The organism is Acinetobacter sp. YH12046 (assembly GCF_013419905.1).
Lineage (GTDB): Bacteria > Pseudomonadota > Gammaproteobacteria > Pseudomonadales > Moraxellaceae > Acinetobacter.
In genome coordinates, this window is record NZ_VOZF01000021.1 from 1 (window position 1) to 50,090 (window position 50,090).

The window sequence follows — 50,090 nt, forward strand, 5'->3', positions numbered from 1 at the left end:
AGCTCATTATAGGGCAATTTCCTACACAAGCAAGTGCTTTTAACGCACACCAATCATGACTGTTTCATTTTTATGCACCAAATTGGTTCATTTTTCTACCAATTTTTACATAAGTTCATAATATTCCAAAGAAAATACAAACAAAATATTTATATTTTATTTTTCACTTACTTTTTCACGCTTGGTGTTTTAAGGGTCACACTGTTGATTTTTACGGCTGTTTTAGGAACGTCCTGATGCATGCCATAGTTTTGAGTAGGCACTTGAGCGATCTTATCGACTACTTCCATACCTTTTGTGACCCGGCCAAATACTGCATATCCAGCATTTCTTGGTGAACGATCCAGAAAACTGTTATCTACCAAGTTAATAAAGAACTGCGCTTTCGCCGAATTAGGGTCGTTGGTACGTGCCATGGCCAAAGTGCCACGTTTGTTTTGCAAACCATTATCTGATTCATTCTTGATTGAAGCTTTATTATTGGCTTTTTCCTGCATGTTGAGATCAAAGCCTCCGCCCTGAATCATGAAACCAGGAATGACCCGATGGAAAATGGTTCCTGTATAGAAGTTGCTTTTGACATATTCTTCAAAGTTTTTCACCGTAATCGGTGCTTTGTCATTAAAGAGTTCAATTTCGATATTACCGGATGAGGTCTTCATCTCGATCAGGGTATTGGCAGCAAAACTTGGCAAGCTAAATGCGATCAACGCGATAGCAGATAATGATTTTTTTAACATTTTTTAACTCATCTACTGATAAAGAAAGGTTGAGATTCACAACATATTAATCTTTCATGACTAATAATGCAGTGACCTGCCGACTAAAGACAAGAGAATAATAATGAGCCATGCATTACTACAGGAGAAAAGCGTCCATCAATTTCCGCCCTGGCATTTGCAGGGGGAGGGTTTTATTCTAAATTACTGGATTACCCCTCATTTCATTCGTGAATTTCAAAGTTTTCGGATTGCGCCATCTCCACTCGGCCGTGTCGTTCAGGTTCTATTAGTGCGCTATCATCATTCTCCTGTGGGTCCTTATGATGAATTGCTCATTATGGATCATCCTTTAATTAGCAGACGGCGTCTTTCGACTATTCCGAAAATTTATGTCTCTACTCATGAATCTATTGTGCATGGTCAGCACTTGTGGGGTATTCCTAAAGAATATGCAGAGTTTGACTGGCAAGAACAGGGACAGGAAACGATTTGCCGCATTACTTATCGTGAGCAAAGCATGACGCTTCGTCTTAAAAAACCTAAATCTCCTCGTTCTTTCTATTTAAATAGTCATCATCTTCCAAGCTCCATGCTAAAAATCCGGCAAACCTGGAAATCCCAGCATTATCAGTTTAGCCCTCAATTCCGGGGTTATTTATCCAAGCTCATTCAAGCAGAGTGGCAAGATACTCAGGATATATTCCCAGATTTTTCTAAAGCTAAATATTTACAAAGCTTTTATGTACCTAAATTTAATTTAGTCTTTCCAGAAGCCAAGATCCATAAAAAATAAAAAAGGTGTTTCACGTGAAACACCTTTTTTACATCTATTTTTGAATCAGATCTTTTTATCCAGGAATTTACGGAAATTCTTGCTGAGTTCAATAACCTGCTTTTTCGAACGTTTATGAATTGGGGTCAGATTGATAAAACCGTGTGCCTGATCCGTATATTCCTGATAGTACACTCGCACCCCATTCTCACGTAACTTCAGTGCATAGATTGAACCCTCATCATGCAACACATCATGACGGGCAGTAATCACATAGGCAGGCGGCAGATTTTTCAGTTCACCATAGGTCGGTGAAATCAGCGGATCGTCCAGTTCGACCTGATGTGTTTCAGCATATAGCTTGGTCACCAGATCAATATCCTGAGCTGAAAGTACCAGGCCCTGGTTATAGGCATAAAAAGAAGGATGGCGGCTTTTAAAATCGACAGCCGGGTAAAGCAATAACTGTGCGCGAGGTGCATAGATTTTATCGGCACTCCGCTGCGCAACCACTGCCGCCAGATTTCCACCTGCACTATCCCCTGCCACTACAATCTGGTTTTTATAGATTTTCAGCTGCTTAATGTTTTGATGTACCCAAGCCAGAGCATCTTCACAGACCTGTACCATCTGCAAAGGACTGTATTCGGGCGTTAGCGGATAAGCCACGCTGAGTACCTGCACCTTGGCATGCACCGCCAATAAACGGCAGAACTCATCATGCGTATCCAGACCACCCACTATAAATGCACCACCATGATAGAAAATGACCATCGGCAATTTTTTTTGTGGTGCCGGATGATAATGTCGGGCAAAGATAGTGCCATTTTGCAATGGCAGACGCAGATCCTCGACTGCCTTGACCGGCGTCGGTTTCGCCTGAATAGCTTTCATGCGTTCATCAAACAGTTGACGTGATCGCACCGCATCTTCACTAATAAAACCGTGCTGTCCCTGTTTGATCTGAATCGCCATCAAGCATTTTATATAAGGATCCAAATCAGGATAGTCATAAGGATAATCCAATGCTTTTACCAGACGTTCTTGTGCAAAGCTCGGCAGGCAATCCAGCAAGCGTGCTGCAGTGCCCTGCCCCTTATCCATTACAAATTTTGTGACCGGATTATTCACACCCATGAGTTTTCATCCTTTTCCCATAATTCTTCATTTTTTCTACATGATTAGGGTTTTAGTGACCATATTCTTATATAAGTCTTAATATCAATGTACATAGATCATCTGCCAAATACGCTAACCTGAATTTAATCAGATGTCATTGACAGTTTAAGTGAGATTTTTACAGCACTTTTGCGACTTTGATGTAGAAGTCTGTATAAAAGGAGATAGCTTATGGCGATAAGAATAATAACGGTATCCTTAGCCACTGCATTTTTAGCCGTAGGCTGTGTGGCTTTTCCTGATGATGGTTATTATGACGGACGTTATGACCGTCGCGATCGAGGTTATGACTATCGTTATGATCAAGACCGCCGCTATGACCGGCAACGCTGGGAATATGAACAGCAACGTAAGAGGCTGGAACTGGAACGTCGCAAAAATATTCAGCAGCGTAACTGGGAACAGGAACGGCGTCGGCAAATAGAACTGGACCGTCGTAAAACTCAACTGGAACGACAACGTCTGGAACAGCAACGCAAAAATCTGAGTAACCAGCGTCAGAAACAGGCGCAGGCTGAACGTAAACGTCGCCAGCAACTGGAACAACATAAAAAAGTGGCAGAACAGCAGCGTAAACGGGTTCAAAAAAACCGCTCCAATAATCCACACTGGAATGATCAGCGACGTAAACAGGAACAGCAGCGACCACGTAATCGTCGTGATTAAGTAAAATATAAATGAAAAGAGAAGCTCTGATTTAATCAGAGCTTTTTTATGGGCGCAGTTTTATGGTTTTGATCTCATTCCAGTTATTTTCTTTGAATAGAAGAAATGTTTTCACTCAGTATAGTCTTGATGAAGATGATCTCATTTTATAGGTCGAAAACCGTAGCAAATTTCAGGCAAAAAAAAGGCTTATCTAGAGAAAAGATAAGCCACGAAAACACATTTCTAAAAAGAGAAGAAACTACAGCGATAGAATCTGAAATGAATAATATAGCGTTGTTCATTTTTTGTGTAATACTTTATTGCTTAGTTATTAATCGCTTTTATGTCTAAAAAATAATCTGGACAAAAAAAAGCCGGACCATGTGTGAGGGATCCGACTGGAAAAAACAGTTTAAAAAAATAAGGCAACAGTAACCTGGTTCAGCTCTCTCCTCAGAACAAGGCCGCTGTTAATGACGCTATGATGCACCGGTTCTAAAAATATTTAAAACAGATAAAAATTATTATTTCTATCTAAAAATACGATGCTACATTTATGAAAGTCATTAAATCCAAATAAATCCTAAAATTAATCTGTACTTGTGCTTGAATTTTTTGCCCCTGCCCCGATTTCTTTAAATAATTAAAAATTTCAATCATGGCAGTTCAGTATTAACGCAGTTAACTCTGACGCCCAAGGACTGTACATGTTTAAAAACCCATTTAAACGGAGTAAATCAATGGCAACTGAGCAGAACGAACAAGCTCAAGATCTTGAGCAAGAGCAAGCGACACAAGAGGTAGAGCAAACTCAAGCTGAACCTGAGCAAGTAGAAGTTACCGTTGAATCTTTACAAGAGCAGATTGCACAACTTGAAGGTGACTTAAAGTTAGAAAAAGCACGCACTGCCAATGCAGTTTACGAAGCACAAAAAAGTGTAGAACGTATTCAGCGTGAATCAGAAAAGCATAAAGACACTGTGCTGGAAAAGTTCTCTAAAGAGCTGCTAGATACAGTGGATAACTTGGAGCGCGCGATTGTTGCTGCAGGGGAAGAACAGGGCCCGTTACGTGAAGGCGTAGAACTGACCCTGAAAGCGTTGCTCAATACACTAGAGAAATTTGGTGTAGTCGCAGTTGATACCGCAAATGGTTTTAATGCTGAATTGCATCAGGCAGTCGGTATTGATCCAAATGCCAAATCTAATGAAATCGGTACAGTCTTGCAAAAAGGCTATGCCCTCAATGGTCGTTTATTACGTCCTGCAATGGTCATGGTTGGCGCTTAAGCTAAATAAATCGGGAGTTTGTGAAATTTTTTCTAAAAATTTACTTGAAAAAAATTGAACGGCTCTCATATCGGATAACAAGTGTAAATCACAAAAAAATTTTTGAGGAAACATCCAAATGGCTAAAATCATTGGTATTGACTTAGGTACTACAAACTCATGTGTTGCAGTACTTGAAGGCGACAAAGTTAAAGTTATCGAAAACGCTGAAGGCGCACGTACAACTCCATCTATTATTGCGTACAAAGATGGTGAGATCCTTGTTGGTCAATCAGCTAAACGCCAAGCGGTAACTAACCCTAAAAACACATTATTCGCGATCAAACGTCTGATCGGTCGTCGTTATGAAGACCAAGCGGTACAAAAAGATATCGGTCTGGTTCCTTACAAAATCCTGAAAGCTGACAATGGCGATGCTTGGGTTGAAGTAAACGACAAGAAACTTGCTCCACAACAGATCTCTGCAGAAGTTCTGAAAAAAATGAAGAAAACTGCAGAAGACTACCTGGGTGAAACAGTCACTGAAGCGGTGATTACTGTTCCTGCTTACTTCAACGATGCGCAACGTCAAGCAACTAAGGATGCAGGTAAAATTGCAGGCCTAGAAGTTAAACGTATCATCAACGAACCAACTGCTGCGGCGCTTGCGTTCGGTATGGACAAGAAAGAAGGCGACCGTAAAGTTGCAGTTTACGACTTGGGTGGTGGTACTTTCGACGTTTCAATCATTGAGATTGCGGATCTTGATGGCGACCAGCAAATCGAAGTGTTATCAACTAACGGTGACACCTTCCTGGGTGGTGAAGACTTCGATAACGCATTGATCGACTACCTGGTTGAAGAGTTCAAGAAAGAACAAAACGTGAACTTGAAGAACGATCCACTTGCGTTACAACGTCTGAAAGAAGCAGCTGAAAAAGCAAAAATCGAGCTTTCTTCTTCTAACGCAACTGAAATCAACCTTCCATACATCACTGCAGATGCGACTGGTCCTAAACACTTAGTGATTAACGTAACTCGTGCAAAACTTGAAGGTTTGGTTGCTGATCTTGTAGCTCGTACCATTGAGCCTTGTAAGATTGCGCTGAAAGATGCTGGTCTTTCAACTTCTGATATCTCTGACGTAATCCTGGTAGGCGGTCAGTCTCGTATGCCGCTTGTACAACAAAAAGTACAAGAATTCTTCGGTCGTGAGCCACGTAAAGACGTGAACCCGGACGAAGCAGTCGCAATGGGTGCTGCGATCCAAGGTGCGGTATTGTCTGGTGATAAAACTGACGTACTTCTTCTTGACGTAACTCCGTTGACACTTGGTATTGAAACCATGGGTGGCGTGTTGACTCCAATCATTGAGAAAAACACGACGATTCCTGCGAAGAAATCTCAGGTGTTCTCAACTGCTGCGGACAACCAGCCTGCTGTAGACATTTCAGTTTACCAAGGTGAACGTAAAATGGCTCAACAGAACAAATTGTTGGGTAACTTCCAGTTAGGTGACATCCCACCTGCTCCACGTGGTGTGCCACAAATTGAAGTATCGTTCGACATCAACGCAGATGGTATCTTGAAAGTATCTGCGAAAGATAAGAGCACTGGTAAAGAGCAATCTATCCAGATCAAAGCAAACTCAGGTTTGTCTGATGCTGAAATCGAAGCAATGATCAAAGATGCTGAAGCGAATGCTGAAGAAGACCGTAAGTTCGAAGAGCTTGCAAAAGCACGTAACGAAGCGGATGCGCTAGTTTCTTCTGCTCAAAAAGCAGTAAAAGATCTTGGCGAACAAGTGACTGCTGACGAAAAAACTGCAATCGAAACTGCGGTTTCTGAGTTAGAAGCGTCTACGAAAGAAAATGATGTTGAAGCAATCAAAGCGAAAACTGAAGCATTGCAAAACATTATTATGCCGATCACTCAACGTGCTTATGAAGCAGCTCAAGGCCAAGGCGGTGCACAAGGTTTCGATCCTAATGCATTCCAAGGCGGCGAAGGCCAAGCCCAAAAAGCAGATGACGGCGTAGTTGATGCTGAATTCACTGAAGTAAAAGATGATAAAAAATAATTTGTCACTTTGAGAAAAAGACCGCATTTTATGCGGTCTTTTTTTTGTTCAATACATAGGCAATAGAATCTTTTTTAATTAAACTATAATGAAATAAATAACTTAAAAATAAAAACGTATGCAGAATTTTGTTAAGCTTTTTCTTCTGGCTTCCGGGCTTGCGATCATGCTGCTCTACCCGATGGGCAATCTGCTTCTGATCTTACCGCCGAATGTGGTACTCGCGCCTTTTAATTACCTGCAAACTTTCGGAATTGAAGCTTCTTTTTCCTTGGGTTTCCTGATTGCTATCATTGTATTACTGATCCTGGCTGTACCTCAGCGTTACCCTTCCGGAAAAGGTTTTATCATTCTAGCTATTGGATTGCTGAGCTATATTATTTTCCAGATCTTTAAATCTGAAATCACGCTGTATGCCTTTAATCACCAAACCAGACATTCCTATAACCTGAAATATTTAATTGAATTTATGATCTTCTTATTGAATGGTATAGGCCTTGGTTTTATCTATCATTCCAATATGCCAAGACAGATTGAACAGTGGAAAGGTAAAAAATCATAATCTGACCTGAACAGAACCGTGCATAAGCACGGTTTTTTATTGCCACTTTTTATCGCTCTGACGCTAGGATTTTTCTGGTTTTTTAGCTACATTGAGCCAAACAATATTTAAAAAAACACTATGCGTCTTTTAAGCTTTCTGGGGATTGTCGTTTTCATTGTGTCACTGTTTTTGTATCTACAAACCAAGACCCATCCACAATTAAAATTTAATTCCCTGGCTGACCGTTTGACCCATCCTTTTGATACGCGCCTACGTTTCCGGATTGACCAAGTCGATCCCGGTTTTGGCTTGACCCGTGATGAGGTCATTCAATTAAGTCAGGAAGCTATTCAGATCTGGCATGAAGGAACCAATCGCGATGATCTGATGGTCTATGATGAGAATGCTCAGCTGGCCATTCAACTGATTTATGATCAACGCCAACAGGACTATGAAGCCTTTAAAAAGGTTGAAAAAAAGTTACTTGCCGATGAAGCCAGATATCAGCGTGAAGTCAGCAATCTGCAAGTTTCACAGAAAAATCTGGAAGATCAGCAGCAACGACTGATCCAGCAAAAAAGTCAGCTTGAGTTTGAATTTCAAACTTTATTGCAACGCCGTCAACAAGCCAGCTCATCTGCCGAGCGTGAACAGCTTCAGTATGAGATGGAAATGCTCAAGCCTAAACTGGAAAGTTTTAAGCGCGAATATGCCTATCTTCAGGAACAGCTATCTTCATTTAATCAGCAAGTTTCTGTTCATCAAAACAGTGTGCAAAGCCATCAGCGAAATATCCAGCAGGCCCAGCAGCGTTTTCCCCCACGCCAGTTTCATAAGGGTATTTTTATGGGAGATAAGATCCAGATTTACCAGTTTGATGCCAAAGATGATTTACGTTTAACTTTGGCACATGAGCTGGGCCATGCCTTGGGTCTCTATCATCATAATGATCCGGAAGCCTTAATGTATCCTGTATTGGGTGAACAGAATCTGCAAGATTTCAAACTACGCCCGGCAGACAAGACCCTATTGTATACCCGATAACATTCAGGTTTTAATTCCCTATATTATTTATGTGTTTAGGCTAGTAAAAATACAACTTGGTTTCATTTCATGTTATTGTGAAGAACAGTAGGACGTCTTAGGCCAACTTTCTTGGAGATTCATGTGAGTTACTACCATATTTTAATTGAAGTAAATGACCACATTAGTACGATTGATGAAACCCGTGATATCGAGATCTTTGATATCGAGGATATTCAACCTTATCTTCATTCAATTTTGCTGCCTTATTTCAATGAACAGCTGATCGAGCTGGATGATGAAAATCTTGAATTTAAGGATATTTTGCATCTGCAAGTGAAACAGACTTTGTTACCGATCAATGACTTGATTGAGGAAGAACAGCGTCTGTTGCCGAGTGATACGGACATTACCATTACAGCCTACGAGATATTTAATAACCGCGAACTGAGTCAGGATGTCACTACAGTGATTTTTGACCTGCTTGAAGCGGTCAAACTGGAAAGTTAAGCTTTCTTCAGATATAAAAAAGTCCTCATATGAGGACTTTTTTATTCAACTTGATAGGTATTAGATCGAGAATGAAGATCCACAACCACAGGTCGTGGTCGCATTCGGGTTTTGTACCACAAAACGTGAACCTTCCAGACCTTCAACATAGTCAACCACTGAACCGACCAGATATTGATAGCTTAGAGAATCGACCAGCATTTTGACATCGCCATTGACGAATTCTGCATCATCTTCATTTTGGCTTTCCGCAAAGTTAAAGCCATAAGAGAAACCTGAACAGCCGCCACCGGTGACATACACACGGAGCATTAAGTCTTGGTTACCTTCACTGTCACGCAACTGGCGTACTTTATTTGCGGCATTGTCGGTGAGCACAAGCGCTTGAGCATTCATGGCGGATTCCTCTGTTGAATGGAATGTCTTTAAAAAGAAAAGACCATATTTCAAGTATAACACACTCAATATATGGTCAGTCTGTACAGATTAAAAGTCAAATCAGAGTAATTTTATCAGGATTGTTTATAGTTCTCATCCTGTAATGCACATTCGAAGTTTTTCGGATTCTGCTTGCAGCGGAATTGCCAGAGTAACTTCATCATACGTTTGTCATAAATACCGCGTTTGGTCAGATCAATCCGCGAATCACGCATCAGCTTTTGGTAACCCGGCTTATCTGCTTCAGGAATATCCATCCAGTATTTAGATGGAATATCTGCCTTCATTTTACCTAAAATACCAAAAGCACGTGGTAACTGGCTCTTCACCCATTCACGTGATTTTTGTCCATATCCGGCCGGGAATTTATCTGGACGAATAATGATATTACCAGTGACCTGCAATACCGGATAATTCACAATGGCACCCTTGCTGCCCAAACCTTTATGCAGCTCTAGCGGTTTAAATACGGCAGCAGGCGCACCAATAATATCGACCTGGCCATTGTTAAATTTAGAGCCAAAGTTGGTCACATCGGCGCTGACTGCCTGTGCACCCACTTGTTGAACCATGATTTTTTGTGCTTCGTCATAGTCAAGTACAGCAATTTTTTTACCTGCTGCTTTCGCAACTGTATTAATGCTTCGGTCATTGACCATCAGGAAGGCATCGCCTACCGGAATCACTCCTGCGACTTCATACTTGCCTTGAACCATGAGCTTGGCAAAGGTCGGACTCGCCAGGCCTTGCATAACTTTTACCGCCAGGTTCAGATCAGGAATTGCACCAATCGCATCGAGTGAACCAGTAAAACGGTTGAACTGACGGCCACGCATACCAGTGACACTGATCCCGTCACATTTACCAGCTTTAAAATCTTCTGCGACGACGGCTTCATTGGTATTTACCCTGAGCTCGATATCAGCGCCCCAGTTTTTTGCGGCCAGCTGATAGTCTTTCATTACGGCATAGACGTCACCATTTTTGCCGACCAGATCGAATACACATACCACCTGTTTTGCCTGAGCCAGACCTGAAACTGCCGCGAGTACTGCACCTACAGCCAGGGCTTTCCATCCTCTCTGCATCATTTTGCTTTCCTTGATTGCCTTGTTTTTGTTATCTGCTTTAAGTGCTACATGTTATTGTTTTTTATACTAAACATGAAAGCATTATTTTTAATCAGCTTAACCGCTTTGCCGTGATCTGCAATGGCAGATCTGACTTTGTTTAATATAAAAAAAGCTTAGATAAATCTAAGCTTTTTTCCTTAAAAATCAAATTATTCGCCAGAAAGTGAACATTCAAAGTTGGCCTTATCGACAGAGCAACGCGCACGTTTCAGTACCGACATCATGCTGGCATCATAGATTCCACGCTTGGTCATATCCATACGCCCTTCACGTAATAGCTTCTGGTACTTGGTTTTATCTTCTGCACTCAGATTCAGCTTATATTTCGCCGGAATACCGGCTTCCAGACGATTGATCATTGCCATGCTCTTAGGCAGATTTTTAATGAACCAGTCACGAGACTTCTGGCCAAAACCAGCCGGGAATTTCTCTGGACGGATCACAAAATCAGAGGTGACATGCAGTACCGGGAAGTTAAACATGGCACCGCTATTGCCCAAACCTTTATAGATTTCGAGTGGCTTGTACGCATACGCCGGTGCGCCTACCATATCGACCTGACCATTATTAAACTTAGCCACGAAGTTAGATACATCAGATACTACGGCCTGTGCACCTACACGTTGAACCATGATTTTTTGCGCATCATCATAGCCCAGTACGGCGAACTTCTTACCTGCCGCTTTTTCAATAGAGTTGATATTTTTGTCACGTACAAAGATAAAAGCTGAACCCAGTGGCGCAATCCCGGCCACCTCATATTTTTTACCGCCCATGGTCGTAACCATTTTAGCCGCATTACGCTTATCTAAAGCGAAGCTAATCGCACGCTGTGCAATGGCATTACTTGGAGCACCGCCTAAGGCATCGATTGAACCGGCAAACTTGTTGTATTGGCGGGCACGCATGGCAGTCATGAATACGCCATCACATTTGCCAGCCTTAAAGTCATTGTCAGCGACGGCTTCATCCTGACGGGCGATCAGATTAATATCTGCGCCCCAGCCTTTTGCTGCCAGTGCCCATTCCTGAGCCATCTGGAAAGACTCGCCAGATTTACCAAGTAGGTCAAACACACAGATATCGACCTTTTCTGCATGTGCTACACCTGCAAAACCAAATGCAGAAAATGCAGCCAATGATAAGAGTGTTTTTTTCATTTTAGTTATCCTTTGAAATCTTGTTGTTAGCTGAGTGTCCGTACACGCGTCAAATATTAAGCAAATTTATTTCAAAAAAATAGAGCATTTACTCCAGATAAAAGCGGCTTTTTGGCCTATAAAGATAAATCAGTTTTTCTTGATTTCTTTTATCTTATTTTTTTATAAATATATCAGCATCTTAATATTTTAGCTTAGCTACTTTGAATTACATTTCATTCGCTGTAGTTACAAAGATATACATGATTTTAAAACTATTCACCACTAATTGAGCATTCGAAATTGGTTCTTTCCACAGTACAGCGTGCCCGTTTTAATACCGTCATCATGCCAGCATCATAGATGCCCTGTTTGGTTAAATCCATACGCCCTTCACGCAGAATTTTCTGATAACTGACCTGTTCCTCACGACTCAGGTTCAGAACATATTTACGCGGGATTTCTGCTTCCATCCGTTTTACCATCGCGAAGCTGCGTGGTAACTGCTTAACAAACCATTGTCGGGAATTGGCTGCAAACTGTTCCGGAAATTTATCCGGTCGAATAATCAGATCTGCCGTGACATTGACCACCGGAAAGTTAATCATGGCTCCTTTTTGGCCCAGTCCTTTAGTCACTTCGAGAGGTTTAAAGGCATAAGCGGGCGCTGCCACAATATCCACTTCACCCTGATTAAATTTACGGATGAAATTGGAAATTTCCGAATTTACCGGTACAGCTTCTACCCGGTTCACCATAATGGTTTGGGCATAGTCATAATGCAGCACAGCAAACTTCTTGCCCTTAATATGTTCCAGCTTGTTCATATTACGATCACGGACAAAGATATAAGCAGGACCAATCTGGCCAATACCGGCTACTTCAAATTTTTCCTTGCCAATCTGAGTGGTCATGCGCTTGGTATTACGCTTATCCAGCACATAACTCACCGCTTTCATGGCAATGTCATTATTAGGAACGCCGCCAATGGCATCAATGGAGCCTGCAAATTTGTTATAAGCTCGCGCGCGCATGGAGGTCATATAGAAGCCATCGCATTTTCCGGCTTTGGCATCCTGATCGACTTTGGCTTCATCCTGATAAGCAATCAATTGAACCGTAGCCCCCCACTGCTTGCTGGCTAATGTCCATTCTTCCAGCAGTTTGAAGGATTCACCCGATTTTCCCAGTAAATCAAATACACAGACATTGACTGGGGCAGCATGTGCACTCGAAGCCCATAGGCCCAGTGCAGATAAAATTAAAAATCCTTTTTTCATTTTTATTCTACTCAATATTATTATGAGCCTTGATGGCTCTATCTTTCGGTTTTTAAACAAAATAGAGTATTTACTCAAAACATAGTTCATCATATATGAATCTATAAATTTTTAAAGCCTGAACAGGATAAACTGCAACGAAGATTTTTTGTTTTCTCTCGGCTTTCCATTAGAATAGCGGCATTCTCTTTTGCCCTTGTTAGTAAGTTCAATGATTCAGTTAGACCAAGTTTCGTTACGCCGTGGTGGGCGAGTGTTATTTCAAAAAGCCTCCATGCAGCTTCATCCCGGCTGGAAAATTGGTTTAACCGGCGTGAATGGTGCAGGAAAATCCACCCTGTTTGCGGCTCTTTTAGGTGAGCTCAGTGCAGATGAGGGCTCGCTAACCCGTCCATCCGTTTGGACCGTAGCGCATATGGCTCAGGAAATTAAAGCCCTAGATATGCCAGCCATTGATTTTGTTCTGTCAGGCGATGAAGAGTATTGGGATATACAGGCTAAACTAGCGCATACGGAACAGCTTTCTGATGCAGAACTGGCACAGCTACATGGCCGTTTTGACGAGATTCATGGCTATTCCGCTCCCTCTAAAGCAGCACAGTTAATGGCTGGTTTAGGCTTTATGGATCATCAGATTCGCCTGGATGTTTCCAGCTTTTCAGGCGGTTGGCGGATGCGTTTGAATTTGGCCCGTACCCTGATGAGCCGTTCAGACTTGCTATTACTCGATGAACCGACCAACCACTTGGATCTAGATGCGATCTTGTGGCTGGAAGACTGGTTAAAGGCGTATGAAGGCACTTTAGTGCTAATTTCGCATGACCGTGATTTTCTGGATGCCGTGACGGATCATATTCTGCATATCGAAAATCAGGAACTCACCCTCTATACCGGTAATTATTCAACTTTTGAAGTGACCCGTAGCGAGCGTCTGGCGCAACAGCAACAGGCCTTTGAGAAACAGCAAGAAGCCCGAGCACATTTACAAAAATTTATTGACCGTTTCAAAGCCAAAGCAACTAAAGCACGTCAGGCCCAAAGCCGGATCAAAATGCTGGAGCGTATGCAGGATCTCGCCCCTGCTCATGTAGATACGCCTTTTACCTTCAGTTTCCGTGAACCGACCAAAATGAGTTCACCACTTCTGGCCTTGGAACAGGCGGAAATTGGTTATGGCGATAAATCGATTGCCAGCAAAATTAACCTGCAAATCACCCCAAATTCTCGCATTGGTTTACTGGGAATGAATGGTGCGGGTAAATCAACCCTAATCAAAACCTTAGTCGGAGATTTGCCCTTATTAAATGGTCAACGTAAAGCCTCAGAATTACTCAATATTGGTTATTTTGCTCAACACCAGATGGATGCTTTGGATGCTAATGCCAGCCCAATGCTACAACTGGCGCGCATCGCCGATCCAAAAATCAGTGAAGCTTCTTTACGCTCTTTCCTCGGCAGTTTCGGTTTTAGCGGTGAGCGCATGGATACCCCATGTGAGAGTTTCTCTGGGGGTGAACGTGCACGTTTGGCCTTGGCTTTAATTGTTTGGCAGCGTCCAAATGTACTGATTCTGGATGAACCGACAAACCATCTGGATCTGGATATGCGCCATGCCCTGACTATGGCTTTGCAGGATTTTGAAGGTGCGGTGGTACTCGTTTCGCATGAACGTCAATTGATTGCGACAGTATGTGATGAATTGCTGTTAGTACATGCCGGACGTTGTACCGAATTTGAGGGTGATTTGCAGGACTATGCCAAATGGTTACGTGAAGCGCGTCAACAGCAGATCAATGCACAGAATGCCTTAGCCAAAGCACAGGTAGTAGAAACAGAAGCTAAACCTGTGGTGGTAGCCAAAGTAGATAAGGAAGCACAGCGCAAACTGGCCGCTCAGCGTCGTGAGCAGACTCGTCCGATTCGCAAGAATATCGAAAAATGCGAAGCGCAAATTGACAAGTTACAACCGCGTCTGGCAGAAATTGAAGAATTGCTGGCAGATAGCGCTTTATATGAAGCTGCACGTAAAGATGACTTGCTGAAACTTATGAACGAGCAAACTGAACTGAAACAGAAACTGGAAACTGCCGAAGAGCAAATGCTAGAACTGATGATGGAGCTAGAAAGTTTGGAGCAATCTTTTCAGGAAGGTTAAGTTTTAAACCTTGATTCAAATCTTAGAGATTAGCTGCAACTGGAGCTAATCTCTTTTTTATACTTTTTATATATTGCTCTCTCCATCTTTTCCCTGATTTTTTTATCGAAACCGTTTTTTGACATATTTTGTAGTGAATTACGCAAATCCTATATAAGTTTATTTTTTAAACACCCGGATGTCTTATTTCATACATTAATTTACAGCGATTTCTTGACCCATAAGGCTCTAATAAAAGTGTTTTTTATTTTTGGCAGCCTTGATACGAGTCTGTTTAATGTTGAACTAGAGAGAGGAAATCCGCATGCGTGCTCTTACCTATCATGGTGCTCGGGATGTACGAGTTGAATCCGTTCCAGATCCAGTGATTCAGGAACCAGATGACGTCATTTTAAGGGTGACAGCGACTGCCATCTGTGGCTCAGATCTGCATCTATACCGGGGTAAAATCCCGGCCACTGAAGATGGCGATATTTTCGGCCATGAATTTATGGGAATTGTAGAAGAAGTCGGCCCTGAAGTCACAGAAGTCAAAAAAGGCGACCGGGTAATTATTCCTTTCGTGATTGCATGTGGTCACTGTTTTTTCTGTGAACATGAACTGATGGCTGCCTGTGAAAATACCAATACTGGCCGTGGTGCAATTATCAATAAGAAACAAATTCCACCAGGTGCGGCTCTGTTTGGTTATAGCCATTTATATGGCGGTGTACCAGGCGGACAGGCTGAATATGTTCGTGTGCCTAAAGGTAATGTGGGCCCATTTAAAGTGCCAGGATCATTACCGGATGAAAAAGTCCTGTTTCTGACTGATATCTTGCCTACTGCATGGCAGGCTGTAACCAATGCCCAGGTCACTCGCGGCTCCAGTGTTGCGATTTATGGTGCTGGTCCAGTTGGTTTACTGTCGGCTGCCTGCGCACGTATGCTGGGTGCCGAACAGATCTTTATGGTCGATCACCACCCTTACCGTCTGCGTTTCGCCCATCAAACTTATGGTGCAATTCCAGTGAATTTTGATGAAGTCGATGCAGCTGAATATATTATTCAAAATACTGCCGGTCATCGTGGTGTTGATGCCGTCATTGATGCGATTGGTTTCGAGGCCAAAGGCAGTTTGCTTGAAACTGTGATGACGAATCTAAAAATTGAAGGTTCGAGCGGCTTTGCCCTACGTCAATGTATCGCCGCAGTACGCCGTGGTGGTGTGGTGAGTGTGCCAGGTGTATATGCTGGTCCAATTCATGGCTTCCTGTTTGGTGATGCCTTTGATAAAGGATTGACCTTTAAAATGGGTCAAACGCATGTGCATAAATTCCTGCCACAATTACTTGAATATGTAGAAAATGGCCAGCTGTCTCCAGAAGTGATTATCACCCATCGCATGAAACTGGAAGAAGCTGCTGAAGGCTATCGTATTTTCGATAAACGTGAAGAAGACTGCCGCAAGATTATTCTGACCCCATAAATACAATCATTAAAAAATAGAAAGCGCCGTTAGGCGCTTTTTTTATTTTTGATCACCATTTTATAAACCGTATTTTTTTCTATTTTCAGTTTCTAAAAGCTCAGATCTATTGCCTGTTTATCAAATGAACTGGCACTAGGTCACGTGATGATCCAGCTTAAAGAAACTAAGCTATAGAAGTAAAAGTTAGAAAAATCTATAAGCCTATGATTCAGTAATAAAAAATTGAAAGTTCACTTGATTATTAAATTAATTGTGTAGTTTCACTACAGTGAAGATTTTTATAATTAAAATATGTTCCACGCTTATTGTTAATTAAATCTACAATATCAATATAAACCATTAATTTTTAAGTTATTTATATAATTTACCATTAAAAACAGATAAAAACTCACCTGAACTGGTTGCCGTTAAAGAACATAGAAGATATGGCTCCAAGTAGTCTTTTAAATTCAAAAACCCATTTTAAATTTAAAAACACTTATCCACAAGATAGAGAAATTAAATTTAAATTTAAATTTAAAAAATTAAGAGATAAGAAAGACAATATAACTTGTGGATAAATACTATCTTATTCACATAAAAAAATATGGATAACTTTGCAGTTATCCACACGATTGATCAAGGTTCAAACAAAATTTAAAACAACACTATTCAAATATTTTTAGAAAATTTCGAAGTAACTTAATAAATCATTGGAACTTTAGGATTTCAAAAATCTAAGTTCTAGAATTTTCCATTCATCCTCTAGCTTCCAGATCTCCTGAAGACGCTGTTTATTATTTTCCAGTCCAATCAAGATCCGGCATTCGGTCTGATCTTCATTGTACTCGTATTCTTCATATTCTATATCTGGCTTCAACGGTTTCCATACGCCATTTTGTACCGCATGAGCAATCCGGTCATAACGCAGATAACTACTTTCTACACGACCTTCCTGTTCAAAAACCACCTGAAAGTCCTGATGTTCATAGTGGCGCAGCATATCATAGTCGCCACTGTAGAATGCATTGGCCCAGATCTCACGTATTTCTTCAAGCTGGCTATCCATGGATAAACCTCTTTATAAATAAGACTTGATTCTACTGAACCAGGCTTTTTTGAAACCTAATATCAGCGGATCATTGGTCTAAAAACTGCTTAGATTAAAATTATTCTAAACAGTTCATCCGGCATTAATAGAAAATTTACGTAAAAAAAGCGCCTTAAAAGGCGCTTTTTCGTTTCGATTTATTCCAATGGATCAGGTATCAATATCAGCATTCAAGGCATTTTCTTCAATGAAGGCACGACGTGGTTCCACATCATCCCCCATCAGACAAGAGAACATGCGGTCTGCTTCAATTGCATCCTGCACCGTCACTTGTAGCATGTTACGGTTTTCCGGATCCATCGTAGTTTCCCACAGCTGGTCCGCGTTCATCTCACCCAGACCTTTATAACGCTGGATCATCATGCCGCGGCGAGAGTCTTGCAGAATGTGCTGCCAAACCTGATGGAAACTGCTGACCTGAATCTTGCGCTCACCTTTCTGTAAATAAGCACCCTCTTCAAGCAGCGTGAACCAGCTTTTCGAATTTTTCAGTAAACGTGCATATTCACTTGAGCTGAGCAGGCTAGCATCTAGCAGGTAATGATGCGGCAGGTTATGCACATAAATTGTAATCCGTGGTAACCAGCTTTCTACGATCTGGCCATCAACATCTTTTTCAAAACGTTCCAGACTCAATTCAGGACGTAAACTTGGCTGGATTTTTTCAATCGCTGCACGCAGGTCTTCACCCCAAGTTTCTACATAAGCCTTATCTTCCAACTGATCCAGCTTGAATGCTTCCAGTGAAATCAACGCATCCAGCAAGCTTGCAGGATAACGTACAGTTAAACGTGCCAAACTCTTTTGTGAAGTTTGATAATCAGTAATCACATTGGCCAGAGCTTCCCCACGAATCGCAGGGGCATCAGCACTGATATGCAGTTCCAGCTCATCAATCGCATTCGAAATCAGGTAAGTTTCCAGTGCATCATTGTCCTTGATGTACTGTTCCTGTTTGCCTTTTTTCAGCTTGTACAATGGTGGCTGCGCAATATAGATATGACCACGCTCGACCAGTTCCGGCATTTGACGGAAGAAGAAGGTCAACAGCAACGTACGAATGTGTGAACCATCCACGTCAGCATCGGTCATGATGATGATTTTGTGATAACGCAGCTTGTCCGGGTTATATTCTTCACGACCAATCCCACAGCCGAGTGCCGTAATCAGCGTGCCCACTTCTGCAGAAGAAATCATACGGTCAAAGCGGGCACGTTCCACGTTCAGGATCTTACCTTTTAGCGGCAGAATTGCCTGCATCTTACGGTTACGGCCCTGTTTTGCAGAACCGCCCGCAGAGTCACCTTCGACCAAGTACAGTTCAGATAAAGCTGGATCTTTCTCTTGGCAATCCGCCAGTTTACCTGGAAGACCGGCGATATCCAGCGCGCTCTTACGACGGGTCATTTCACGGGCTTTACGCGCCGCATCACGGGCACGCGCTGCATCAATGATCTTGCCTGCAATTGATTTAGCCGCCTGTGGATTCTCTAACAGATATTCAGAGAATGCCTTGTTCATGGCCTGCTCAACGGCAGATTTCACTTCACTCGACACCAGTTTTTCTTTGGTTTGTGAAGAGAATTTCGGATCAGGCACTTTTACTGACACAATCGCAGTCAAACCTTCACGCGCATCATCACCTGAAACCACAACTTTTTCTTTTTTCAGGATATTTTCACTGTCCATGTAGTTATTTAAACCACGGGTCAGTGCTGCACGGAAACCGGCTAAGTGAGTACCGCCATCCTTTTGCGGGATGTTATTGGTAAAGCAGCGTACATTTTCCTGATAAGAATCATTCCATTGCAGTGCAACTTCCACACCAATGCCATTTTCTGCCTGAGTAGTGAAATGGAAAATGTCATTCAGGTGAGTTTTACCCTGATTGATGTACTTAACAAACTCAGCCAAACCGCCTTCATAGTCAAAAATGTATTCGGCATTGATACGTTCGTCACGTAATACGATTCGTACACCTGCATTCAGGAAAGACAGTTCACGTAAACGACGTGCCAGAATGTCGACATTAAAAATGGTTTGGCTAAAGGTTTCAGCACTTGGCCAGAAACGCACGCGAGTACCGGTCTTATCGGTCTCACCCACCACTTTTAACGGGAATTGTGGATCACCATGACGGTATTCCTGTTCATGGATTTTACCGGCACGATGAATAGTTAATTCCAGTTTTTCTGACAACGCATTTACTACGGATACACCTACACCGTGCAGACCGCCAGAAACTTTATAGCTGTTATCATCAAACTTACCGCCAGCATGCAGAATGGTTAGAATCACTTCTGCAGCAGACACGCCTTCTTCAGGGTGAATGTCGGTCGGAATACCACGGCCATTGTCTGATACTGAAACTGATTCATCTTCATGAATAGTCACTAAAATTTCATCACAGTGACCTGCCAGCGCCTCATCAATCGAGTTATCTACGACCTCGAAGACCATGTGGTGTAAGCCGGTACCATCGTCTGTATCACCAATGTACATGCCTGGACGCTTACGTACTGCGTCTAAACCACGTAATACCTTGATGCTAGAGGAATCATAAGCTTTTTCAGTGGTTTGTTCTGTTTGAGAAGCAGCTTGATCTTCTGAACTCATGGTTTCTCCCTAGTGAAATATAGGTTTATCCAAAGATAGGTAAAAATTTAAAAACTATTGCACAACAACTTGAACTGTACCGTTTTCAACATTGAATAACTGATATGAGATAGACAGATCATGTAGGTGCTTTTGTACTGATTCATGGTCTAAAGTGGTAATAAAAACTTGACTACCAAGCTGGCTCAATCGCTCAATTAAACGTTGTTGTGCGGTTAAATCTAATTCTGCTGTCACATCATCTAATAATACCACAGTTTCCTTATTACAAGAATGCAGCATTGCGATTTGCGACAGTTTAAGTGCCATCATTAAAAGCTTTTTTTGTCCACGGGACAGGATCACATCAGCATCCCCCAAAGGGGTCTTGATACGCAAATCTGCGCGATGTGGACCATATTCGGTATAGCGTCGTTCCACATCTTTATCATGATGATTGGTCAGGTCATTCAGCAGGCCGTTTTCGCTGTGAAAGCCAGGGCTGTATTCCAGAGAAATCTCCAGATCAGGCAGTAGATGCTTGAGATCATCCTCAAAAAATGGCTTCCACTGTTCCACGATGCCGACACGCTGGGAGTGCAAAATCTCGCCATACTCACTCAGCATCTGGTTCCACGGTTCCAGATCAGACAAACTTAGAAAACGTTTGGATTTAAGCAGGCTGTTCCGCTGTTTTAAGGCTCGTGAATAATATTGCCAGGCATGATAAAACTCTGGTTCCACGTGGAACATTAACCAGTCCAATAACTGACGACGTGGTTTGGCGCCATGATCGATAATATCGGTACTTTGTGGATCAAGCAGTTGTAAGGGCAACATTTTAGCAAGCTGGCCTTGAGTCGCAATCGCATCGCCATTAACCTTAATCAGCTGTTCCCCGCTGGCCATTTTTTGCATGCCGACTTTTTCAGTTTCCGATTGGGCGAACACAATCGCATCCGAGGCGCCATGCTGAATGTAATTTTTCGGGATATGGGTACGAAAGGAGCGTCCTGTGGCCAGTAAATGAATGGCTTCCAGTACTGAAGTCTTGCCTGAACCATTCTGGCCATAAAAAACATTAAACGGTTGCAATCCCTGGAGTGCAACCGTTTTTAAGTTTCGTACACGTTCAATATGAAGACGCGTAATATGCATAGCGTTGGCTTAACTCAGCTGTCGCTTAGACACGCATTGGCATCACGACATAAGTCTGATCGGTATGAGATGGATCCTGAACCAGCACAGACTGATTCGCTTCAGTCATGGTCATCGATACATCTTCACCGTCCAGTACCCCTAGCACTTCAATCAGGTATTGCGCATTGAATGACATTTCCAGTGGTGCATCTGCATACTGGATGGCCAGATCTTCAATCGCCTCATCCTGTTCCGGGTTATTGGCACGAAGTTGTAATGAACCGGCATTAAAGTTCAGGAATACGCCACGTAGTTTTTCATTACTCAAAATAGCCACGCGTTGTAAAGATTGCTTAAACACGTCATGCGCAATAATCACATTCTTGTCGCCACCACGTGGAATCACACGGCGGTAGTCCGGGAATTTACCGTCAATCAGTTTCGTGGTGAAACGAACTGTAATATCAGCCTGATCCTTATCACGGCTGGCCATACGAATGGTCACATTCAATAATTCACGGCCAATCAGCAGAGAAAGCTGCTCATCTTCAACGCTTAATAAACGTTGCAATTCAGCGACCGCCTTACGTGGAACAATGGCTTGAATCGCTTGAGTTGCTGTCGATTGTGCTGCTGTTTCACACAGTGCCAAGCGGTGGCCATCTGTCGTTACCGCACGAAGCTGATTGGCATCAATTTCAAGTAAAGTACCGGTCAGGTAGAAACGCACATCCTGCACTGCCATTGCGAAAGCCGTTTTTTCAAACAGACGCTTTAATTCGCGCTGAGTCACAGTCACTTGCGTGCCTTGGGTATTTTCAGTATTCAGTAATGGATAGTCATCCGCAGGTAAAGTACCGAGCACAAAACGACTATTTCCAGATTTCAGGATACAACGCTGGTCATCGGTAATTTGCAGATCAATCAGGGCTGCTGATGGCAGAGATTTACAGATATCAATCAGCTTACGTGCTGGAACAGTGGTTTCACCCGCTTGCAAGCATGCACCTTCAGACAACTGTGTGCTGGCAACCAGTTCCACTTCCAGATCCGAACCAGTAACGGTTAAAGCTTCAGCAGTCACCTGGATTTTCAGGTTTGAAAGAATATTTAAGGTATGGCGACGTTCAACCGCTCCTACGACATGTGAGAGAACATTCAGTAAGCTTTCTTTCGCGATTTTTAAACGCACGGTACATTCCTCTAAAGCTGAAGATTAATAAGATAAAAGTTGAATTTTTAGCAGTTAACTATGCGGCAAAACAGGCCGCATAGCAAGAACAGAATTTGAGCGTTTTAGGTCAACTCTGCAACAGGCGTTGCAGGTTTTTATAGTCCTCATTGAAGATCGGATCTTCTTCACGCAAGCTTTGCACTTTTTCGCAGGCATGCATGACTGTACTGTGATCTCGACCACCAAAAGCCATACCAATTTCCGGGAAACTGTCTCCAGTCAGTTCACGTGCCAGACCCATTGCAAGCTGACGTGGACGGGCATAAATACGGGTACGTTTTGGACCTACCAGCTCTTTAAGCGGAATGCGAAAATACTCACTCACTACACGCTGGATATTTTCAGTACTGATGGTACGGGCACGAATTGCGAGGACATCTTTCAAAGACTCACGTACCACATCCAGATCAATCGGCGTTCCTTTAAAACGCGAGATCGCTACCACTTTATTTAGCGCACCTTCCAGTTCACGTACGTTCGCCACTACTTGTTGGGCGATAAATAGCGCACAGTTACGTGGTAAATCTACACCGGTGTTCTCGGCTTTTTTTAGCAAGATTTCAATTCGAGTTTCAATATCGGGTGGTTCCACACCCACAGAAAGTCCCCAGGAAAAACGTGAAACCAGACGTGGATCCAGTTCTGTCAATTCTTTAGGGTAACGATCCGAGGTGAGAATAATTTGCTTCGATTCATCCAGCAACGCGTTAAAGGTATAGAAAAACTCAACCAGACTGGCTTCTTTACCTGCGAGCAAATGAATATCATCGACTAGCAAAAGATCCAGTGAACGGCAGTTTTTCTTAAACTCTTCAACCTTGCCCTGTTGTAGGGAACTGACAAAATCCTGCACAAAGCTTTCTGCAGTCATATACATCACGCGGGCATTGGGTTTTGCCTGTAATAATGCATTTCCGACGGCCTGCATCAAGTGGGTTTTACCCAGACCAGTCGGACCATATAAAAATAGCGGGTTATGCTGTGAAGCCCCAAGTTGGGTTAACACCTTACGGCAGGTTTCAGCCGCCATCTGGTTAGAACGGCCTTCAACAAATAACGAGAAGGTAAATAAAGGGTTCAGCTGACGTTTACGGCTATTTTTGCCTGAATCTTCTTTTTCTTTCTTAGGACGCGGCGCTGGCGCAACCACAGGCGCAGATTCCAAAGCCGCTGTTGTCGTCGCTGGCTGTTCACTGGCAGATAAAATTGCACCTGGACGCGAATCCACCAGAATTTCAACTTTACGTACGCGACCTTCAGACAGCTGTTCGGCCAAAATTGAAATCAGTTCCAGATGATGCTCTTGAATGTAGCGCGTCCAATACGGATTAGGTGCATAAAGACGCAGGGTATCGTCCAGCTCTTCCGCAACCAACGGGCGAATCCACATTGTAAAGACATTTCCAGAGAGCTCTTGTCGCAAGCGATTTAAGCAGTCTGTCCAAAGCATGTGAATCCCCTATTCATTCCATTGTTAATCAAAAAGGCTGACCGCGACCAAAGCGGGTCGCCATTCTAACCAAGTTATCCACATCTGTCATGGCAATTTCCACAGATTTTGCGCAAAAAGCAGTCATGGTGGATAAATTTAAATTTAAAAAGCTGGTGTGGATAAGTTTATCCGCAAGCTGTGGATAAAATATAACACAAAGTTATCCACAAAGTATAAAATTAATAAAAACAGTTTTATCCACAAACTAAGTTTTTGTTTATTTAATACAAAATTAGCTTTTCCACAGAAAAAGTCCACCCTAATAGTAATAAATTTAAATTTATAAATTTGAATTTATTTATAAGATTCGATTCTTTTGTGGATAACTGAGAAAAGTTTAAATTTAAATTCAAAACTCAGGAGTTAAATTTAGATTTCACATAAGTTGTGGATAACTATGTTGATATAAGTGTTAATAACTTATATTTAATTTTAAAACAGATAGTTATATTGTGGTTAACTTATATATAGGTATTTGAATACAATTTTTTTAATCCCTATTTACAATTTTGATTTCAGTCTTATTTGAAAAGAAAGTGGCTTTTGCATTGACAGCTCAAGCAATGAGCACTAAAATCGCGGACCTTTATAGAAAGATCATTTTTGGAGTTTCAATATGAAACGTACATTCCAACCATCTGAATTAAAGCGTAAACGCGTTCATGGTTTCCGTGCTCGTATGGCTACTAAAGCTGGTCGTCAAGTTCTAGCTCGCCGTCGTGCAAAAGGTCGTCACAGCTTAACTGTTTAATCAGTTAGGCTTTGCCGATTTTGGGTGTTATGACTACACTTTATAGTTTTGGTACAGAGCTTCGTTTACGCTGTGCTGCAGATTATAAAGGAGTCTTTGATGGTGCGCTTTTTAAAGTGCATCAACCCCATTTCCTTTTTCTTGCAAAACATTCCGAACTGCCAAACAGCCGTTTGGGTTTAGTTGTTGCCAAGAAAAAAGTGCGCCGTGCGCACGAACGAAATCGAGTAAAACGACTTGCTCGCGAAAGTTTTCGCCTGCATCAACAGCAACTAGATGATTTGGATATTGTGGTTATGCCTAAAGTAGGTATAGAAGCAGTGCCGAACGCAGAGTTGCATCAGCAATTACAATTTGCCTGGCAGAAACTCAACCATCTTGCCAAAAAGCATTCCAAAATAGCATCATCCTCCCCACAAAAGTAGAGATGGCCAATGGTACGTTTACTGCATTGGTTAATACGTTTCTATCAGATTGCGATTAGTCCTTTATTGGGACCACGCTGTCGTTATATTCCAACATGTTCTCAATATTCCTTGGAAGCAGTCCATACACATGGAGCTGTACGTGGTGTGTGGCTGGCTACTAAGCGTATTTGCCGTTGTCATCCGTGGGGTGGCTCTGGATATGATCCGGTTCCCCCGAAAGCGATTCGTTTTATTTCATTTCAGCAAATAGATTCTCAAACGCTTCACGTTGCTGTACCCTTTCGTGATCGTTTATTGAACCAAAATCACTCTAACCACTTGGGGTAATACATATGCAACAATGGGCCAGGATTGCAATTCTCGGAGCCATGTTTGTTGTCGCATATTTGCTCATTTTGGCGTGGCAAAAAGATTATGGCAATGCTGAAACCAAACCACAGCAAGAAGCTGCGGTTGTTTCACATGAAGTATCTGCAGATTTGCCAAATGCTCAGACGGCGACGACCGCCTCTGATCTGCCACAAGCAAATATGCCAGCGCAGCAAGCAACGGATGCCACCGCACCTGTAAGTCAGCAGCTTATTTCAGTACAAACTGACCTTTATCATCTTTGGATCAATCCTAAAGGTGGTGATATTGTTCGTGTTGAATTACTCAATCATGACAAGAATAAAGACAGCGATGAACCGTTCGTCATGCTGGAAAGCGATGCGAAACGGACTTATGTCGCTCAGTCGGGCCTGATCGGTCTGAATGGACCGGACAGCAGCCGTAGTGGCCGTCCAACCTATGAGCTGGAAAAAACGGCTTATACACTGGCAGATGCCAAAGCCGCTAAAAATAAAGATGGCGAAACTGTCAAAGTACTTTCTGTACCTATGGTCTTTAAAACGGCTGATGGTGTAGAAGTCATTAAAACCTTCAACTTTACTGAAGGTGAATATCCGGTAGTTGTGAATCACAAAGTGGTCAACCGCAGCGGCCAGACCTGGCAAGGTCAGATGTTCGGTCAGATCAAACGTGACAATTCCGAAGATCCAGGTAAATCTGATCAGGGTATCTTCACACTGGGAACGTTCCTGGGCGGCGCTTGGGGTACACCGGATGAAAACTACAACAAGTTAAAATTTGACAACTTTGTTGAAGAAAAACTGAATACCGAAGCCAAAGGCGGCTGGGTTGCGATGGTGCAGCACTACTTCGTGAGTGCCTGGGTGCCAGGTAACCTGAAATTGACTCAAGCCAATGGTGAAGCCTACAGTGCGAAGCTGGAATCACGTAAATCAACTGATAACATGAATATCATTGGTTTTACTTCTCCAACTTTCAATGTGCCTGCAGGCACCGTAGCTGAAATCGATGCGACCTTCTACTCTGGTCCAAAAGTTCAATCGGAGCTGAAAGACCTAGCGACTGGTCTGAACCAGACTGTAGATTATGGCTGGTTATGGCCAATTGCCAAACTGCTGTTTGTTGGTCTTGAGTTCTTCCATGGTCTAGTGGGTAACTGGGGTTGGGCAATCATCCTGTTAACCGTACTGGTGAAACTGATCCTGTGGCCATTGTCGTCGAAGAGCTACCGCTCTATGGCGAAAATGCGTGTGATTGCACCTGAAATGCAACGCATGAAAGAAGAGTTCGGTGAAGACCGTATGCGCTTCTCTCAGGAAATGATGGCACTGTACAAACGTGAGCAGGTGAATCCACTTGCTGGCTGTTTACCATTGTTACTGCAAATGCCAATTTTCCTGGCACTGTACTGGGTACTGATGGAATCTGTAGAACTGCGCCATGCACCATGGATGTTCTGGATCCAAGATTTATCTTCAATGGATCCTTGGTTCATCCTGCCATTGATCATGGGTGCGACCATGTATATTCAGCAGATGTTGAATCCGCAGCCAACTGATCCAATGCAGGCGAAAGTGTTCAAGATTATGCCAGTGATCTTTACAGTATTCTTGCTGTTCTTCCCGGCAGGTTTGGTGTTGTACTGGATTGTGAACAACTTGATCACAATCTTGCAGCAAACACTGATCAACAAATCTGTTGCCAAAGACCGTGCTAAACGCGATGAGGCAACACCAGTCAACTAAGTTGTACTGATGGGCTGAATAAATCCGCTTAAGATGGTAATCTTGAGCGGATTTTTTTTGCTGTATTTTTAAGTTTTTCTAGGTGAATGTTATGCTCGACCGAACTACGATTGCTGCGATTGCAACTCCCCCAGGACGTGGCGGTGTAGGTGTCATTCGCCTATCGGGTCCCAAGTCTTATGAAATTGCCCAGGCCTTGAGCCAAAAAGATTTGCCCAAAGCCCGTTTTGCCGGGTTCCGTCAGTTCTATGATGCAGCCGGTGAAGTAATGGACGAAGGTCTGGTGATCTGCTTCCCGAATCCGAATTCCTTTACCGGTGAAGATGTAGTGGAACTGCAAGGGCATGGTGGCCCGGTGATTCAAAATGCCCTGTTGGGCCGTTTGCTGGAACTGGGTGCCACTGCAGCCAAAGCCGGTGAATTCTCGATGCGTGCCTTTGAGAATGGCAAGCTGGATCTGGTACAGGCTGAAGCCATTGCCGATCTGATTGATGCGACCTCCCAAGCGGCTGCCCGGTCTGCAGTGCGTTCTCTACAAGGGGCATTCTCGACTAAGGTCAATACGGTATTAGAACAGCTGATTCATTTGCGTTTGCATGTCGAAGCGGCGATTGATTTTCCTGAAGAAGAAATCGACTTCCTGGCGGATGGCAAGATTTTAAATCTGCTGGATGGCGTGGCGAATGCCGTCACTCAGGTTCAGCAATCTGCACGTCAGGGTCAGTTACTGCGCGAAGGTCTACAAGTGGTGATTGCCGGTAAACCGAATGCAGGTAAATCTTCCTTGCTCAATGCCCTAGCAGGTAATGAACGTGCGATTGTGACCGATATTGCAGGGACAACCCGTGATGTATTGCATGAAAAGATCACATTGAATGGCCTGCCGATTACCCTGACCGATACTGCTGGTCTGCGGGAAACCGGCGATATCGTGGAAAAAGAAGGCATTCGCCGCGCGATTAAAGAAATTGAACAGGCCGATCTGCTGTTGCTGGTTTATGACCTGAGCCAAGGTGATGACCCATTACAACTCGCTCAAGAATATTTTGCCGAGCATCTCGAGCCAAAACGTCTGATCCTGATTGGGAATAAAGCCGATTTGACCGGTGCCGATGCTGTCATGGGGGATTTTAACGGCTTCCGTCATATTACTGTCTCAGCCAAGCAGGAAACTGGCGTTCAATCGCTCATAGATACGATTACAGCGCATGCAGGCTTCCAGCCTGAAGAAGATACCTTTATTGCCCGTACCCGCCATTTAGACGCAATGAAGCGCACTCAGATGTATCTAGCTGAAGCCCGTGAGCAACTTGTAGTGTATAACGCAGGTGAACTGGTCGCAGAGTCTTTACGTCTGGCACAGAATGCGCTGGGCGAAATTACGGGTGACTTTAGTGCGGATGACCTGCTGGGCAAGATCTTTGGATCGTTCTGTATTGGAAAATAATCCTTAAGTTATATAAAAAAGCCCTCAAATGTGGGCTTTTTTATTAGGCTTTTAGTTGCAATTTTTGATGCCATAACCAAAGGATTAGACAGAGTGCACTGATCGCCACACAGAAACTGATCACGGCAAATCCTAAGCCGAAGTGATCAGCCAGATACCCCACCGCGATAATCGGCACAATCGTGCCCAAATAGCCAATAAACAGGTAAGTCGACATCACGGCTGCCCGATTTTGCAAGGTTGTGATCGCATGAATCACACCGAATGCGCCCATTAAGGCAAAACCATGTCCAATCCCGAATAAGATATCACTGGCGAAGAACAAGATACTTGCTTTAAGGATCATACAAAGAGCAAGGCTAACCAAGCTCACCAGCATAATCATCAAGCCAATATTCAGACATTTCTTTGCAGGAACAGCTTTAGCAAAGAACTGCACCACAGCAGAAATCAGCAAAATGCAGGTAATGGCGGTACCACTGACCAAAGGACCATGCCAAGGTAAGATATCCTGCACAAAAGACGGTGACAGTGAAGCAAATAAACTGAAAGCAGCAAAGGCATTAAATGCAGTCAATCCCACAATCATGAATACAGCATGATACTGAGGTTCAGGACGCAGTAATTTCGGTGCAATACTAAAAGGCTGGCGTTCAAAAGCAGGTGTTTTTAGCCAGAATAATCCGACAAAACACAGCACTGCCCCAAGAATAATTGGGAGGTATGGAGTAATTAATGGGGTTTGAGAGAACTGCGCAATCACTCCACCCACAAACGGCCCCAAACCAAAGCCTATGGCCGTCAGAATCGATACCAGCTGCGGTGCAAGCTGCTTATGAGTCTCTGGAATGGTTTGCATCATGCCCAGCATTGCTGAAGTGGTCATCAGACCTGAAGCAATACCAATAATAAAACGGCCTACCGACAAAATCAGCGCATTCTCGGCAAAGACTGAAATGACCAAGCCAATGCTAATAAATACCAGACCAATTTGCAGGGTTCTTAAGAAACCAATCGTGTTGCTGGTACGTCCCAGGAATAACAAGGTACCCAGACAGCCAAACATATAGGCGACAAAAATATAGGTAATCTGGCTTGGCGATAAATGCCAGATCTGTTGATAAATGGGATAAAGCGGACTTGCCAGTGCTGTACCGATGGTACCCATAATCAATGCAAGACTGACCATGGCGAAAGGTCGCCATGAGATATTTTCTGTCATGTAGCTGCCGTAAAAGTTTCACCACACTTTAAAAAGAATGATGTGGAAGAAAGAAGAGAATGGGTGGCAGTGTATCGGTTAGATGAAAAAGCGGTCAATTATCTTGCTGTAAACAAAACAAAAATATTGAGCTAAACAATCAGCCATAACGTTTTAATAATTTTAAAAACTCAGCCAGTTTTTCTTCATTGACTGCAGCTTCTCCAATGACATGCTCTCTTAAATGGGTTTCGATCAATTCATTCATCAAACCGTTTATGGCACCTTTAACGGCTGCAACCTGTTGCAGGACCTGAATACAGCCTGTCTCAGGATTCTGGAGAGACTGCTCTACGGCGTTCATCTGACCTTGCAAGCGCCGTACCCGGTTTAATATTTTTTTATCATCATGTACATGACTCACCACAAATCTCCAAAAATAAATATACTAGGGGGGAGTATTAATAACAGTTCCCTTTTATGCAAAAACATACCGCCAATTCGCACAGCCATCAATTTGATGAAGGTAATCCACTCGCACAGAAAAAGATTCTGTTTGCCACGATTCTGACTGCCGTCATGATGGTGCTGGAAGTATTAGGGGGATGGATCTTCCAGTCAATGGCTTTACTTGCTGATGGCTGGCATATGGGCTCGCATGTATTGGCCTTGGGGCTGGCTTACTTTGCCTATAAAGCGGCCCGCCATTATGCGAATGATCCCCGCTTTAATATGGGTACTTGGCGGATTGAAATTCTGGCCAGTTATAGCAGTGCAATTTTATTGCTTGTAGTAGCCGGTTTTATGGCGATTCATTCAGTAGAACGTCTATTTTCGCCAGTTCAGATTCATTATAGCGAAGCCATTCCAATCGCGATTTTAGGACTATTGATTAATCTGGCCTGTGCTTGGTTGCTGCATGATGATGGGCACCATCACCATGATCATCATCACGGACATTCCCATCACGAGCATGATAATAATCATGGTCATCATGACTTGAACCATAAAGCGGCCTTTCTGCATGTGGTTGCTGATGCCGTGACTTCTGTTCTGGCCATTATTGCCTTGTTTGCTGGAAAATATATGGGCTGGGATTTTCTCGATGCAGTACTGGGACTGGTCGGCTCAGTCCTGATTGCACGCTGGGCGGTTGGCCTGCTAAAGCAAAGTGCCAAGACTTTACTGGATGCCGATATGGATGCCCCAGTGGTCGAAGAAATACGTGAAGTCATTGCTGAATATGGGAACGACCTACACTTAACTGACCTGCATGTATCGAGAGTCGGTAAAGGTAAATTTTCCTGTTTTGTTGCCGTTCAAACAGGAATCCCTATTAGTGCTGATCAAATCCGTGAGGCGATCTCTATTCATGACGAAATCGTGCATATCTCGGTGGAAGTGAATCAGTATTAAAGGGGCAATGTTCCACGTGAAACATGATTGATTGATCAGTTCGATTTGAACATCAGGCTACATAAAATAGTCAGAATTTTCTTTTTAAAAAGACTAAAATCGAAACACATTTAACTTGGACCTGAGCAGGACATTCATGCAAATAAGAAATATGCTGCTGGCTTTGACCCTCTTCCCTGGCCTTAGCTTTGCCAATGTGAATACAGTTAAAGCCAATCTGGCAAAAAACAGTCCCAACCTGAAAATTGAAAATATTCAGCCCACCGAAATGAAAGGAATCTATAGCGGTTCCATGCAGGGGCAGATTGTCTATCTGAATGAAGATGCCCAGCATCTCCTAGCTGGTTCAATGTTCCGTATTCAGGACCAGCATAATCTGACTCAGGATTTATTACTCAAACAAAACAGTGTCGACTGGAAAAAGTTACCGCTACAGGATGCGATTAAATCAGTCAGAGGGACAGGAAAACGTCAGCTTGCCATCTTTTCTGACCCAAATTGCCCGTATTGTAAACAACTTGAAGTAGAGCTGAAAAAACTCAAAGATGTCACGATTTATACCTTCATTCTGCCTTTAAAACAGCAGTCAATTGCGCCGTCCAAACAGGTTTATTGTGAAAAAAATCCAGCACAGGCTTGGGAAGACCTGATTGGTCAAGGTATACAACCTAAATCAAAAAAGAGCTGTGCCAACCCGATTGAACGTAATAAACAGCTGGCACAATCACTCGGTGTAAATGGCACACCAGCGATTATTTTCTCGAATGGTTTTAAAGTCATGGGCGCTCAGCCAGCAGAACAGATTGAACAAGGTTTCAAAGAATTCGGCCTGTAAAATTCTGACTATGCTCAATAAAAAAAGAGCACCTATCTAGGTGCTCTTTTTATGAAAGAAACTTATTCCAAGCAGAGCTTAGATTCGTTTACGTTTGGTCACCATATTATAGATAAATAGGATGACTACGGCACCAATCACTGAGGCAATAAAGCCTGCGGCAGAATCTTGGGAATACAAGCCCAGCATACGTCCAGCAAAGGTCGCAACCAGTGAACCGGCAATCCCCAGCAGGGTCGTAACAATGAATCCAGCCTTGTCATCACCAGGATGAATCGCGCGTGCAACCAGACCCGCAATAAAACCCACCACAATCGCAACGATAATTGACCACATCAGCATACTCCTTGTTATCATGTCTTTGTTTTTACGTCATGTTTATCTTGCGGCAAGAAAAGCACTGAAAAAAGTCATGTCCTGCAACGGGCTGTTGCGTTTTTGTTTGCTGTGTTACTGAAATGATTCAAGAAATAAAAAAAGTGGCACGAAGCCACTTCTTTTAAACCGGTTCTTAAAGGCCGATTTCACCAATAAATGGAATATGACGGTATTTTTGATCATAGTCCAGACCGTAACCAACAATGAACTTGTCTTCGACTTCAAAGCCCAAGAATTTTACTTCCAGCTCGATTTCACGACGTGAAGGTTTGCTCACCAGAGTGCACAGTTCAATTGAGTTTGGCTGACGGGTTTGCAGGATTTCCAGGACTTTGCTTAAGGTATTACCTGAGTCAATAATATCTTCAACCACTAGCACATCTTTACCACGGATTTCACCGTCCAGATCTTTCAGGATTTTGACATCACGGCTCGAAATCGTACCGCCGCCGTAGCTGGATACAGTCATGAAGTCGAGTTCATGTGGCTTGGTAATGGCACGACACAAGTCTGCCATGAAAATCACTGAACCGCGTAACAAACCGATAAGTACAAGCTCTTTGTCACTATTGGCATAGTGTGCATCGATTTTAGCACCAAGCTCTTTGACTTTAGCTTGAATTTCTTCAGCGGAAATCATTACGCTCATTTGAACGGTCATGGGTAGATACCTAAAAAATAAAAATAGCAAAATAAAAAAGGTGTTGACCTGCAACACCTGAATTGCAGCAATTTTAATACATCCTTGCTTGAGATGCACCTGTTTTACTTGCTGTAAATGTAATCAATTTTTGAGCTGCTGTGAATCTCTCTTCAGCGCAAAGACACAGACGGCGAAGATTGCAGCCAAAATGATCCTACGCTGACGCGATTTATTGGGCCTTGACATAGACAGCCTGTCCATAGACATAAGTTGCTGCAATATTACGGTCATCTCCCAGCATGGTCAGTGCAAAAAAGGTATCTTCAATATTTTTGGCTCTGCTCTGCCGTAGTTGTTGTAAAGCGGTGGCATTGAGATCCAGCACCACAAAGTCTGCTTCTTTGCCCATATTGAAATTCCCCAAACGGTCATCCAGACTTAAGGCTTTCGCACCACCTAGGGTCGCATGATATAGCGACTCAAAAGCCGAAAGTTTTTCTCCTTGCAGCTGTTGTACTTTATAAGCCTCATTCAGGGTTTGTAGCTGGTTAAAGGAGGTTCCTGCCCCGATATCGGTACCTAAGCCGACTTTCACGCCTTTATCCCAGGCTTTCTTCAGCGGAAATAAACCGCTACCCAGGAACAGGTTTGAGGTTGGACAGAAGGCAATCGCAGAGTCGGTTTGATGCATACAATCCCACTCCCCTTCTTTCAGATGCACACAATGCGCAAATACGGATTTAGCGCCGGTCAGCCCATAATGATGATAGACATCCAGATAGCCTTCACGTTCCGGAAAGAGTTCTTTTACCCAGGCAATCTCGTTTTTATTTTCACTAAGATGAGTATGGACATAAATATCTGGATATTCGACTTTTAACTGCCCTGCTTTTTCCAGCTGTTCAGGCGTTGAGGTCGGAGCAAAACGTGGCGTAATCGCATAAAGATTACGTCCTTTACCATGCCATTTCTCAATCAGGGCTTTGGAGTCGCTATAGGCAGATTCTGCGGTATCGGTCAGGGCTTCAGGTGCATGGCGGTCCATCAGCACTTTACCGGCTATCAGTCGCATATTCTGTGCTGTAGCCGCTTCGAACAGTGCTTCTACCGAAGCCGGATGAACGGTACAGAACACCAAAGCTGTGGTTGTACCATTTTTCAGCAATTCCTGAATAAAGAACTGTGCAATTTTCTGGCTATACGCCGGATCCTGAAACTGGATCTCAGTCGGGAAGGTATAAGTATTTAACCATTCTAGTAGCTGTTCCCCATAAGCACCGACCATTTCAGTTTGCGGGAAATGGATATGGGTATCGATCATACCCGGAATGATGAGCTGTTCAGGATAATAAGTAATATCCAGACCTTCAGGGAGCTGCTGCTGACCTTCCTGCCATGAGCCAAACCACTGGATTATTCCATTTTTTATGATGAGTAAACCATCTTCTATATAACGCACTTGGTCGTGAATTTCACGTGCTTGGGCAACTGTATTCTGGATATCGAGGAAACGACCGCGGATGGCTGTCGTTGCAATGTGAGAAGACATTGAAAACCTGCACTTTGTAATTTTTTCGATTGATTGTAGCTGAAAAGTTCTACCTTGTAGGGGAAATACGCAACTAAAAATCCCCAAATTTTAACAATGCAAAATAGCAGCCAAGATCAGAGTAATTATCACGAGATATTTAAATAAGACTTAAATAAATAAAATGATGTTCATTAAAGTAGCCAAAACGATCACTGGCCTGAAATAAAAAAAGCCCGCATTTTGCGGACTTATCAGGAATGACGAAGCAATTATTTATAGCGCTGTTTCATTGTATTTTTTGCTATGACGGATTGATAACCATGCGGTAATCGTCAGCACAATGACAATAAAGCTCAGGGAAATCCAGATCGGCATATGGAATACTTCCAGCATCAGCATCTTGAAGCCGATAAAGACCAGAATGATCCCGAGGCCATAAGGCAGATAGTACATTTTTGATGCAGCACCAGCGAGCAGGAAGAACATGGCACGCAGACCCAGAATCGCCATCAGGTTCGCTGTTAAAACAATAAAGGGATCGGTGGTGACAGCGAAAATGGCTGGGATCGAGTCTACCGCAAAGATCACATCAGAAGCTTCCACCAGAATCAGCACCAGAAATAATGGCGTTGCCCACAGGACACCGTTCTGATGCACAAAAAATTTATTGCCACGCATTTGCGGCGTAATCCGGATATGTTTGCGTAGCCATTTCAGAACTGCCATATCTTCAATATTGGTATGCTCTTCTCCCTGACCGCGCAGGAATTTAAAACCGGTATACACCAAGAAGGCACCGAAGATATACAGAATCCACGAGAACTCCTGTACGAACCATGCGCCAATAAAAATAAAGATGGTCCGCAGAATAATGGCACCCAAAACGCCATAGAGCAGCAGCTGGCGTTGCAGTGCAGGAGGAATAGCAAAGGCAGCAAAGATCATCAGCCAGACAAAGACATTATCAATTGCCAGAGATTTTTCCAGCAAATAACCGGCAAAGTATTCCATCACCTTCTGGTTTGCCAGAGCAGCCCCTGAAGTCTGTTCCAGATACAGCCATAATGCACCGCCAAACATAGTCGCTATACTGACCCAGGCAACACTCCAGTAGGCAGCGGTACGGACTTTTACTTCCTGACCATGCTGATGTTTAAAGCCGACAAAATCGATCACCAGCATGACGGCGACAATTGCGAAAAAGACAAGATACAGCCAGAGCGTACCAATTGTTTCCATGTGAATTCTCCACATCGGACGACTGGCCATAAAAAAACCTTGACCAGCTGCCAGATGAAAAACATCTATAACAACATGATCAAGGTCTTGCCTACATCTTTGTGCTCTACTGGAGGAGATCCAGTGGCATTTCAAGATGCTCAGATACCGACTTTTTGCAAAGTGTAATGACGATATTCTGACACGTTTAAAAACTGAAATTTCATTTTTAAACGTTTGGAGGAGGCTACTCCCCTTGTTCAAACTCAATTCTGTTTGAGCAATTGCTCAATATCAGATGAGCATGACAGATTTTATGCATAATCACAAATTATTTTACAAAAAGCAGCGTTTAATCAGCGGCTTTGGGCAAAAAGTCTAGGCGCTGAACCAAATAAAGACTAAGCAGAAATCCAAGGATCGCCAGCCCTGCTCCGGCCCAGCCAATGCTCGATAGTCCAATCTGAAGCGTGACTATACTGCCAAGCAAAGCTCCTCCGCCAATACCGACATTATACAGGCCTGAATAAATGGCCATGGCAACATCTGTAGCATCTGCAGCCAGATTCAGGGTTTTAGATTGTAGGGCCAGGCTGAAACCAATGATGCTCAAACCCCACAGCAGAGATAAGCCAGAGAGGCCTGTGACTGTGCTCGACAGTGGTAATAACAGCAGCATGGAAATAACCAATCCAAAAGTAAAAGCAGGAATAGTCATTTTTGGGAACTGCGCAGTAAAACGACCAAACAGATAGGAGCCTAGGAATCCTGCCCCGCCATAAACCAGAAGTAAAGTTGTGGTCTGGGCTGAATCAAAGTGGGCGATATTCAGGGAGAATGGTTCAATATAGCTATAAGCGGTAAACTGCGCCGTAATCACCAGAATGGTGAGGGCAAAGCCCAGCATCAGGCTTGGACGTTTGATCAGGCTTTTTAAGCTGCTGAGGGAGCCTGAATTGACACTTGGAAGCAATGGCAAGGTTTTGGCCAGAATCAGGCAAATGATCAATGCGAGACACGCAATCAGGGCAAAACTGTTACGCCAGCCATACGCCTCACCAATCATCCGGCCAAATGGAATACCGAGCACCATCGCCATCGCCGTTCCTGTGGCTAATAAACCAAGTGCCTGAAACTCTTTACCTTTCGGTGCGACCCGAACCGCGAGTGAAGCGGTAATCGACCAGAACAAGGCATGTGCGATGGCAATCCCTATCCGGCTGATCACCAGCGTGCTAAAACTCCAGGCAAAATAGGACAGCACATGACTTAAAATAAAGACCGCAAAGACCAGCATCAGTAGAAAACGCCGTTCTATGGCTTTAGTGAGCAGCATGATCGGAAGAGATAGTAGGGCCACGATCCAGGCATAAATGGTCAGCATGATACCGGCCTGAGTGGCGGACATGGCAAAACTTTCCCCGATTCCACTCAGTAATGCCACAGGAATAAATTCGGTGGTGTTAAAAATAAAAGCCGCGCAGGCTAAAGCGATGACACCAATCCATTGCTTGGTGACAGAAGAAGCGGAAGATGAGTCAGACATACGAAGTTGCATGCAAAAAGATGCTGCATTCTAATCCTGTCATTCTGAATTAGGGAGTAGTTAAAATTAAATTTTTGGGGTGACATGCGATGACTCAAACTGCATCACCCTCAATCAGGCAAAATAGAGAAATAAAAAGTTATCAATATTTGAAAAAAAATCACAGGAAATGATGAAAGAAAATAAAAAATTTCATCCAATATTAAAAACTTAACAATAATTCATATTATTTCTTCAGGAAGATGTTTTAAATTAAATAAACCAATAATTTTATTAAGGGATCAGCCTTCAGTATGGACATTCAACATCAAGATTCAAAACGCGGCGGTGTATTTTTTATGGAGGAAGATGGTCGACGTCTTGCTGAAATTACATATCAGTGGCAAGAAGCATCGACCATCGTGGCTGATCATACCTGGGTAGATAATTCCCTACGCGGTCAAGGTGTAGCACGCAAAATGCTGGATGTGCTGGTCGACTTTGCCCGCAAGAATAGCTTAAAAATTATTCCCCAGTGTTCCTATGTAGATGTCATGTTTAAACGTGATCGCAGCCTACAGGATGTGGCAGCTGCTATTTAGCAATTGAATTAAACTTATCCAAGATAGAGATATGTTGTAATTTGCCTTTAAGTGCAGGTACAGAAATACGCTGCAGCAGGTTATATACGCCATAACCTGCCATCAGGCCTATGCTGTTCCATAACACTTCTTCATATTTGCCTAACAGCGTAAGTATTCCTATCATCAGGCTTACACTGATATAAAAAAACATACGACGGCGAACAAACTGTAAAAGTGTCCAGCCTACAAAAACTGAACTGAGCAAAATGTTGGTCTCGGTCGTCAAGGCCATCTCATTCAGCATAATCAAAAGCATAAAACATATACACAACAACGCTACAGTGAAAATCAGATCTTTTAACATCAGGTTTCACTCCTTCATCATTATCGCTATATATCTGAAATCATTGATTTCCTCTCAGGAGGTAATTGTTAGAAGTTTTCTTTGGAAAAGCAAACCTAAAACAATGTAAGCAAAAACGGATATTTGCTTAAAAAATGATCGACTTAAATTAAAATAATTGATTAAATTATGCTTTTAATTCTTTCTTCAGTGAGATGACCTTATGCTACAGCTTTGCTACGCCAGTGAGCGGATAGAATCTGAACAAGAGTTATTACAGGATCTTAGCGATATATTATCTGTAGCGAGAAAATTTAATAAAGCTCATCAGATTAACGGGGTTTTATATTATTCCCACGGCAAGTTTTTTCAATGTCTGGAAGGTGAAGCAGAGGCGGTAGAAAATCTGTTTCAGAGCATTTGCCGTGATCCACGCCATCATCAGGTGCTTCGCTTTCAGGATGCAACGGTAGAACGTCCACATTTCTCGGAATGGTCGATGAAATATGTCCATAAACATAGTGAAATTTCTTCTTTATTTTCACGTTTAGGTTTAGGTCAGTTTGAACCTCATGCATTGCAACAGGAACAGTTGAGTGGATTCCTGGAGCTGCTCTATCGTCTGGATGAAAATCAGGCCAATCTTGCTTCTCCTCAAGGTTATAAACAGCGTGGTTATATTCCCTATTTTTAATTGATGCTAAAAAATAAAAAAGTCCGCATAGCGGACTTTTTTGCTGCCGATAATGATCTAAGTCATTTCAATCATGACCTTTAAAGCCTTTTCGTCAGAAGCATGTTTAAACACATCATAAGCCTTTTCAAATTCAGCAAACTTGAAGTGATGGGTGGCCAGTTTTTCCAGTGGTAACTTGCCGGAACAGCAGGTCTTGAGCAGCATACCGGTGGTATTGGTATTGACCAGACCTGTGGTAATGGTCAGGTTTTTAATCCAGAGTTTATTCAGTTCAAAATTGACGGATTTGCCATGTACACCGACATTGGCCAGATGGCCGCCTTCTTTCACAATGTGCTGGCAAATATTCCAGGTGGCTTCCAAGCCCACCGCTTCAATAGCACAGTCCACCCCTCGCCCATCAGTGAGTTCCAGTACACGTTGAATAGCATCCTCATTGGCTGAATTCACGGTATGGGTGGCCCCGACAGTTTTGGCAAATTCCAGCCGGTTATCATCGACATCGACCATGATGATATTGGCTGGAGAATAAAACTGGGCAGTGAGCAAGGCACTCATGCCAATCGGGCCGGCACCGACAATCGCTACATTGTCTCCCGGTTTGACCTGACCATATTGCACACCAATTTCATGGGAGGTCGGCAAAATATCGGAAAGAAAGACCGCAACATCTTCATTCAGACCTTCTGGTAGGTGATAGAGAGAAGTATCGGCAAATGGGGTTCGGACATATTCGGCATGAGTGCCGTCAATCATATAGCCCATGATCCAGCCACCCTCGTTTCTACAATGAGCATACAGCTGTTTCTGACAGTTTTCACAGGTGCCGCAGCGGCTGACACAGGAAATAATCACCCGATCGCCCTTTTTAAAGTTTTGAACTGCGGAACCGACTTCTTCCACAATACCAATACCTTCATGACCGAGAATCCGGCCATTAAAGCTGCCGTTTTTTTCTTTTGCGACCTCTTCAATTTCGGGGTTTTTACCTTTCCAGATCCCGAGGTCGGTACCACAAATGGTGACTTTGCTAAGTTTGATAATGGCATCAGTAGGTTGCAGAATTTGGGGAATGGGACGCTCTTCAAAGCGGATATCATTGGCGCCGTAATAAACCATGGCTTTCATTGTTGTCATGACAGATCTCCTAAGGGAATGAGGGTCTGAACAAGAGAGATAAAGCTATTTTTTTGCTGACTTTGTACCTTGGAAAATAATCAGGAGGGTGGAGAATGAAAGAGAATGGAAATGCTGTTGTTCTTATTGATTGTGCCTAGAGCACTCAAAGACTGCAATGAGTCTTATGTTCAGATTGCAACAAAAGATAATGAAAAGAAGAAAGATAAATTTTAGCTGTTTTAATAGTGAAATAAGAAAGTTGATTTGAACTTGAATGAAGTTCAATTTTCTTAAGAAAAGATAGAAAGCGAATTTAATTTTTAAAATAAAAAAGCCCGCTATTACGGGCTTTTTCATATAAATTTTTAAGCTTTTAAAGCGCCAATCAGTTTCTGATGTAGCCCGCCAAAACCGCCATTGGACATGATCACCACGGCATCGCCCTCACCTGCTTCAGCCACTACGGTCTGGATAATCTCATCCAGAGTACGTGCGACTACAGCTTTATTTGGCGCAGCGTCAATTACCGGTTGCAGATCCCAGTCCAAACCTTCAGGTTGATACCAGATCACTTCATCCGCCAGACGCGCGGAATGTGCCAAACCATCTTTATGACTGCCCATACGCATGGTATTGGAGCGTGGTTCAATAATCGCCCACAGCTTACGTTCACCTAAACGCTTGCGTGCACCTTCAAGGGTGGTATCAATTGCAGTTGGGTGATGGGCAAAGTCATCATAGACTTCAATGCCGCATACAGTGTCCAGCAGTTCCATACGGCGCTTAACACCACCAAAGTTTGAAAGTGCTTCACAAGCCGTTTCAATAGAGACACCGACATGTTCAGCAGCAGCAATCGTTGCTAGTGCATTGGCTACACTATGCTGACCCGTCATATTCCATTTCACTTCGCCTTTCACGATACCGTGTTGCAGCACCTTGAAGTGAGAACCATCTTCTGAAAGCTGTTCAGCATAAAGCTCAGATTTTTCATTGGCATCTAATGAAGTACGAACCACAGGCGTCCAGCAGCCCTGCTCTAGCACTTCATCAATATTCGTTTCAGTAATTGGCGTAATAATGCGGCCTTCACTTGGAATGGTACGCACTAAATGGTGGAACTGTTTCTGGATCGCTGCCAGATCATCAAAAATATCGGCATGGTCAAATTCCAGATTGTTTAGAATTGCCGTCTTAGGATGGTAATGTACGAACTTGGAGCGCTTGTCGAAGAAAGCAGAATCGTATTCATCGGCTTCAACACAGAAGTATTTGCCACCACCTAAACGCGCGCTTTCTTTAAAGCCAAGCGGAACACCGCCAATCAAAAAGCCCGGTTCCAGACCGGCCTGATCCAGCACCCAGGCCAGCATGGTGGTGGTGGTGGTTTTACCATGGGTGCCGGCCACGCCCAGAACATGCTTGCCTTGCAGCACATGATCGGCCAGGAATTGTGGACCTGAAACATATGGTAGACCGGCATTGAGCATATATTCCACCGCATCAATACCACGTTTCATGGCATTACCGACAATCACCAAGTCCGGATGCGGCTGTAAATGGCTGCGGTCGTAGCCCTGCATTAAAGTAATGCCTGCATTTTCCAGCTGGGTCGACATCGGTGGATAAACGTTTTGATCCGATCCTGTCACCTTATGGCCTAGATCACGTGCCAGTAATGCCAGTGAACCCATAAAGGTGCCACAAATACCCAAAATATGCAGATGCATCTAATTCACTCCATTTTGCCTGACACATCACTTTGTACTGGTGCTGTTGCCATGATTTATTCGATTTGCAAGCAACGATAGCAAGGCTTTGACCGAAAAGATAGTCAAAGTTCAAGCATTCCTGCGGGATTTTTTAAATCCTGTTTCACAGACAAATTCAGGGAAATTTTCAAGCTTCCGGAATATCTTTTGGCAAAATAAATCGTAAAATAAGCCCGAACTTTTTGCAGAGTGCATGCAGATGCTACCGGCTCTATTTCTTCTGGTGATTGCCAACTGTTTTATGACCCTGGCCTGGTATGGACATCTCAAATTCCTGCCGCATGATGCACCGCTGTGGCAGGCGATTTTATTTAGCTGGGCCATTGCCTTGTTTGAATATAGCCTGATGATTCCAGCGACCAAATTATTAGCCCAACAGGGACTGGCGGTGGGTCAAATGAAGATTACTCAGGAAGTCGTCACTCTACTGGTCTTTGTTCCCTTTATGATTTTTCTGTTCAAACAGCCGTTTAAACTGGATTATTTATGGGCAGCGCTATGTCTCTGTGGCTGTGTCTATTTTGTATTCCGCAGTTCCTGAAATCATCTACTAGCCACTACTTCCCTATTTTTATTCCAGTTTTTAAGAATCCAATAAAAAAATAAGAAAAATCGAGCCTTGCTTTGACCGTTAAATTTTATGAAGCTGAAAAATCAGTCTATAATATGCATTCCTATTCAAGCTTGGCTCTCTCGTCGAGATTTATCTTTCTTACTTTAATCTCTGGAAAATTTGCAATGAATGCGGCTGCTGCACAAGATACTCCTCTCGTAGGTATTATCATGGGTTCTCAATCAGATTGGGCAACTCTCGAACACACTGCCAAAATGCTCAAGCAGCTTGGTGTCCCATTTGAAGCCGAAGTCGTTTCCGCACACCGTACCCCGGACCGTCTGTTTGAATATGCTGAACAAGCGCGTGATCGTGGTATTCAGGTGATTATTGCCGGTGCAGGTGGTGCAGCGCATTTACCAGGTATGTGTGCAGCCAAAACTGATCTGCCAGTACTGGGTGTACCCGTCAAATCTTCGATCTTAAATGGTGTCGATTCATTGCTTTCTATCGTGCAAATGCCAGCGGGTATCGCCGTAGGAACATTGGCGATCGGTCCTGCCGGTGCAACCAATGCAGCCATTATGGCAGCACAGATTTTAGGTTTAACCCGTCCAGAGATCGCAAAAAATGTCGCAGATTTCCGCGCGGCACAAACCGAGAAAGTCGCAAGTAACAATATTCCAGGTCAAATGTAAGTCCAAGCTTAATACGGGATCAAACACAATGGATAAAACCATCGGTATTTTTGGTGGCGGCCAGTTAGGTCGGATGATGGCACAAGCCGCACTACCTCTAAATATTCAATGTACGTTCTTTGAAGCCAATACGGACTGCCCTTCTGCGGCTTTGGGTCCGGTTTTCTCAACAAAAGCTGTAAATGGCTTGCAGGATTTCATCAATAGCGCAGATGTCTTCAGCCTGGAGTTTGAAAATACACCCCTAGCTGATGTCGACGTTTTAACGCAAAACAAAGATCTGCATCCGCCTCGTCAGGCTTTAGCTATCGCACAACATCGTCTGTCTGAAAAGGCACTATTTGATGAACTGGAAATTCCGGTTGCACCATATAAAGCGGTGACTTCAGTCGAAAGCTTGCAGGCGGCCGTTGCTGAGCTTGGCTTACCGATCGTGCTAAAAACCTCTCGTGGTGGTTATGACGGCAAAGGCCAGTTCGTTCTACGTTCAGCAGATCAGATTGATCAGGCCTGGGCGGAACTCGGCCCTGCTGGTGAATTGATTGCCGAAAGTTTTGTGACTTTCTCGCGTGAAGTATCCATCATTGCGGTACGTGGTCAAAATGGTGATGTCAAAACCTGGCCATTGGCTGAAAATCATCACCATAATGGCATCCTGTCGCATTCCATCGTTCCGGCACCCAATAGTGCGGATCTGCAGCCAGTCGCGCAGGATTACATCACTCGCCTGCTCAATCACTTGAATTATGTGGGTGTCTTGACCCTTGAGCTGTTTGTGACAGACAAAGGCCTGTATGCAAATGAAATGGCACCACGTGTGCATAACTCAGGTCACTGGTCGATTGAAGGCGCTGTCTGCTCGCAGTTTGAAAACCATATTCGTGCGGTCGCAGGTCTGCCACTGGGTTCAACTGAAGTGGTGCGTCCAACCGTGATGGTGAACATTATCGGTCAGCATCCCAAATCTGAAGATGTCCTGACTTTAGAAGGCGCACACCTGCATCTGTACAATAAAACAGAACGTGAAGGTCGCAAGATTGGTCACATCACTTTGATGCCCACAGACAGCGCTCAGCTGACCACTTTATGCCGTCAACTGGCGAAGATTTTACCGAATCCATTGGCATTGAGCGAAGATATGACCATCTAAGCTTTAAGCTGCTGATAAAAAAAGCGATCACTTCGGTGATCGCTTTTTTATTTGTCCAGATTCAGGCATGATTGCGCCTCTTTAAAAATCCCCTGCCATTGGTCGGATCATTTTTAAAATCAATTGCTTATAAACTGATCAATTGAGTATAAATATAATAATTTAATTCGCTGCTATTTTGGGCTGAATTCTGGGTTATTCACTTGTGGATAAACTTAATATTGAGTTTGAATTTAAAACTGGAAATAGATTTTGAATTTAAATTCATAAAAATAAATTCAAATTTAAAAATGAACTTTGAATTTAAACTTCGCTGCTTAAATTTAAATTCAAAAATATGAATTCAAATTTAAAAGCTGATCAATGAATTCAAAGTTCTGAATTTAAATATAGTTACTTCTAATAAAAATGAATTTAAAATAGAAATACTATATACCAGAAGCCTTTGGCTGATTGAGCAGTCCTGATCTAAAGACAAGTTATCCACAATCATTTTTTAAATTCAAAAGTAATTTCCTGAGTTTTGAATTTAAATTTAAAAAATGAGCCTGATTTGAATTTAAAATGGACTTGTGGATAAGTTTTTAAATTTAAAAGCTACAAAATGAATTCAAAAGTGTAGGAATTATGAATTTAAATTTACGCATTGGCGCTTTAATTTTCGTCATGAGCTGCTAAGGTAGAAACATAATTCAAAATCTAAATATTTAAGGGTCTTATGCAACGGCTTGCACTTTTTGTTGGTTCTTTGGTTTTAGCTGCTACACAGGCACAGGCAGAACTGATTATTAATGGTCAGCGTGTGACATCAACGGATATATCCTCTGTTCCGAGCAGCCCCGTCAATTATGCGTCCCAAAATAATTTTCAGAATTGTCTTGCCAATTTGCGCAGTCAGGCGATTGCACAAGGCGTAAGTGGTTCAACCTACGATCGTTATACGCAAAATTTAACACCCGATTATTCTGTGATTGAAAAGCTGAATTATCAGCCTGAGTTTTCGACTCCGATCTGGGATTATCTGTCCGGACTGGTGGATGAAGAACGTGTACAACTGGGTCGACAAAAACTGCAGCAACATCGTGAGGTATTAAACCGGATTAGCACAGCCTATGGAGTACCGGCAGAAACCATCGTAGCCGTATGGGGCGTAGAAAGTAATTTTGGTGATATTTCCGGGAAGTATCCTTTATTACAGGCCTTGGGTACTTTGAGTTGTGAAGGTCGTCGTCAAAGTTATTTCCGTGGTGAGTTCTTCACCACTATGAAACTGTTACAGCGTGGCGATGTCTATGAAAGCCAGCTCAAAGGTTCATGGGCAGGCGCATTTGGTCACACCCAGTTTATGCCATCGACTTATGATGAGCTGGCGGTTGATTTTGATGGGGATGGTCGTCGTGATTTAGTCAGCAGTATTCCTGATGCACTGGCTTCTACAGCCAATTTCCTGAAAAAACGTGGCTGGCAGACTGGCCAACCTTGGGGCTTTGAAGTAAAAATTCCACAAGGCATGTCTGTTGCAGGCGAAAGCCGACGCAATAAAAAATCACTGAGTAGCTGGATGAACCGTGGTGTGGTGCGCGCTGACGGTACTTCGCTATTGCAGGGCAATTTATCAGAATCTTCTCAGGCTGGCTTATTGGTACCTGCAGGTGAAAATGGCCCGGTATTTTTAGTCTTTAAGAATTTTGATGCTATTTATAGCTATAATGCAGCAGAAAGTTATGCTTTAGCGATTGCACATTTATCTGACCGCTTACAAGGTAAAGGAAGCATCCAGGCAGCTTGGCCAACCGATGATCCGGGTACGTCACGTGCGGAACGTCGCGAGATCCAGCAATTCCTGTTAAACCGTGGCTATGATATTGGTGAGGTGGATGGTCTGATTGGAGATAAAACCCGCCAAGCGATTCGTCAGGAACAGAACCGTCTGGGTTTAAGCCCGACCGGTCGTGCGGGCCAGCAAATCCTGCGTGCATTTAGAAATGAAAATGCCAAACTCATGATGCGTTAGGAAGAATTTAGACATGATCTAAATATAGATCTTCATCATAAAAAAGGTCTGCAAATATGCAGACCTTTTTTATAACTATATATAGTGAGTTTAAAGCTGCTCTTATACAGAGGTAATCGTGCCCAGAACACGATAACCTGATGCGCCTGTCACAGCCGGCAGATTGCCGCTGAGTTGATTCATAAAACGCATCGCCAGCCAGGCAAAAGCCGTGCCTTCTACCCAAGTCGGATTTAAGCCAAGATCGGCTGTGGTTTGTACGCTCCAATGATGTTTACGCAAACGCCAGCGTAACTGTTCCAATAAATGTGAATTATAGGCACCACCACCACAAACATAAACTTCACCGGTATCCAGACCGGAACGGTAAATGGCTTTTTTAATCGCACGGGTAGTGAGCTTCATTAAAGTAGCTTGCACATTCTCTGGTGTATCTTCAAGTTCATCATATTGAAGGTCATTGCGCCAGTCGGCAATTTGTTCATCCAGCCATTCCAGATTGAAGTCTTCGCGGCCAGTACTTTTGGGTGGCTCTTTTGAGAAGAACTCATGTTCCTGTAATCGATCTAATAGGCTACGGATTGGCGTGCCATAAGCCGCCCAATTACCATTTTCATCAAAAGGCTGGCCGGTATAACGCTGACACCAGGCATCCATCAGAATATTGGCAGGGCCGGTATCAAAGCCATACACCTGATCCGGTTGACCTGCCGGCAGAATACTCACATTGGCAATGCCGCCCAGATTCAGAATCACGCGGTGAATACTGTCATGCTGGAAAATATCTTGATGGAAAGCGGGAACCAAAGGTGCGCCTTGGCCGCCAGCAGCCAGATCACGACGACGGAAATCGGAAATGACCGGAATCTGGGTGATTTCAGTAATGATATTCGGATCACCAATTTGCAGGGTAAAGCCATGTTCGGGGCGATGGCGGATGGTCTGACCATGTGAGCCAATCGCCTTGATTTGAGATCGATCTAAATTATTTTCTTTAATCAGCGCATTGATGCCATGACCAATCATCTGTGCCAGTGCGACATCAGCTTTGCCCATGCGGTCGATTTCATTGTCATCTGGCAAAGTCAGTGCCATCAGTTCATCACGAAGATCGGGATCAAAAGGCAAGGTGAGGGTGGCATGAAGCTGAAGTGGATCAAAAGAAGCAGCAACAATATCGACACCATCCATGCTTGTGCCGGTCATTACCCCAATATAGATCGCTGTCATGATTATTCTTAAGCCTGCAATGTGCTGAAAAAGTGTTAGTATATCGCACAAATTGAATAACTGATGTATTTGGATTTTGTGATGTCAAATTTCCTGCCGGCTGAAGAACAACTTGCCCTCATCCAACGAGGCACCCACGAAATTATTTCTGAAGAAGACCTTCTGAAGAAATTAAAGCAGAATCGTCCTTTAAAAATTAAAGCGGGTTTTGACCCAACTGCACCGGATCTGCACCTAGGTCATACAGTTTTAATCAATAAATTAAAAGTATTCCAGGACTTGGGTCATGAAGTGTACTTCCTGATTGGTGACTACACTGCGATGATCGGTGACCCAACGGGTAAGAGCGCAACCCGCCCGCCATTGTCACGTGAGCAGGTGCTAGAAAACGCAAAAACTTATCAAGAACAAGTATTTAAAATTCTTGATCCAAACAAAACCAAAGTCGTGTTTAACTCGGAATGGTTTGCACAAAAAACTGCAGCTGACCTGATTCAATTGGCATCACAACAAACAGTTGCACGTATGTTAGAGCGTGATGATTTCACCAAGCGTTATAACAATCAGCAACCGATTGCGATTCATGAATTCTTATATCCACTGGTTCAAGGTTATGACTCAATCGCCTTGGAAGCTGACGTAGAGTTAGGGGGTACAGACCAGACTTTTAACCTGTTGATGGGTCGTACTCTGCAAGGCCGTTATAACCAGGAAGCGCAGGTGTGTATCACTGTGCCAATTCTTGAAGGTCTGGATGGCGTGAACAAGATGTCTAAATCTTTAGGCAACTATATTGGTGTATTTGATGCACCTGGCGCGATGTACCAGAAAGTACTGTCTATGCCAGATTCATTGATTGAGCGTTATTTCGATCTACTCAGCTTCAAGTCTATAGAAGAAATCCAAGGCTTACTGAAAGAAATCGAAGAAGGCCGTAACCCGCAGGAAGTGAAACGCATTCTTGCGCTGGAACTGGTGGAACGTTTCCATGGTGCTGAAGCTGCTGCTCACGCCCATAAAGGTGCAGGTAATATCATTACTGAAGGTGAACTGCCTGAAGGTACGCCAGAAGTGACCATTTCACGTGGTGAATTTGGTGGTGAGATCTTCATTACTTCAATTTTACGTGAAGCTGGCTTAACCAAAAATGCTGCTCAAGCTAAAGATGCCTTAGGCCGCGGCACTGTAAAAGTGGACTGGAAACCGGTTGATGCGTCTTTTTCTGTGAAAGAGAACGTAACTTTAATTATTCAGGCCAGCAAAAAAGCAATTGCAAAAGTGACCTTCGTTGACTAAGGCTGGTTCTAAGTTATTGAAATAAAAGCAGGCTTCGGCCTGCTTTTATTTTTTAAGTTGTATATGAATTATATAAATATAGAAATTCAAAAAAAACCTTATAAAAACAACATTTAAATTTTGCCATTTGGCTTGCATTTCTGGTTTTTTGTGTATAAGATTTATTCGTCTAGAGATTCCGTGAAAAGCATATCTAGAGGGTAATGATCAATAACAGACAACTCCATAATTGATCAGGTCTCTAAGTGAAGAGACAAGTTAATATAATGTGAATAACTATAATAATGACATAATGGATCGGGTAAAGATTCAATTCTAAGGAAGAGATTTTGGGAGAGATCTCTTCCTTTTTTATTGGTGTTGTCTGGCTATATGTTCAATCTTCAATAAATTCAAAACAAAGATGGATGAATCAGCTTGGATTAAGGTTAAATCCATGGTGAGATGAATGAATCATCTTTGAATCTCAATCCATCTATAAAAAGAAAGGTAAATAAGGTGTATCAATACCAGACTGAACAGATGTTTGATGAAGACATCGATTTCATTTTGCGTTTTCTCTTCGAATATGAGTCTGCTGAGCAGAAACAAAAATCTTTTGATCAGGCACAGACCTTATTTCAGCAATTAGATCTTGCCTCCCACTATTTACTCTTTTCATTAGTCAAAGAACGTTTGCCACGTCGGGCCAAATTATTGTTTGCTGCTGAAGACTATAGTGGCAAGAAAGAAGTGATTGAGGAAGTGATGCAGCATTGGGTAAAAGATAGATACTCAAATGTGGCTTAACCGATTTTAATCTTCTACTTATTCTTCTGCGCTTAAGTAAGCTTTCTGGATGATCTGAAATCTAGAAAGATCATATCCTCATTTTTGCTTCTTAAAAGCGGGTGTTAAGAAAAAATCTGTATTCAGCTAAGATCTTAACCTTACAGAAAGCTCCATATCTATAAGTCGGATAGAAAACAGCAAAATGTGTAACCTGATATAAGAAAGTTTCGGAAAATTCTGGATACAGCCCTTAAATTGTATGGTCTTATTTAAAAATCACAGTTTTTTGATAGTTATCAGGTCTTAATAAATTTTACTGTTTTAAATTGAATTGCAATAAATACGGCTTTTATTGAAGAAAAATGCTCAAAATTTAGATAAAAAAGTGATTTTTTAACGAAATTCGTAGAAAAAAGATACATACGTGAAAAATATAGTGAATTAGGGGTTGCAATGATTCTGAAATCCTCTAGAATGCACC

The 50,090-nt window shown here is 43.0% G+C and carries 47 protein-coding genes; 24 read left to right on the top strand and 23 right to left on the bottom strand.

Annotation, left to right across the window (positions count from 1 at the left end):
- Nucleotides 1-167: 167 nt before the first annotated feature.
- A complete protein-coding gene (locus FTU03_RS11525) occupies nucleotides 168-740 on the bottom strand; it encodes a peptidylprolyl isomerase (protein WP_179993067.1) in 573 nt (190 codons plus the stop codon).
- A 103-nt stretch (nucleotides 741-843) separates the two neighbouring features.
- Here FTU03_RS11525 and FTU03_RS11530 point away from each other — a divergent pair, with 103 nt between their 5' ends.
- Nucleotides 844-1,515 carry an acetoacetate decarboxylase family protein gene (locus FTU03_RS11530; RefSeq protein WP_179993066.1) on the top strand — a complete coding sequence of 224 codons (672 nt, stop codon included), beginning with the start codon at nucleotides 844-846 and terminating at the stop codon, nucleotides 1,513-1,515.
- 45 nt (nucleotides 1,516-1,560) lie between these two features.
- On the opposite strand, the gene FTU03_RS11535 is transcribed toward FTU03_RS11530, so the two are convergent.
- Nucleotides 1,561-2,631 (bottom strand): alpha/beta hydrolase, encoded by a 1,071-nt coding sequence (locus FTU03_RS11535; RefSeq protein WP_179993065.1) that lies wholly within the window; start codon nucleotides 2,629-2,631, stop codon nucleotides 1,561-1,563.
- A gap of 213 nt (nucleotides 2,632-2,844) precedes the next feature.
- On the opposite strand from FTU03_RS11535, the gene FTU03_RS11540 reads away from it, so the two are divergent.
- The 6 genes from FTU03_RS11540 to FTU03_RS11565 all read left to right on the top strand — a co-directional run bounded on the left by FTU03_RS11540 (nucleotide 2,845) and on the right by FTU03_RS11565 (nucleotide 8,746).
- The gene (locus FTU03_RS11540; RefSeq protein ID WP_179993064.1) at nucleotides 2,845-3,339 is read left to right on the top strand and encodes a hypothetical protein; all 495 of its coding nucleotides are present in this window, start codon (nucleotides 2,845-2,847) and stop codon (nucleotides 3,337-3,339) included.
- Between the two features lie 722 nt (nucleotides 3,340-4,061).
- Complete coding sequence (grpE, locus tag FTU03_RS11545) at nucleotides 4,062-4,610, top strand: nucleotide exchange factor GrpE (protein ID WP_166138659.1); 549 nt, start codon at nucleotides 4,062-4,064, stop codon at nucleotides 4,608-4,610.
- A 118-nt stretch (nucleotides 4,611-4,728) separates the two neighbouring features.
- Entirely contained in the window at nucleotides 4,729-6,669 is a 1,941-nt protein-coding gene (dnaK, locus tag FTU03_RS11550; RefSeq protein ID WP_104426786.1) for a molecular chaperone DnaK, read from the top strand.
- A 166-nt stretch (nucleotides 6,670-6,835) separates the two neighbouring features.
- On the top strand, nucleotides 6,836-7,231 hold the full coding sequence (locus FTU03_RS11555; protein ID WP_257224163.1) for a hypothetical protein: 396 nt from the start codon (nucleotides 6,836-6,838) through the stop codon (nucleotides 7,229-7,231).
- A 120-nt stretch (nucleotides 7,232-7,351) separates the two neighbouring features.
- Nucleotides 7,352-8,257, top strand: coding sequence for a matrixin family metalloprotease (locus tag FTU03_RS11560; protein ID WP_034171331.1), 906 nt, complete (start codon nucleotides 7,352-7,354; stop codon nucleotides 8,255-8,257).
- A 111-nt stretch (nucleotides 8,258-8,368) separates the two neighbouring features.
- Nucleotides 8,369-8,746: a hypothetical protein gene (locus tag FTU03_RS11565; protein WP_162835342.1), complete on the top strand. Its 378-nt coding sequence runs from the start codon at nucleotides 8,369-8,371 to the stop codon at nucleotides 8,744-8,746.
- A 60-nt stretch (nucleotides 8,747-8,806) separates the two neighbouring features.
- Here FTU03_RS11565 and erpA read toward each other — a convergent pair whose 3' ends face one another.
- From erpA to FTU03_RS11585, 4 genes are all read right to left on the bottom strand, one after another.
- Nucleotides 8,807-9,142 carry an iron-sulfur cluster insertion protein ErpA gene (gene erpA / locus FTU03_RS11570; protein ID WP_004780362.1) on the bottom strand — a complete coding sequence of 112 codons (336 nt, stop codon included), beginning with the start codon at nucleotides 9,140-9,142 and terminating at the stop codon, nucleotides 8,807-8,809.
- Nucleotides 9,143-9,258: 116 nt separating this feature from the next.
- Nucleotides 9,259-10,272: a putative solute-binding protein gene (locus FTU03_RS11575; protein WP_179993071.1), complete on the bottom strand. Its 1,014-nt coding sequence runs from the start codon at nucleotides 10,270-10,272 to the stop codon at nucleotides 9,259-9,261.
- A gap of 194 nt (nucleotides 10,273-10,466) precedes the next feature.
- Nucleotides 10,467-11,477, bottom strand: coding sequence for a putative solute-binding protein (locus tag FTU03_RS11580; RefSeq protein ID WP_004780360.1), 1,011 nt, complete (start codon nucleotides 11,475-11,477; stop codon nucleotides 10,467-10,469).
- A gap of 254 nt (nucleotides 11,478-11,731) precedes the next feature.
- The gene (locus FTU03_RS11585; protein ID WP_179993062.1) at nucleotides 11,732-12,736 is read right to left on the bottom strand and encodes a putative solute-binding protein; all 1,005 of its coding nucleotides are present in this window, start codon (nucleotides 12,734-12,736) and stop codon (nucleotides 11,732-11,734) included.
- A gap of 211 nt (nucleotides 12,737-12,947) precedes the next feature.
- Between FTU03_RS11585 and FTU03_RS11590 the strand changes: the two genes are divergently transcribed.
- Together FTU03_RS11590 and FTU03_RS11595 are read left to right on the top strand one after the other, a co-directional pair.
- On the top strand, nucleotides 12,948-14,891 hold the full coding sequence (locus tag FTU03_RS11590; protein WP_179993061.1) for an ATP-binding cassette domain-containing protein: 1,944 nt from the start codon (nucleotides 12,948-12,950) through the stop codon (nucleotides 14,889-14,891).
- Between the two features lie 304 nt (nucleotides 14,892-15,195).
- Nucleotides 15,196-16,359 carry a zinc-dependent alcohol dehydrogenase gene (locus FTU03_RS11595; protein WP_159124281.1) on the top strand — a complete coding sequence of 388 codons (1,164 nt, stop codon included), beginning with the start codon at nucleotides 15,196-15,198 and terminating at the stop codon, nucleotides 16,357-16,359.
- 703 nt (nucleotides 16,360-17,062) lie between these two features.
- Here the strand turns inward: FTU03_RS11595 and FTU03_RS11600 are convergent.
- The 5 genes from FTU03_RS11600 to dnaA all read right to left on the bottom strand — a co-directional run bounded on the left by FTU03_RS11600 (nucleotide 17,063) and on the right by dnaA (nucleotide 23,871).
- Nucleotides 17,063-17,410 carry a hypothetical protein gene (locus FTU03_RS11600; protein ID WP_179993060.1) on the bottom strand — a complete coding sequence of 116 codons (348 nt, stop codon included), beginning with the start codon at nucleotides 17,408-17,410 and terminating at the stop codon, nucleotides 17,063-17,065.
- A gap of 192 nt (nucleotides 17,411-17,602) precedes the next feature.
- Complete coding sequence (gene gyrB, locus FTU03_RS11605; RefSeq protein ID WP_166139278.1) at nucleotides 17,603-20,068, bottom strand: DNA topoisomerase (ATP-hydrolyzing) subunit B; 2,466 nt, start codon at nucleotides 20,066-20,068, stop codon at nucleotides 17,603-17,605.
- 54 nt (nucleotides 20,069-20,122) lie between these two features.
- Nucleotides 20,123-21,205 (bottom strand): DNA replication/repair protein RecF, encoded by a 1,083-nt coding sequence (gene recF, locus FTU03_RS11610; protein WP_179993059.1) that lies wholly within the window; start codon nucleotides 21,203-21,205, stop codon nucleotides 20,123-20,125.
- Nucleotides 21,206-21,230: 25 nt separating this feature from the next.
- The gene (gene dnaN / locus FTU03_RS11615) at nucleotides 21,231-22,379 is read right to left on the bottom strand and encodes a DNA polymerase III subunit beta (RefSeq protein WP_179993058.1); all 1,149 of its coding nucleotides are present in this window, start codon (nucleotides 22,377-22,379) and stop codon (nucleotides 21,231-21,233) included.
- Nucleotides 22,380-22,488: 109 nt separating this feature from the next.
- Entirely contained in the window at nucleotides 22,489-23,871 is a 1,383-nt protein-coding gene (gene dnaA / locus FTU03_RS11620) for a chromosomal replication initiator protein DnaA (protein ID WP_004780349.1), read from the bottom strand.
- Between the two features lie 658 nt (nucleotides 23,872-24,529).
- Here dnaA and rpmH point away from each other — a divergent pair.
- The 5 genes from rpmH (at nucleotide 24,530) to mnmE (ending at nucleotide 28,635) form a co-directional block, all read left to right on the top strand.
- Complete coding sequence (gene rpmH, locus FTU03_RS11625) at nucleotides 24,530-24,664, top strand: 50S ribosomal protein L34 (RefSeq protein WP_000831329.1); 135 nt, start codon at nucleotides 24,530-24,532, stop codon at nucleotides 24,662-24,664.
- Between the two features lie 29 nt (nucleotides 24,665-24,693).
- Nucleotides 24,694-25,089, top strand: coding sequence for a ribonuclease P protein component (gene rnpA, locus FTU03_RS11630; protein WP_179993057.1), 396 nt, complete (start codon nucleotides 24,694-24,696; stop codon nucleotides 25,087-25,089).
- Between the two features lie 9 nt (nucleotides 25,090-25,098).
- On the top strand, nucleotides 25,099-25,419 hold the full coding sequence (gene yidD, locus FTU03_RS11635) for a membrane protein insertion efficiency factor YidD (RefSeq protein WP_005233127.1): 321 nt from the start codon (nucleotides 25,099-25,101) through the stop codon (nucleotides 25,417-25,419).
- A gap of 5 nt (nucleotides 25,420-25,424) precedes the next feature.
- Nucleotides 25,425-27,188, top strand: a complete 1,764-nt coding sequence (gene yidC, locus FTU03_RS11640) for a membrane protein insertase YidC (RefSeq protein WP_179993056.1) — start codon at nucleotides 25,425-25,427, stop codon at nucleotides 27,186-27,188.
- A gap of 91 nt (nucleotides 27,189-27,279) precedes the next feature.
- A complete protein-coding gene (gene mnmE, locus FTU03_RS11645) occupies nucleotides 27,280-28,635 on the top strand; it encodes a tRNA uridine-5-carboxymethylaminomethyl(34) synthesis GTPase MnmE (protein ID WP_179993055.1) in 1,356 nt (451 codons plus the stop codon).
- 43 nt (nucleotides 28,636-28,678) lie between these two features.
- Here mnmE and FTU03_RS11650 read toward each other — a convergent pair whose 3' ends face one another.
- Together FTU03_RS11650 and FTU03_RS11655 are read right to left on the bottom strand one after the other, a co-directional pair.
- Complete coding sequence (locus FTU03_RS11650) at nucleotides 28,679-29,824, bottom strand: MFS transporter (protein WP_179993070.1); 1,146 nt, start codon at nucleotides 29,822-29,824, stop codon at nucleotides 28,679-28,681.
- Between the two features lie 172 nt (nucleotides 29,825-29,996).
- Nucleotides 29,997-30,260, bottom strand: a complete 264-nt coding sequence (locus FTU03_RS11655) for a metal/formaldehyde-sensitive transcriptional repressor (protein ID WP_179993054.1) — start codon at nucleotides 30,258-30,260, stop codon at nucleotides 29,997-29,999.
- A gap of 56 nt (nucleotides 30,261-30,316) precedes the next feature.
- On the opposite strand from FTU03_RS11655, the gene dmeF reads away from it, so the two are divergent.
- Nucleotides 30,317-31,252, top strand: coding sequence for a CDF family Co(II)/Ni(II) efflux transporter DmeF (gene dmeF / locus FTU03_RS11660; protein WP_179993053.1), 936 nt, complete (start codon nucleotides 30,317-30,319; stop codon nucleotides 31,250-31,252).
- A 136-nt stretch (nucleotides 31,253-31,388) separates the two neighbouring features.
- On the top strand, nucleotides 31,389-32,087 hold the full coding sequence (locus FTU03_RS11665; RefSeq protein ID WP_179993052.1) for a DsbC family protein: 699 nt from the start codon (nucleotides 31,389-31,391) through the stop codon (nucleotides 32,085-32,087).
- Nucleotides 32,088-32,165: 78 nt separating this feature from the next.
- Here the strand turns inward: FTU03_RS11665 and FTU03_RS11670 are convergent, their stop codons facing one another.
- From FTU03_RS11670 to FTU03_RS11690, 5 genes are all read right to left on the bottom strand, one after another.
- Nucleotides 32,166-32,423: a GlsB/YeaQ/YmgE family stress response membrane protein gene (locus FTU03_RS11670; protein WP_034171345.1), complete on the bottom strand. Its 258-nt coding sequence runs from the start codon at nucleotides 32,421-32,423 to the stop codon at nucleotides 32,166-32,168.
- A 175-nt stretch (nucleotides 32,424-32,598) separates the two neighbouring features.
- On the bottom strand, nucleotides 32,599-33,126 hold the full coding sequence (gene hpt, locus FTU03_RS11675; protein WP_004780337.1) for a hypoxanthine phosphoribosyltransferase: 528 nt from the start codon (nucleotides 33,124-33,126) through the stop codon (nucleotides 32,599-32,601).
- A 211-nt stretch (nucleotides 33,127-33,337) separates the two neighbouring features.
- Nucleotides 33,338-34,657, bottom strand: a complete 1,320-nt coding sequence (gene guaD / locus FTU03_RS11680; protein ID WP_179993051.1) for a guanine deaminase — start codon at nucleotides 34,655-34,657, stop codon at nucleotides 33,338-33,340.
- 255 nt (nucleotides 34,658-34,912) lie between these two features.
- Nucleotides 34,913-35,878, bottom strand: coding sequence for a TerC family protein (locus tag FTU03_RS11685; RefSeq protein ID WP_179993050.1), 966 nt, complete (start codon nucleotides 35,876-35,878; stop codon nucleotides 34,913-34,915).
- Between the two features lie 331 nt (nucleotides 35,879-36,209).
- Nucleotides 36,210-37,403, bottom strand: coding sequence for a sugar transporter (locus tag FTU03_RS11690; RefSeq protein ID WP_179993069.1), 1,194 nt, complete (start codon nucleotides 37,401-37,403; stop codon nucleotides 36,210-36,212).
- A gap of 293 nt (nucleotides 37,404-37,696) precedes the next feature.
- Here FTU03_RS11690 and FTU03_RS11695 point away from each other — a divergent pair, with 293 nt between their 5' ends.
- Nucleotides 37,697-37,984 carry a GNAT family N-acetyltransferase gene (locus tag FTU03_RS11695; protein WP_004780333.1) on the top strand — a complete coding sequence of 96 codons (288 nt, stop codon included), beginning with the start codon at nucleotides 37,697-37,699 and terminating at the stop codon, nucleotides 37,982-37,984.
- On the opposite strand, the gene FTU03_RS11700 is transcribed toward FTU03_RS11695, so the two are convergent.
- A complete protein-coding gene (locus FTU03_RS11700) occupies nucleotides 37,977-38,330 on the bottom strand; it encodes a hypothetical protein (protein ID WP_104426804.1) in 354 nt (117 codons plus the stop codon). The two genes, FTU03_RS11695 and FTU03_RS11700, sit on opposite strands and share 8 nt — an antisense overlap.
- A gap of 202 nt (nucleotides 38,331-38,532) precedes the next feature.
- Here FTU03_RS11700 and FTU03_RS11705 point away from each other — a divergent pair, with 202 nt between their 5' ends.
- Nucleotides 38,533-39,003, top strand: coding sequence for a BLUF domain-containing protein (locus FTU03_RS11705; RefSeq protein WP_179993049.1), 471 nt, complete (start codon nucleotides 38,533-38,535; stop codon nucleotides 39,001-39,003).
- Nucleotides 39,004-39,060: 57 nt separating this feature from the next.
- Here FTU03_RS11705 and FTU03_RS11710 read toward each other — a convergent pair whose 3' ends face one another.
- Nucleotides 39,061-40,143, bottom strand: coding sequence for a zinc-dependent alcohol dehydrogenase family protein (locus FTU03_RS11710; protein WP_179993048.1), 1,083 nt, complete (start codon nucleotides 40,141-40,143; stop codon nucleotides 39,061-39,063).
- A 347-nt stretch (nucleotides 40,144-40,490) separates the two neighbouring features.
- Nucleotides 40,491-41,855 carry a UDP-N-acetylmuramate:L-alanyl-gamma-D-glutamyl-meso-diaminopimelate ligase gene (gene mpl / locus FTU03_RS11715; RefSeq protein ID WP_179993047.1) on the bottom strand — a complete coding sequence of 455 codons (1,365 nt, stop codon included), beginning with the start codon at nucleotides 41,853-41,855 and terminating at the stop codon, nucleotides 40,491-40,493.
- Between the two features lie 241 nt (nucleotides 41,856-42,096).
- On the opposite strand from mpl, the gene FTU03_RS11720 reads away from it, so the two are divergent.
- The 4 genes from FTU03_RS11720 to FTU03_RS11735 all read left to right on the top strand — a co-directional run bounded on the left by FTU03_RS11720 (nucleotide 42,097) and on the right by FTU03_RS11735 (nucleotide 46,312).
- Nucleotides 42,097-42,438, top strand: a complete 342-nt coding sequence (locus tag FTU03_RS11720) for a DMT family protein (RefSeq protein WP_004780323.1) — start codon at nucleotides 42,097-42,099, stop codon at nucleotides 42,436-42,438.
- A gap of 197 nt (nucleotides 42,439-42,635) precedes the next feature.
- Nucleotides 42,636-43,148 carry a 5-(carboxyamino)imidazole ribonucleotide mutase gene (gene purE / locus FTU03_RS11725; RefSeq protein ID WP_004780321.1) on the top strand — a complete coding sequence of 171 codons (513 nt, stop codon included), beginning with the start codon at nucleotides 42,636-42,638 and terminating at the stop codon, nucleotides 43,146-43,148.
- Nucleotides 43,149-43,176: 28 nt separating this feature from the next.
- Nucleotides 43,177-44,298, top strand: coding sequence for a 5-(carboxyamino)imidazole ribonucleotide synthase (locus FTU03_RS11730; RefSeq protein ID WP_179993046.1), 1,122 nt, complete (start codon nucleotides 43,177-43,179; stop codon nucleotides 44,296-44,298).
- A 718-nt stretch (nucleotides 44,299-45,016) separates the two neighbouring features.
- A complete protein-coding gene (locus FTU03_RS11735; protein WP_218947162.1) occupies nucleotides 45,017-46,312 on the top strand; it encodes a lytic murein transglycosylase in 1,296 nt (431 codons plus the stop codon).
- A gap of 102 nt (nucleotides 46,313-46,414) precedes the next feature.
- Here FTU03_RS11735 and FTU03_RS11740 read toward each other — a convergent pair whose 3' ends face one another.
- The gene (locus FTU03_RS11740) at nucleotides 46,415-47,542 is read right to left on the bottom strand and encodes an anhydro-N-acetylmuramic acid kinase (RefSeq protein WP_179993045.1); all 1,128 of its coding nucleotides are present in this window, start codon (nucleotides 47,540-47,542) and stop codon (nucleotides 46,415-46,417) included.
- A gap of 63 nt (nucleotides 47,543-47,605) precedes the next feature.
- On the opposite strand from FTU03_RS11740, the gene tyrS reads away from it, so the two are divergent.
- Together tyrS and FTU03_RS11750 are read left to right on the top strand one after the other, a co-directional pair.
- Complete coding sequence (tyrS, locus tag FTU03_RS11745; RefSeq protein ID WP_161792066.1) at nucleotides 47,606-48,838, top strand: tyrosine--tRNA ligase; 1,233 nt, start codon at nucleotides 47,606-47,608, stop codon at nucleotides 48,836-48,838.
- 498 nt (nucleotides 48,839-49,336) lie between these two features.
- A complete protein-coding gene (locus tag FTU03_RS11750; protein ID WP_179993044.1) occupies nucleotides 49,337-49,627 on the top strand; it encodes a hypothetical protein in 291 nt (96 codons plus the stop codon).
- 278 nt (nucleotides 49,628-49,905) lie between these two features.
- Here FTU03_RS11750 and FTU03_RS16100 read toward each other — a convergent pair.
- Nucleotides 49,906-50,090: hypothetical protein (locus tag FTU03_RS16100; RefSeq protein ID WP_218951865.1), on the bottom strand; the 185-nt coding region annotated here is incomplete at its 5' end.

Excerpts from the sequence above, each read along its gene's own strand:
- FTU03_RS11525 (WP_179993067.1), bottom strand. The coding sequence starts at position 740 with ATGTTAAAAAAATCATTATCTGCTATCGCGTTGATCGCATTTAGCTTG.
- FTU03_RS11530 (WP_179993066.1), top strand. The coding sequence starts at position 844 with ATGAGCCATGCATTACTACAGGAGAAAAGCGTCCATCAATTTCCGCCC.
- FTU03_RS11535 (WP_179993065.1), bottom strand. The coding sequence starts at position 2,631 with ATGGGTGTGAATAATCCGGTCACAAAATTTGTAATGGATAAGGGGCAG.
- FTU03_RS11540 (WP_179993064.1), top strand. The coding sequence starts at position 2,845 with ATGGCGATAAGAATAATAACGGTATCCTTAGCCACTGCATTTTTAGCC.
- grpE (WP_166138659.1), top strand. The coding sequence starts at position 4,062 with ATGGCAACTGAGCAGAACGAACAAGCTCAAGATCTTGAGCAAGAGCAA.
- dnaK (WP_104426786.1), top strand. The coding sequence starts at position 4,729 with ATGGCTAAAATCATTGGTATTGACTTAGGTACTACAAACTCATGTGTT.
- FTU03_RS11555 (WP_257224163.1), top strand. The coding sequence starts at position 6,836 with ATGCTGCTCTACCCGATGGGCAATCTGCTTCTGATCTTACCGCCGAAT.
- FTU03_RS11560 (WP_034171331.1), top strand. The coding sequence starts at position 7,352 with ATGCGTCTTTTAAGCTTTCTGGGGATTGTCGTTTTCATTGTGTCACTG.
- erpA (WP_004780362.1), bottom strand. The coding sequence starts at position 9,142 with ATGAATGCTCAAGCGCTTGTGCTCACCGACAATGCCGCAAATAAAGTA.
- FTU03_RS11575 (WP_179993071.1), bottom strand. The coding sequence starts at position 10,272 with ATGCAGAGAGGATGGAAAGCCCTGGCTGTAGGTGCAGTACTCGCGGCA.
- FTU03_RS11580 (WP_004780360.1), bottom strand. The coding sequence starts at position 11,477 with ATGAAAAAAACACTCTTATCATTGGCTGCATTTTCTGCATTTGGTTTT.
- FTU03_RS11585 (WP_179993062.1), bottom strand. The coding sequence starts at position 12,736 with ATGAAAAAAGGATTTTTAATTTTATCTGCACTGGGCCTATGGGCTTCG.
- FTU03_RS11590 (WP_179993061.1), top strand. The coding sequence starts at position 12,948 with ATGATTCAGTTAGACCAAGTTTCGTTACGCCGTGGTGGGCGAGTGTTA.
- FTU03_RS11595 (WP_159124281.1), top strand. The coding sequence starts at position 15,196 with ATGCGTGCTCTTACCTATCATGGTGCTCGGGATGTACGAGTTGAATCC.
- FTU03_RS11600 (WP_179993060.1), bottom strand. The coding sequence starts at position 17,410 with ATGGATAGCCAGCTTGAAGAAATACGTGAGATCTGGGCCAATGCATTC.
- gyrB (WP_166139278.1), bottom strand. The coding sequence starts at position 20,068 with ATGAGTTCAGAAGATCAAGCTGCTTCTCAAACAGAACAAACCACTGAA.
- recF (WP_179993059.1), bottom strand. The coding sequence starts at position 21,205 with ATGCATATTACGCGTCTTCATATTGAACGTGTACGAAACTTAAAAACG.
- dnaA (WP_004780349.1), bottom strand. The coding sequence starts at position 23,871 with ATGCTTTGGACAGACTGCTTAAATCGCTTGCGACAAGAGCTCTCTGGA.
- rpmH (WP_000831329.1), top strand. The coding sequence starts at position 24,530 with ATGAAACGTACATTCCAACCATCTGAATTAAAGCGTAAACGCGTTCAT.
- rnpA (WP_179993057.1), top strand. The coding sequence starts at position 24,694 with ATGACTACACTTTATAGTTTTGGTACAGAGCTTCGTTTACGCTGTGCT.
- yidD (WP_005233127.1), top strand. The coding sequence starts at position 25,099 with ATGGTACGTTTACTGCATTGGTTAATACGTTTCTATCAGATTGCGATT.
- yidC (WP_179993056.1), top strand. The coding sequence starts at position 25,425 with ATGCAACAATGGGCCAGGATTGCAATTCTCGGAGCCATGTTTGTTGTC.
- mnmE (WP_179993055.1), top strand. The coding sequence starts at position 27,280 with ATGCTCGACCGAACTACGATTGCTGCGATTGCAACTCCCCCAGGACGT.
- FTU03_RS11650 (WP_179993070.1), bottom strand. The coding sequence starts at position 29,824 with ATGGTCAGTCTTGCATTGATTATGGGTACCATCGGTACAGCACTGGCA.
- dmeF (WP_179993053.1), top strand. The coding sequence starts at position 30,317 with ATGCAAAAACATACCGCCAATTCGCACAGCCATCAATTTGATGAAGGT.
- FTU03_RS11665 (WP_179993052.1), top strand. The coding sequence starts at position 31,389 with ATGCAAATAAGAAATATGCTGCTGGCTTTGACCCTCTTCCCTGGCCTT.
- FTU03_RS11670 (WP_034171345.1), bottom strand. The coding sequence starts at position 32,423 with ATGTGGTCAATTATCGTTGCGATTGTGGTGGGTTTTATTGCGGGTCTG.
- hpt (WP_004780337.1), bottom strand. The coding sequence starts at position 33,126 with ATGACCGTTCAAATGAGCGTAATGATTTCCGCTGAAGAAATTCAAGCT.
- guaD (WP_179993051.1), bottom strand. The coding sequence starts at position 34,657 with ATGTCTTCTCACATTGCAACGACAGCCATCCGCGGTCGTTTCCTCGAT.
- FTU03_RS11685 (WP_179993050.1), bottom strand. The coding sequence starts at position 35,878 with ATGGAAACAATTGGTACGCTCTGGCTGTATCTTGTCTTTTTCGCAATT.
- FTU03_RS11690 (WP_179993069.1), bottom strand. The coding sequence starts at position 37,403 with ATGTCTGACTCATCTTCCGCTTCTTCTGTCACCAAGCAATGGATTGGT.
- FTU03_RS11695 (WP_004780333.1), top strand. The coding sequence starts at position 37,697 with ATGGACATTCAACATCAAGATTCAAAACGCGGCGGTGTATTTTTTATG.
- FTU03_RS11700 (WP_104426804.1), bottom strand. The coding sequence starts at position 38,330 with ATGTTAAAAGATCTGATTTTCACTGTAGCGTTGTTGTGTATATGTTTT.
- FTU03_RS11705 (WP_179993049.1), top strand. The coding sequence starts at position 38,533 with ATGCTACAGCTTTGCTACGCCAGTGAGCGGATAGAATCTGAACAAGAG.
- FTU03_RS11710 (WP_179993048.1), bottom strand. The coding sequence starts at position 40,143 with ATGACAACAATGAAAGCCATGGTTTATTACGGCGCCAATGATATCCGC.
- mpl (WP_179993047.1), bottom strand. The coding sequence starts at position 41,855 with ATGCATCTGCATATTTTGGGTATTTGTGGCACCTTTATGGGTTCACTG.
- FTU03_RS11720 (WP_004780323.1), top strand. The coding sequence starts at position 42,097 with ATGCTACCGGCTCTATTTCTTCTGGTGATTGCCAACTGTTTTATGACC.
- purE (WP_004780321.1), top strand. The coding sequence starts at position 42,636 with ATGAATGCGGCTGCTGCACAAGATACTCCTCTCGTAGGTATTATCATG.
- FTU03_RS11730 (WP_179993046.1), top strand. The coding sequence starts at position 43,177 with ATGGATAAAACCATCGGTATTTTTGGTGGCGGCCAGTTAGGTCGGATG.
- FTU03_RS11735 (WP_218947162.1), top strand. The coding sequence starts at position 45,017 with ATGCAACGGCTTGCACTTTTTGTTGGTTCTTTGGTTTTAGCTGCTACA.
- FTU03_RS11740 (WP_179993045.1), bottom strand. The coding sequence starts at position 47,542 with ATGACAGCGATCTATATTGGGGTAATGACCGGCACAAGCATGGATGGT.
- tyrS (WP_161792066.1), top strand. The coding sequence starts at position 47,606 with ATGTATTTGGATTTTGTGATGTCAAATTTCCTGCCGGCTGAAGAACAA.